This window comes from Streptomyces sp. NPDC008238, assembly GCF_042956445.1.
In the GTDB taxonomy this organism is placed as follows: domain Bacteria; phylum Actinomycetota; class Actinomycetes; order Streptomycetales; family Streptomycetaceae; genus Actinacidiphila.
The window spans coordinates 98,774-156,444 of sequence record NZ_JBIBGK010000016.1 but is presented as its reverse complement, the minus strand read 5'-3'; the positions used below and the strand labels follow the sequence as shown (position 1 = coordinate 156,444).

53 protein-coding genes, 1 tRNA gene and 1 pseudogene (1 of these 55 cut by a window edge) are annotated in these 57,671 nt (G+C 70.0%); 47 read left to right on the top strand and 8 right to left on the bottom strand.

Going from position 1 to position 57,671, the window contains the following annotated elements; all coding sequences use genetic code 11:
- Positions 1-2,047: the 3' portion of a DUF8741 domain-containing protein gene (locus ACFZAU_RS27965; RefSeq protein WP_500554414.1), read on the top strand. It extends 1,058 nt beyond the left edge of the window; 2,047 of the gene's 3,105 nt are visible here — the last part of the coding sequence; its start codon lies beyond the left edge, outside the window; the stop codon is at positions 2,045-2,047.
- The gene (locus tag ACFZAU_RS27960) at positions 2,044-6,501 is read left to right on the top strand and encodes an Eco57I restriction-modification methylase domain-containing protein (protein WP_500554413.1); all 4,458 of its coding nucleotides are present in this window, start codon (positions 2,044-2,046) and stop codon (positions 6,499-6,501) included. Before ACFZAU_RS27965 ends, ACFZAU_RS27960 begins: the two co-directional genes overlap by 4 nt.
- 66 nt (positions 6,502-6,567) lie before the next feature.
- Here ACFZAU_RS27960 and ACFZAU_RS27955 read toward each other — a convergent pair whose 3' ends face one another.
- The gene (locus tag ACFZAU_RS27955; protein WP_329185713.1) at positions 6,568-6,750 is read right to left on the bottom strand and encodes a DUF397 domain-containing protein; all 183 of its coding nucleotides are present in this window, start codon (positions 6,748-6,750) and stop codon (positions 6,568-6,570) included.
- A 254-nt stretch (positions 6,751-7,004) separates the two neighbouring features.
- On the opposite strand from ACFZAU_RS27955, the gene ACFZAU_RS27950 reads away from it, so the two are divergent.
- The gene (locus tag ACFZAU_RS27950) at positions 7,005-9,284 is read left to right on the top strand and encodes an McrB family protein (RefSeq protein WP_500554412.1); all 2,280 of its coding nucleotides are present in this window, start codon (positions 7,005-7,007) and stop codon (positions 9,282-9,284) included.
- A gap of 80 nt (positions 9,285-9,364) precedes the next feature.
- On the top strand, positions 9,365-10,669 hold the full coding sequence (locus ACFZAU_RS27945) for an McrC family protein (protein WP_500554411.1): 1,305 nt from the start codon (positions 9,365-9,367) through the stop codon (positions 10,667-10,669).
- A gap of 590 nt (positions 10,670-11,259) precedes the next feature.
- Here the strand turns inward: ACFZAU_RS27945 and ACFZAU_RS27940 are convergent.
- From ACFZAU_RS27940 to ACFZAU_RS27930, 3 genes are all read right to left on the bottom strand, one after another.
- On the bottom strand, positions 11,260-13,002 hold the full coding sequence (locus tag ACFZAU_RS27940; protein ID WP_329185707.1) for an ATP-dependent nuclease: 1,743 nt from the start codon (positions 13,000-13,002) through the stop codon (positions 11,260-11,262).
- A gap of 507 nt (positions 13,003-13,509) precedes the next feature.
- Complete coding sequence (locus ACFZAU_RS27935; RefSeq protein WP_500554410.1) at positions 13,510-14,292, bottom strand: hypothetical protein; 783 nt, start codon at positions 14,290-14,292, stop codon at positions 13,510-13,512.
- Positions 14,277-15,362, bottom strand: coding sequence for a DUF1152 domain-containing protein (locus ACFZAU_RS27930; protein WP_500554409.1), 1,086 nt, complete (start codon positions 15,360-15,362; stop codon positions 14,277-14,279). Before ACFZAU_RS27930 ends, ACFZAU_RS27935 begins: the two co-directional genes overlap by 16 nt.
- Before the next feature lie 85 nt (positions 15,363-15,447).
- Between ACFZAU_RS27930 and ACFZAU_RS27925 the strand changes: the two genes are divergently transcribed.
- The 14 genes and pseudogenes from ACFZAU_RS27925 to ACFZAU_RS27860 all read left to right on the top strand — a co-directional run bounded on the left by ACFZAU_RS27925 (position 15,448) and on the right by ACFZAU_RS27860 (position 24,722).
- On the top strand, positions 15,448-16,188 hold the full coding sequence (locus tag ACFZAU_RS27925) for a GntR family transcriptional regulator (RefSeq protein ID WP_431965694.1): 741 nt from the start codon (positions 15,448-15,450) through the stop codon (positions 16,186-16,188).
- Positions 16,189-16,467: 279 nt separating this feature from the next.
- Positions 16,468-16,914, top strand: a complete 447-nt coding sequence (locus tag ACFZAU_RS27920) for an ATP-binding protein (protein WP_500554408.1) — start codon at positions 16,468-16,470, stop codon at positions 16,912-16,914.
- Positions 16,915-17,015: 101 nt separating this feature from the next.
- Positions 17,016-17,744 (top strand): GntR family transcriptional regulator, encoded by a 729-nt coding sequence (locus ACFZAU_RS27915; protein ID WP_500554407.1) that lies wholly within the window; start codon positions 17,016-17,018, stop codon positions 17,742-17,744.
- 137 nt (positions 17,745-17,881) lie between these two features.
- Positions 17,882-18,235, top strand: a complete 354-nt coding sequence (locus ACFZAU_RS27910; protein ID WP_500554406.1) for an SCO3933 family regulatory protein — start codon at positions 17,882-17,884, stop codon at positions 18,233-18,235.
- Between the two features lie 5 nt (positions 18,236-18,240).
- Positions 18,241-19,609 (top strand): annotated as a pseudogene (locus ACFZAU_RS27905) (FtsK/SpoIIIE domain-containing protein).
- 83 nt (positions 19,610-19,692) lie between these two features.
- Complete coding sequence (locus ACFZAU_RS27900; protein ID WP_500554405.1) at positions 19,693-20,316, top strand: DUF2637 domain-containing protein; 624 nt, start codon at positions 19,693-19,695, stop codon at positions 20,314-20,316.
- Positions 20,317-20,332: 16 nt separating this feature from the next.
- A complete protein-coding gene (locus ACFZAU_RS27895; RefSeq protein WP_500554404.1) occupies positions 20,333-20,518 on the top strand; it encodes a hypothetical protein in 186 nt (61 codons plus the stop codon).
- Positions 20,518-20,709: a mobile element transfer protein gene (locus ACFZAU_RS27890; protein ID WP_500554403.1), complete on the top strand. Its 192-nt coding sequence runs from the start codon at positions 20,518-20,520 to the stop codon at positions 20,707-20,709. The genes ACFZAU_RS27895 and ACFZAU_RS27890 overlap by 1 nt, the downstream gene beginning before the upstream one ends.
- Before the next feature lie 10 nt (positions 20,710-20,719).
- Entirely contained in the window at positions 20,720-20,914 is a 195-nt protein-coding gene (locus ACFZAU_RS27885) for a hypothetical protein (RefSeq protein ID WP_018563555.1), read from the top strand.
- A 14-nt stretch (positions 20,915-20,928) separates the two neighbouring features.
- A complete protein-coding gene (locus ACFZAU_RS27880; protein WP_500554402.1) occupies positions 20,929-21,210 on the top strand; it encodes a SpdD protein in 282 nt (93 codons plus the stop codon).
- Positions 21,211-21,302: 92 nt separating this feature from the next.
- Positions 21,303-22,661 (top strand): replication initiator, encoded by a 1,359-nt coding sequence (locus ACFZAU_RS27875; RefSeq protein WP_500554430.1) that lies wholly within the window; start codon positions 21,303-21,305, stop codon positions 22,659-22,661.
- 20 nt (positions 22,662-22,681) lie between these two features.
- Entirely contained in the window at positions 22,682-22,855 is a 174-nt protein-coding gene (locus ACFZAU_RS27870) for a helix-turn-helix transcriptional regulator (protein ID WP_026251821.1), read from the top strand.
- Positions 22,852-24,225, top strand: a complete 1,374-nt coding sequence (locus ACFZAU_RS27865) for a tyrosine-type recombinase/integrase (RefSeq protein ID WP_500554401.1) — start codon at positions 22,852-22,854, stop codon at positions 24,223-24,225. Before ACFZAU_RS27870 ends, ACFZAU_RS27865 begins: the two co-directional genes overlap by 4 nt.
- A gap of 77 nt (positions 24,226-24,302) precedes the next feature.
- Positions 24,303-24,722 carry a hypothetical protein gene (locus ACFZAU_RS27860; RefSeq protein ID WP_500554400.1) on the top strand — a complete coding sequence of 140 codons (420 nt, stop codon included), beginning with the start codon at positions 24,303-24,305 and terminating at the stop codon, positions 24,720-24,722.
- 215 nt (positions 24,723-24,937) lie between these two features.
- On the opposite strand, the gene ACFZAU_RS27855 is transcribed toward ACFZAU_RS27860, so the two are convergent.
- Positions 24,938-25,009 (bottom strand) — tRNA-Arg (locus tag ACFZAU_RS27855).
- 255 nt (positions 25,010-25,264) lie between these two features.
- Here ACFZAU_RS27855 and ACFZAU_RS27850 point away from each other — a divergent pair.
- The 25 genes from ACFZAU_RS27850 to ACFZAU_RS27730 all read left to right on the top strand — a co-directional run bounded on the left by ACFZAU_RS27850 (position 25,265) and on the right by ACFZAU_RS27730 (position 50,749).
- Positions 25,265-25,693: a response regulator gene (locus tag ACFZAU_RS27850; RefSeq protein WP_500464894.1), complete on the top strand. Its 429-nt coding sequence runs from the start codon at positions 25,265-25,267 to the stop codon at positions 25,691-25,693.
- Between the two features lie 76 nt (positions 25,694-25,769).
- Positions 25,770-26,747: an ArgS-related anticodon-binding protein NrtL gene (gene nrtL, locus ACFZAU_RS27845; RefSeq protein ID WP_500554399.1), complete on the top strand. Its 978-nt coding sequence runs from the start codon at positions 25,770-25,772 to the stop codon at positions 26,745-26,747.
- Positions 26,748-26,766: 19 nt separating this feature from the next.
- Positions 26,767-28,158 carry a diaminopimelate decarboxylase gene (lysA, locus tag ACFZAU_RS27840; RefSeq protein WP_500554398.1) on the top strand — a complete coding sequence of 464 codons (1,392 nt, stop codon included), beginning with the start codon at positions 26,767-26,769 and terminating at the stop codon, positions 28,156-28,158.
- 126 nt (positions 28,159-28,284) lie between these two features.
- Complete coding sequence (locus ACFZAU_RS27835) at positions 28,285-29,577, top strand: homoserine dehydrogenase (protein WP_500554397.1); 1,293 nt, start codon at positions 28,285-28,287, stop codon at positions 29,575-29,577.
- A gap of 7 nt (positions 29,578-29,584) precedes the next feature.
- Positions 29,585-30,673 (top strand): threonine synthase, encoded by a 1,089-nt coding sequence (thrC, locus tag ACFZAU_RS27830; protein ID WP_499602500.1) that lies wholly within the window; start codon positions 29,585-29,587, stop codon positions 30,671-30,673.
- 262 nt (positions 30,674-30,935) lie between these two features.
- On the top strand, positions 30,936-31,859 hold the full coding sequence (thrB, locus tag ACFZAU_RS27825; RefSeq protein WP_499602499.1) for a homoserine kinase: 924 nt from the start codon (positions 30,936-30,938) through the stop codon (positions 31,857-31,859).
- Between the two features lie 397 nt (positions 31,860-32,256).
- Complete coding sequence (rho, locus tag ACFZAU_RS27820) at positions 32,257-34,188, top strand: transcription termination factor Rho (RefSeq protein ID WP_500554396.1); 1,932 nt, start codon at positions 32,257-32,259, stop codon at positions 34,186-34,188.
- 269 nt (positions 34,189-34,457) lie between these two features.
- A complete protein-coding gene (locus tag ACFZAU_RS27815) occupies positions 34,458-35,597 on the top strand; it encodes an LCP family protein (protein ID WP_500554395.1) in 1,140 nt (379 codons plus the stop codon).
- A 123-nt stretch (positions 35,598-35,720) separates the two neighbouring features.
- Positions 35,721-35,945, top strand: a complete 225-nt coding sequence (gene rpmE / locus ACFZAU_RS27810) for a 50S ribosomal protein L31 (RefSeq protein WP_018563536.1) — start codon at positions 35,721-35,723, stop codon at positions 35,943-35,945.
- Positions 35,946-36,060: 115 nt separating this feature from the next.
- Positions 36,061-37,149, top strand: a complete 1,089-nt coding sequence (gene prfA / locus ACFZAU_RS27805) for a peptide chain release factor 1 (protein WP_500464887.1) — start codon at positions 36,061-36,063, stop codon at positions 37,147-37,149.
- Positions 37,150-37,165: 16 nt separating this feature from the next.
- Positions 37,166-38,011, top strand: a complete 846-nt coding sequence (gene prmC, locus ACFZAU_RS27800; protein ID WP_500464886.1) for a peptide chain release factor N(5)-glutamine methyltransferase — start codon at positions 37,166-37,168, stop codon at positions 38,009-38,011.
- Positions 38,012-38,042: 31 nt separating this feature from the next.
- On the top strand, positions 38,043-38,690 hold the full coding sequence (locus tag ACFZAU_RS27795; RefSeq protein ID WP_499602493.1) for an L-threonylcarbamoyladenylate synthase: 648 nt from the start codon (positions 38,043-38,045) through the stop codon (positions 38,688-38,690).
- Positions 38,687-39,319 (top strand): arsenate reductase/protein-tyrosine-phosphatase family protein, encoded by a 633-nt coding sequence (locus ACFZAU_RS27790; protein WP_500554394.1) that lies wholly within the window; start codon positions 38,687-38,689, stop codon positions 39,317-39,319. The genes ACFZAU_RS27795 and ACFZAU_RS27790 overlap by 4 nt, the downstream gene beginning before the upstream one ends.
- A gap of 192 nt (positions 39,320-39,511) precedes the next feature.
- On the top strand, positions 39,512-40,813 hold the full coding sequence (glyA, locus tag ACFZAU_RS27785) for a serine hydroxymethyltransferase (protein WP_500554393.1): 1,302 nt from the start codon (positions 39,512-39,514) through the stop codon (positions 40,811-40,813).
- 118 nt (positions 40,814-40,931) lie between these two features.
- Positions 40,932-42,239, top strand: a complete 1,308-nt coding sequence (locus tag ACFZAU_RS27780) for an MraY family glycosyltransferase (RefSeq protein ID WP_500464884.1) — start codon at positions 40,932-40,934, stop codon at positions 42,237-42,239.
- A gap of 255 nt (positions 42,240-42,494) precedes the next feature.
- Positions 42,495-42,908, top strand: coding sequence for a Cg1360 family ATP-synthase-associated protein (locus ACFZAU_RS27775; protein WP_499602486.1), 414 nt, complete (start codon positions 42,495-42,497; stop codon positions 42,906-42,908).
- A gap of 210 nt (positions 42,909-43,118) precedes the next feature.
- The gene (gene atpB / locus ACFZAU_RS27770; RefSeq protein WP_026251816.1) at positions 43,119-43,949 is read left to right on the top strand and encodes a F0F1 ATP synthase subunit A; all 831 of its coding nucleotides are present in this window, start codon (positions 43,119-43,121) and stop codon (positions 43,947-43,949) included.
- Positions 43,950-44,028: 79 nt separating this feature from the next.
- Complete coding sequence (gene atpE / locus ACFZAU_RS27765) at positions 44,029-44,271, top strand: ATP synthase F0 subunit C (RefSeq protein ID WP_018563527.1); 243 nt, start codon at positions 44,029-44,031, stop codon at positions 44,269-44,271.
- A 44-nt stretch (positions 44,272-44,315) separates the two neighbouring features.
- Positions 44,316-44,861 carry a F0F1 ATP synthase subunit B gene (locus tag ACFZAU_RS27760; RefSeq protein WP_499602484.1) on the top strand — a complete coding sequence of 182 codons (546 nt, stop codon included), beginning with the start codon at positions 44,316-44,318 and terminating at the stop codon, positions 44,859-44,861.
- Positions 44,858-45,673, top strand: coding sequence for a F0F1 ATP synthase subunit delta (locus ACFZAU_RS27755; protein ID WP_500554392.1), 816 nt, complete (start codon positions 44,858-44,860; stop codon positions 45,671-45,673). The genes ACFZAU_RS27760 and ACFZAU_RS27755 overlap by 4 nt, the downstream gene beginning before the upstream one ends.
- A gap of 89 nt (positions 45,674-45,762) precedes the next feature.
- The gene (gene atpA / locus ACFZAU_RS27750) at positions 45,763-47,334 is read left to right on the top strand and encodes a F0F1 ATP synthase subunit alpha (protein ID WP_499602481.1); all 1,572 of its coding nucleotides are present in this window, start codon (positions 45,763-45,765) and stop codon (positions 47,332-47,334) included.
- Between the two features lie 2 nt (positions 47,335-47,336).
- Positions 47,337-48,254 (top strand): F0F1 ATP synthase subunit gamma, encoded by a 918-nt coding sequence (locus ACFZAU_RS27745; protein WP_499602478.1) that lies wholly within the window; start codon positions 47,337-47,339, stop codon positions 48,252-48,254.
- A 2-nt stretch (positions 48,255-48,256) separates the two neighbouring features.
- Complete coding sequence (atpD, locus tag ACFZAU_RS27740) at positions 48,257-49,699, top strand: F0F1 ATP synthase subunit beta (protein WP_500554391.1); 1,443 nt, start codon at positions 48,257-48,259, stop codon at positions 49,697-49,699.
- A 105-nt stretch (positions 49,700-49,804) separates the two neighbouring features.
- A complete protein-coding gene (locus ACFZAU_RS27735) occupies positions 49,805-50,203 on the top strand; it encodes a F0F1 ATP synthase subunit epsilon (protein ID WP_500554390.1) in 399 nt (132 codons plus the stop codon).
- A gap of 99 nt (positions 50,204-50,302) precedes the next feature.
- Complete coding sequence (locus ACFZAU_RS27730; RefSeq protein ID WP_499602474.1) at positions 50,303-50,749, top strand: DUF2550 domain-containing protein; 447 nt, start codon at positions 50,303-50,305, stop codon at positions 50,747-50,749.
- Between the two features lie 74 nt (positions 50,750-50,823).
- On the opposite strand, the gene ACFZAU_RS27725 is transcribed toward ACFZAU_RS27730, so the two are convergent.
- Positions 50,824-51,474, bottom strand: a complete 651-nt coding sequence (locus ACFZAU_RS27725; RefSeq protein ID WP_500554389.1) for a response regulator — start codon at positions 51,472-51,474, stop codon at positions 50,824-50,826.
- Positions 51,471-52,673, bottom strand: a complete 1,203-nt coding sequence (locus tag ACFZAU_RS27720; protein ID WP_500554388.1) for a sensor histidine kinase — start codon at positions 52,671-52,673, stop codon at positions 51,471-51,473. The genes ACFZAU_RS27725 and ACFZAU_RS27720 overlap by 4 nt, the downstream gene beginning before the upstream one ends.
- A gap of 135 nt (positions 52,674-52,808) precedes the next feature.
- Here ACFZAU_RS27720 and ACFZAU_RS27715 point away from each other — a divergent pair, with 135 nt between their 5' ends.
- The gene (locus ACFZAU_RS27715; protein ID WP_500554387.1) at positions 52,809-53,360 is read left to right on the top strand and encodes a hypothetical protein; all 552 of its coding nucleotides are present in this window, start codon (positions 52,809-52,811) and stop codon (positions 53,358-53,360) included.
- Positions 53,361-53,409: 49 nt separating this feature from the next.
- Here ACFZAU_RS27715 and ACFZAU_RS27710 read toward each other — a convergent pair whose 3' ends face one another.
- A complete protein-coding gene (locus ACFZAU_RS27710; protein WP_499602468.1) occupies positions 53,410-53,982 on the bottom strand; it encodes a cob(I)yrinic acid a,c-diamide adenosyltransferase in 573 nt (190 codons plus the stop codon).
- 242 nt (positions 53,983-54,224) lie between these two features.
- Here ACFZAU_RS27710 and ACFZAU_RS27705 point away from each other — a divergent pair, with 242 nt between their 5' ends.
- The 3 genes from ACFZAU_RS27705 to ACFZAU_RS27695 all read left to right on the top strand — a co-directional run.
- Positions 54,225-55,073 (top strand): 3-hydroxyacyl-CoA dehydrogenase family protein, encoded by an 849-nt coding sequence (locus tag ACFZAU_RS27705; RefSeq protein WP_499602466.1) that lies wholly within the window; start codon positions 54,225-54,227, stop codon positions 55,071-55,073.
- A gap of 190 nt (positions 55,074-55,263) precedes the next feature.
- Positions 55,264-55,587 (top strand): STAS domain-containing protein, encoded by a 324-nt coding sequence (locus ACFZAU_RS27700; protein ID WP_018563514.1) that lies wholly within the window; start codon positions 55,264-55,266, stop codon positions 55,585-55,587.
- A 243-nt stretch (positions 55,588-55,830) separates the two neighbouring features.
- Positions 55,831-57,671: P-loop NTPase family protein (locus ACFZAU_RS27695; protein ID WP_500554386.1), on the top strand; the 1,841-nt coding region annotated here is incomplete at its 3' end.

The window sequence follows — 57,671 nt, the reverse complement described above, 5'->3', positions numbered from 1 at the left end:
CTCCGACGTGATCACATACGCCCGTGAGCAGATCCGCCGGCCCGACGGCGAGCTGCGCCAGCGCATGAGCTGGTGGTCCGTCCTCGCGCTGTTGCGCTGTGTGCTGTCCTCCCCGGCGGCGGGCCGGGCGACCCTGACCACCCGCTCCGCGGTCGGCGCCGCACGCACCCCTCAGGAGGCCGACCGCATCGGCCGCGACGCGGTCCTGGAAGCCCCTGACGCGGAGGCGTCGGAAGGCTTGGACGCCGTTCCCGGCACACTCCTCGATGGAGGGGAACCGCCCGTCACGGACGCGAAGACCGAGGACGCGGCGAGCACGGGGGCGCCCGAGGAGACCACCCGTCCTCGCAAGGCGGACCGCCGGCTGAAGGAGTTCGCCCAGCGTGCCGCCGAACTGGCGGGCCCCGAGCACGACGCGAAGCTGCGTCTGCTGATCGACGAGGTCAAGGCACTCATCGCCGACGGCCACGATCCCATCGTGTTCTGCCGCTACATTCCCACCGCCGACTACGTCCGTACCCACCTCCACGAGGCTCTCGGCGGCCGGGCCCACGTCGAGGCGATCACCGGTAACCTGCCCCCCGAGGCGCGAGAGGCACGCGTCGCGGAGCTCACCGTACGGCCCGGACGTCAGGTCCTGGTGGCCACCGACTGCCTGTCCGAGGGCGTCAACCTTCAGGAGCGCTTCAGCGCCGTCCTCCACTACGACCTGTCGTGGAACCCAACCCGCCACGAGCAGCGCGAGGGTCGGGTCGACCGGTTCGGCCAGCGCAGCGAACGTGTCATGGCCGTCACGCTCTACGAGACCGACACCGGTATCGACGGACTCGTCCTGGACGTCCTGATTCGCAAGCACCGCGACATCGCCCAGCAGACCGGTGTCGCCCTGCCCGTGCCCAAGGCGGGTGAACGCGTCCTGGAGGCGCTCACCAATAGCCTGCTGCTGCGTGGTCGGCCCGAAGCGGTGGCTGCTGGCCAGATGTCCTTCGACTTCGGGGCGGACGAACAGATCGGGGCGGCTCGCGACGCCCTGCACCGCGAATGGGAGAGCGCCGCGGAACGGGAGTCACGGATTCCGACCAAGTTCTCCCACTCCGGTATGCGGCCGCAGGACGTCGAGGACGAGCTGACCGCGCTGCGGCAGGTCCTCGGCGTACCCGGCGACATCGTCGAGTTCGCCCGGGAGTCCCTCGCCGCACTGCGCGCTCCGGTGCGGAGTCTCCCGCATGCTCCGGGCTTCGCCGCTCAGCCCGGCCCGCTCCCCGCCGGCCTGCGCCATTCGCTCGGCGTGTACGAGACGGAGGACCAGGCGGCGGCTGCCGCCCGCACCGGAAGGGCCGCGCGCCGGACGACGGCGAAAGCCCCGCGGAGTACCAGGTCCCTGAAGAAGACCGCAGGTACCGCGTCCGGCCCCCGCGACCTGGTCTTCCACCGGGACCTGCCCGTTCCGCCGAACGAGCACGCGCTGGTACGCACCGACCCCGCGGTTCGCGCCATCGCCCGCTACGTCCTTGATTCCGCACTCGACCCCGCCGTGCCGACCCAAGACCGGCCCGCCCGCCGCCTCGGCGTGATCCGTACGGAATCCGTCGACACCTACACCGTGCTCCTGCTGGCCCGCTACCGCCTCCAGCTCAAACTGCCCCTCAAGCGCAGTGGCGAGTCCAAGGAACTGGTCGCCGAGGACGCCCGTGTGCTCGGCTGGCGCCCTGACGACGACGGCGGTATCGAATGGCTCACCGACGAGGAGACCGCCCGTCTCCTCGCCGCCGAACCCAAGGGCAGCGTCATTACCGAGCAACGCGTGCGCGCCGTCAGCCGTGCCCTGGGCGAACTGAGACTTCCCGAGGTGCGCGACCATCTGCATGCCTATGGGGATCAGCTCGCCGCGCAGCTCACCACCGCGCATCTGCGGGTGCGCGAGGCCGCGGGCGAGCGTGGTCGTGCGCTCGGAGCCGCCGCGGCCCGCCGTATCACCGTCACCCCTGCCGGGCCGCCCGACGAGCTCGGCGTCTACGCCTTCGTACCCGCCGGAGTCCGCCGTTGACCGCCGTACTGCCCGACCCGCGGGCCGCCGTCCCCTCCGTATCCACGTCCACGTCCGCCGTTCGGGTCGAGGGCCGGCTCTTCACGGCTGATCTACTCGCCCGGGTCACAGTGGGGGACCGCGAGCTGCCCGGCTGCGCCCCCGCCGACTACGGCCTGTACCGCGGCGAACGCATCGGCGACGCGGCGGGCCGCGCCTGGACGGCGCTTACCGGCGCCTACCGGGCCTTCCGCGACGACCTCGACCGGCTGCCCGGAGAGAAGCCCGCGACCACGCTCACCCGCAGGGCGTGGCTGCTGCGTCTGTTCACGGAACTTGGCTACGGGCCGCTGGCCGCCGACGGCGTCACTGTCGAGCACCCGGGCCGGGGCGAGCGGCTGCACACGAGCCACCGCTGGCAGGACCACCTTCCGGTGCATCTGCTTGCCTGGGACAAGCCGCTCGACCGGAAGGTGGGCAACCGCCGGGCCCCGCAGTCAGTCCTCCAGGAACTCCTCAACGTCTCGCCCGGCCACCTTTGGGGCATCCTCTCCAACGGTCAACTCCTACGCGTCCTCAGGGATTCCACCTCCCTCGTCGGCTCCGCGTATCTGGAGTTCGATCTCGAAGCGATCTTCGACAACGACCAGTACGCCGACTTCGTTCTCCTGTACTCCTTGCTGCACGCCTCCCGCTTCGAGCTGGTGGCCAAGCCGCGCAAACGCGTTCGTGGGCGGGCCGTTGGGGGCGCGGGGGAGGAACCGGACGGCGACACCGACGAAGAACCGGAGTCGGCGGAGACGTCCGAGGGCGACGAAGGAGACAACGAGGAGGACGAGGGCGGGTACGACTCCCGTGGCGACGCGGTCGGCGGGGCCGCGCAACCGACGCTCGACGAGATCGGGGATCCCGACGCCCCCGCCCTCACCCCGGCCGACTGCCGCATCGAGTGGCTGCGCACCCACTCCGTCGAGACCGGCCTGCGCGCCCGCGACCACCTCCGTGACCAGGTCGCCGACGCCCTCGGAGTGCTCGGCACCGGCTTCCTGGACACCAACGAGCATCTGCGGGACGCCGTCGCACGCGGCGGCCAGGAGACCCTGGAGGAGCTCCACCACGAACTGCTGCGCCTCGCCTACCAGTTGATCTTCCTGTTCGTGGCCGAGGACCGAGGCATTCTCCTCGACCCGGAGGAGTCCGAGGAGGTGGCGCGCGCCCGTAAGCGGTACATGGCCTACTTCTCCACCAGACGCCTGCGCCGTATCGCCTTCCGCCGCCCCGGGGACCGCAACACCGACCTGTGGCCCACTCTGTGCAGAGTGCTCGACGCCCTCGGCACCGACGGCGGGGCACCCGCTCTCGCCCTGCCCGAACTCGGCGGCCTGTACTTCCGGGACGTCCGGGACGAGGGCGACGCTGCCGCCACCCGGCTCGGCTCGGTCGAACCGCTGCGTACCGCCAGGCTGCCCAACGACCGCCTCCTGGAGGCCGTACGGCTGCTGTGCCAGGTACAGGACACGAATCGCCGCTGGCAGCGCGTCGACTACCGCCACCTCGGCGCCGACGAACTCGGCAGCGTCTACGAGTCCCTGCTGGAACTGCGGCCCCGGCGCAGCGCCCAGCCGGAACGGTTCTGGCTCCAAACCCTCGCGGGCAACAAGCGCAAGACGACGGGCGCCTACTACACGCCCGTCAGCGTCATCGAGAAACTCCTCGACGAGGCACTCGACCCGGTCATAGACCGCTTCGCGACGGCCGACCCGCGCCGTCTCCTCGACCTGAGGTTCATCGACCCCGCCTGCGGTTCGGGCCACGTCCTGGTCGCCGCCGCACGCCGCATCGCCCTCCGTTACGCACAGCTCGACACCGGGGACCCCGAACCGGCTCCGGAGCGGGTGCGGACAGCGCTCGCCGAGGTCGTACGCCACTGCGTGCACGGCGTGGACATCAACCCGATGGCGGTGGAGATCGCCAAGGTCTCCTTGTGGCTGGAGTCCTTGGAGCCCGGCCGGCCCCTCGCCTTCCTCGACGACCGCGTCAAGGTGGGCAACGCCCTGCTCGGTGCGACGCCGAAACTTGTCGCGGACGCGATCCCGGACGGCGCGTTCAAGAAGCTCGCGGGTGACGACGGCAAGATCCTCACACGGCTCAAGGCGGCCAACAAGAAGGAGCGCGCGGGCGGCGACGGAATCCAGACGGCGCTGGGACGCAGCCCGCTGCGGGTCGGGACGGCCGAACTCCGTCAGGAGGCGGAAGAACTGGCCAAGCTGCCGGACCGCAGTCTGTCCCAGGTACGTGAACAGGCCCGCCGCTACGAGGAGTTCGTACGGAAGTCCGAGGAACGCCAACGCCATCAGCGCGTCGCGGACGCCTGGTGCGCCGCTTTCCTGTGGCCCAAGTACGAGGGCGCTCCCTCGGCGATCACGAGCACCACGCTGCTGTACCTGGCGGACGGCGGCACCCTGGATGAGGAGGAGACCGAGACCCTCCAGAACATCGCCTCGCGTAACCAGTTCTTCCACTGGCACCTGGAGTTCCCGCGTGTCTTCCGCGTCGAGAACGACGAAGACGACGACCACAACCCGGACACCGGCTGGCAGGGCGGCTTCGACTGCATCCTCGGCAACCCGCCCTGGGAGCGCGTCAAGATCCAGGAGAAGGAGTGGTTCGCCTCCCGCGACGAGACCGTCGCCGACGCGCTGAACGCCCACGAGCGCAAGAAGCTCATCGTGGCGCTTCAGGACAGCGAGGACGCTGTCGACCGCGAGCACTACGGCGACTTCCAGGTGGCGCTGCGGGAGGCGGCAGGTACGACGCTGATGCTCCGTAACTCCGGCATCTTCCCGCTCACCGGACACGGCGACGTCAACACGTACGCGGTGTTCGCCGAGCGCGCCCGGATGCTGCTCGCCCCGAAGGGTATGTCGGGACTTGTGCTGCCCACGGGGATTGCGACGGACATGACAACGTCGCGGTTCTTCGGGGATCTGGTCGAGCGGCGGCAGTTGGTGACGGTGTTGGACATGGAGAACGAGGAGAAGGTATTTCCCGACGTCCACAACCAGTACCGCTTCTGCCTGTTCACCGTCTGCGGACCGGACGGGCGCCACGAGCGGGCGCGGCTCGCGTTCCGGGCCCGCAGGCCCGACCAGTTGGATGCCCGCACCTTCGAGTTGGACGCGCAGGGCTTCCGCGACATCAACCCCAACACGCGAACCTCACCCGTGTGCGAGAGCCCGGAGCACCTGAGCGTGCTGCGGGGGATTCATGAGCGGGTGCCGGTGCTGTGGGCGGACAAGGGGATGGGGGGTGAGCGGAATGCTTGGGGGTTGCGGTTCATGCGTATGTTCGACATGGCCAGTGACTCGAAGCGGTTCCTGACGGACGAGACTCTGCTCAACGACGGCTGGACTCGCGCGGGCACCACGTTCGTGTGTGAGGACGAGCGTGCCCTGCCGTTGTACGAGGGCAAGTTCGTCCACCACTACGACTCGCGCTTCGCGACGTACGAGAACGCGACGCAGGCGCAGAAGAACAAGGGGACGCTGCCCCGGCTGGACACGGGGGCGCATGAGGATCCGTATGCGGTGCCGCTGCCTCGATACTGGGTGTCGGAGAGGCTGGTCGACGCCCGTCTCGCGGCGGAGCCGCTGAAGCCCGAGACGGAGTGGCCGTACGACTGGCTGATGGGCTGGCGCGATGTGTGCCGGGCGTCGGACGAGCGGACGGTGATCGCTTCGGTGCTGCCTCGGACGGCGGTGGGGCACAAGCTCCCGCTGCTCCAGGTCAAGCAGCTGCCTGAACTGCTGCTGGCGAACCTTTCGAGTCGTGTTCTCGACTTCTCCGCTCGGCAGAAGTACGCCGGCGCCTCATTGACGTACTTCGTAGTGGAACAACTCCCCGTCCTCGAGCCCGACGCTTACGCGCGCGTCACCCCCTGGCTCGCGAACGAGCCCTCCGCCCCATGGATCCGCGACCGAGTTCTCGAACTCACCTACACTTCCCACGAACTGGCGCCCTTCGCACGCCACCTGGGCGACGAGGACGCCCCGTTCGTCTGGGACGAAGAGCGCCGCTTTCTGATGCGGGCGGAGCTGGACGCAGCGTACTTCCACCTGTACGGCCTGTCCGAGGGGGAGGCCGCCCTCGTGCTGGACAGCTTCCGGGCGTTCCGCAACAAGACGCCGGAGCTGTTCCAGCGTACGAAGGACGAGATCCTGGCGATCTACCGCGAGATGGCGAAGGCGGCGGAGCAGGGCACGCGGTACGTCCATGCCGAGCTAAGTCCGGCGCCCGGCCGGGGCCGCAGACACGGGCCCGGCACGAGTCCGCTCACCCGGTCGGTGCCCCCGGCCCCGGGGCTGCCGGACTCGGACGGGCACGCGGTCGCCGACGCGGGTCGGCCTGACGCGGAGGAGGTCCTGTTCGGCATGACGGACATAGGGGAGGACGAGCAGCTCGGCTTCTGGAACTGAGGCGCGGGGGTGGCGGATCAGCCCCGGTCACAGTTCGCCGACGATGACCCCTTCCCGGAAGGCGGCTCACTCCGAGGCCGTGAAGCGCAGGGGTTCCCGTCCGGGGTTCTTGGAATCCCGGACGGCCTTGGCGCCGCCGGGGAGTTGGGCGACTTCTACGCAGTCGTGTTCCGCGCCGCTGGCCGATGCCTTGTGCCATATCGCGCCGGTGAGGTCACATGCGTACAGCTCAGCCTTCGGGTCGTTCACTTCCTGTGGCCGTCTTCCAATTCGGCGATCTTCGCGAGCGAGTCCCCCACATCGTCACCGGTCGGCCACGCCTCGACATGGGCACCCGCCGCTGCTCCCGTCCCCGCCAGGCTGGATCTCGCCGCGGCTTGAACACCGCCCGATCACCGGATTGTCAGTGGGCGCCGCTATGTTGGTGGCGCTGGAGTTGATCGGCCTGTGACCGGGGCGTATGTGCCGGGATGGGGCGAGGACGGAGGGGCTAGGGGGATGTCATGACCGTCGTCTTCGAGCTGAACGCGCGCGCCGTGCACGGCGCCATGCAGGTGCTCGCCAAGCTGCCGGCGGGCCACGGGCTGGCGTTCCGCGAGGTGTGGGAGCGGGTGCAGGAGCTGGACCCGTCGTTGAAGGCGGACTGGGAGGAGGCATTCCCGGAGCTGTCGACCACGATCAGGACCAAGTTGCGGTACGAGAGCATCAACCTCGGCAAGGCGGGTTGGCTGCGCAAGACAGGCCGGACGTGGAAACTGACCGGCCCGGGGCGTCAGGCGTTTCTGGCGTACGAGGGCGATCCGGCGGCACTCCTGACCCGCGCGTACGAGCGGTACGGGTACTGGAGTACCGAGCGCGCGGCCTTCGACCGGGCGGCGGAGATCCTGGAGACGCTGCCGGATGCCAACCAGTGGGTGGAGATCGCCGACCTGGCGGGGGTCGCCGGTTTGGCGGAGGAGCCGCTGCGGGCGTGGCTCCAGAGTCATCGCCCGACCGGCTGGCATCTCGCCCTGGGGGCGGACGGGGAAGTTCCCGAGCAATTCGGCCTTTCAGAAGGCGAGTATGACGAGTGGCGCACGCTCCTTGAGGAGAATCGGGTCTATGACCCGGCCGCCTCCGGGGCACATGCGGTGCGCGCACTGCTCACGAAGAGAATCCGGGGCGAGGAGCTTCAGGACCTCGTGCCTCAGGAGCTCAAGGCCGCGGCCCCGGAGGACAAGCCGCGTCGGCGGGCCTGGCTCATCCGCGGGACCGATGGGAGGGGAGCGACGCTGATCCGCTCGCTGTGGCGGGAGAAGGGTGTCTGCACGCTCTCGGCTGACCGGCTTCCCGGACTGGCCGAGGGGGATGAACCGGAGCACGTCCGGCAGGTCGTCGACCTGTACTACACCGATCTCAGCCAGTCCCGGCGCACCGAAACGGCCACCGCCTTCTACGCCTTCCTGTCACGGATGAGGGAGGGCGACATCGTGGTCACCACCGATGGCGACCAGATCTACCTCGGTGAGGTCAGGGGCCCGGCCGTGTCGACCGTCACGGGGGACGGGACCGTTCTGCAGAGGGCGGTCGACTGGAGCAACCTGGACAGCCCGCTCACCATGGACGACCTGCCCGAGGCGCTCGCCGGACCGCTGGGCAACCCGAACTCCGGCCTGCTCGAACTCTCCGAGTTCACCGGCGACCTCGAAGTCTTTCTAGACGAGGACCCCGAGCAGACCCCCACGGGTGCGGTGGACGCCGCCGAACTGCCCGACGCCACACAGGAGCTGGCCGACGAGCTGACCATGCGCGACACCGAGTGGCTCCAGGACTGCGTGGAACTGTTGCGTGACCGACCTCAGTTGATCCTGCACGGACCGCCGGGTACCGGAAAGACCTTCGCGGCCCTCGCTCTGGCCCGCCACCTCACGGCGGGCCGGTCGGCCAACGTCCAGCTGGTGCAGTTCCATCCGGCCTATTCGTACGAGGACTTCTTCGAGGGTTTCCGCCCGCGCGCGGTCCCTCTCGCGCAGGAGGAAACCAAGGGCGGGAGCGGCCCGAAGGCAGTGACCGGAGGGCCTGCCGGAAAGGATCTCTCGGACGCAGGGTCCGGCATCGTCTTCGACCTGGTCCCAGGCCCCCTCAAGAACCTCGCTGAGAAGGCCGATGACAACCCCGGGGAGAACTTCGTCCTGGTCATCGACGAGATCAACCGTGGTCATCTCGCCAAGGTCTTCGGCGAGTTGTATTTCCTCCTCGAATATCGACGCGAGTTCGTGCACCTGCTGTACGGCTCGGACAAGGGGCGCCGTTTCAGGCTGCCGCGCAACCTGGTCATCCTCGGCACGATGAACACGACGGACCGTTCGATCGCCCTCATGGACGCGGCCATGCGCCGGCGTTTCTCCTTCATGGAACTGCACCCGTCCGAAGGGCCGGTGGACACCGTTCTCGCCGACTGGCTGGCGAAGAAGCAGTTCCCGCAGGACGCCGCTCGTCTCCTCGACGCCCTCAACAACCGCATCGAGCGGGCCCGGCTCGACGACCGCGACTTCCGGATCGGCCCGTCCTACTTCATGCGCACGCCGGTGCACACCCACCCCAAGGGCCTCGACCGGGTCTGGCGCCACCAGATCCTGCCCCTGCTCAAGGAGCTCCACTGGGGGGACGATGTCGACGTCTCGTCCGAGTACGGCCTGGAAGGGCTGCGTGAGGAGCTCGGACTCGCCGCACCAACCGCTGCCCCGGCCGCTGAGGAGGGGCTGGGCGAAGGCGTTCCGGCGGCGCGAGGGGCCGCTGAGTGATGGACGCTAGCGGGCGGCAGCAGCCCGACACCGCGGTGCGGGCCGCTCCTACCGCGCCTGTCGGCGCCCCCGTCCAGGCCGTGCCGCGCACCGCGGGTGTGACAACGGCTCCGCGCGGCCGGGTCCCCTTCCCCGTCGATGTTGCCGAGGGCGGCGGATGGAGTGCCTGGACCCTGACCGCCGCACAGGTGGACACGCTCAGCTCCGAGGATGTCCGCAAGATTCTTGAGGTTCGTCCCGCCGGCCGGGGCGCGGACCGTTCCCGCTGGGAGCTGAGGGCCAGACGGACAGTCGGTGCGGTCAGGCTTGGCACGGCCGAGGGCGCCGTCCAGTTGCGTATCGCCCCGAAGGTCACGGTGGACCGGCTGCTGTACCTGCTGGCCTACGCCCCGCGCTGGGCGCGCTGGCAGCCCGACCCGGTCGACGCGGCCGTACGGAACGAACTGTTCCCGGCGATCGCCCACACTTTCGCCCGAGCAGCCGAGCAGGCACTCCGTCGCGGCCCACTGTCCGGATATCGGGGCCGCGAGGACACCTCGTTGATGCTGCGCGGGCGGCTGCGCGCAGCCGCTCAGCTCCGCAGCCGCCCGGGTCTCGCCCTTCCGCTGGAGATCTCGTACGACGAACACACCCCCGACATCCCCGAGAACCAACTGTTGCTCGGTGCGGCCCGCCGCCTTACCCGGCTTCCAGAAGTCCAGTCGCAGGACCGTGCCAGACTTCGGAGGCTGGACGCCCTGTTGGACGGCGTGACCGCACCGGTGCTCGGAGCTCCCGTGGCGGCATGGACCCCGAGCAGACTCAACGCCCACTACATCCCGGCTCTGCGCCTCGCCGAGATCATCCTCAAGGGTGCTTCTTTCGAATACACCGACGGCCGGCCGGTCAGGGTCGACGGCCTCCTCCTCAACATGGAGAAAGCCTTCGAGGAGTTCCTCGCGAAGGCCCTCGGGTCCGCACTCGAACGGCAGATCGGAGGGCGCTTCCAGGCCCAGGCGAACACACACTTCCTGGACGACCGGAGCGAGTACCCCCTCCTGCCGGACCTCGTGCACAAAATGCCGGGCGAGGACGGGGCCCTGCACCCAGCCATCCTCGTGGACGCCAAGTATCAGGACGGCGTCAAGCGGGCCAATCTGTACCAGATATTGGCGTACTGCACCTGCTTCGGATTGTCCGAGGGACATCTCGTATCCGTCGCGGGGAACGAGGATGGCACGGGGATACGCGTCCCCGTGCCCGGTGGTGCGATCACGCTTTACCGGCATGTGGTGGACCTGTCTCTGCCGCCCCAGGCACTCGCGGCCCGCGTCGACGACCTCGCGAGGACGATCGCGGCAGCCCGGACCACAACTCCGCGGCCTCGTACGAGAACCGGAACCTGAGCCTGGGAACAGCGCCTGTACAGCGGTTCTTTCGGACATGCCACCCTGCAGGATTCGGACATTACGCAGCATGCGGCCGTACCTCGTCCTTTTTGGTGTTGATCACCGCGTCGCGGCCAGTAAGGAGCGGGATCGGACGGGGTCACGTGAGGGCAGCCGCCGATGCGGACGCTCGACAGCTTCCCGGTGCGGGGCCCGCGTGAGACGAAGATCCGCCATTATTCCTTGGCCATCTTCCGTAGGCGGCCTGCACTCGCATAGGTGCGCAACCGGCCCCGAATAGAGCAGGCGCCGCAAGGGTGCCTGCTCTCTCCGAACCGGGAAGCCGTCAGAAGAGGCTCTACTGACTTTTGAGCGGTGATCTCGTGGGGGGCTGACGGAGCTTGATCGTCGCGGTATGCCGGTTGCATGAGGTATCCGCAGGGTGGTGGGCTGACGCCTGAACGGCAGGCGTTTCGCGAGCGGATCCTGCCGTACCGGCCCTGCTACCTTTTTGATCCTGTCATTTCGGTCAGCTTGGTCGACAATCACATCCAAGCTGGGCTACTCCTTGTGCTGAGGCCCGAAGTATCGGCTCCGTGATGCCGGCACTAGCTGGCTAGGGTGTTGATCTTGTGTAGAACTTGCAACATCTCGTCAGGAATCTCATCTTGGTGAATAGATTTCGCGAGCGCATCAAAAGAGACAGCCTTGTACCCGTTGTCCTGTAGATGCCTATTGAGCTGCGACATGATTTCTTTCGGCGGGCAAACTGATTGCCTGTATTCTACTTTCGCCCATCGCGGCGTAAAATCAGCAAGAGTGGCGGCGGTGATGTTCACTTCGTGCATTTTTCCCGAACGCTCCACGGATTGACGCTCAAAGTTCAATTTGGCAAAAATGTCCCCTTGCATGGAATCCATGATTTCTCTCATGACCCGTTCCACCTCAGCAAGGGGGCAGCCCGAGATCCGGGAAATAGCGGTCGGCGAAATTAGATAGCTTTCAAGTTCTTTTTTGGCCCAAACATGGCATTGGAGGCCTGCTTCTGTGAGCTTTTCCGTGACCGAGCTAACCTGGGACTGCGTCCTATAGTCGCGATCGAGGATGATGATCGAACCGACTGAACCCTTCAGGAAGTCTTTGACTAGCCAGCCAAAGGCTTCGGCGCTATTCCAGTTTGAGTAGCCGTTGATTGGGACAACAGCCAACTCCATATCGGCAACAATATTTGTGTATCCGAGATTCTTGGCAAGGATGCGTAGGGTTCTCAGGTCCTTGCCCTCGACGAAAACAACACCTTTGGCGCGTAGAGCCTTAGCCATGCCCAGATTGAATGCGGTTCCGAGGGTTGCGCTAAGTATTTCCATCCCCTCCTTGCGGGGAGCCCTAATGGCGTTGCGCTTGGATTTATCAATCCATACGATCGACTTACTGTCCGCCTCGGCCAGGACTTCGCTAGAATGAGTCGCCAATACTACTTGAATTCCTAGCGAGTCGATCAACCGCACCAGGCGGCGTTGCAGGTCAGCGTGCAGGAATACCTCGGGTTCGTCGAGGATCAAAGTGGGAGATTCTTTTAGGCGGTAAATATGGAGAAGGAGTTGGAGCCAAATTTGCACCCCATCCCCGGCCCAGACGAGTTCTTTCTCTCGACCGCTTCCCGGTTCTGTGTAAAAGACGTCAATACTTGACTCGGGTCCGTATTGGGCTACTGGTATCGAGATGCGCATGCCCCCCATCCATGGTTCCGCGAATTCAAGAAAATCCTGCCAATCGTCACTGCTGGAGCTTAGAATGCGCAGTTGATTCCTGAAGTGACGGCTACTTAGCCGGGATGCCTGGTTTTTCCTAACGTATTCTGTGGTGAGGATCTCCTCCTCGTGCTCTAGTGGAGTGAGCGCAGGAATGATGCCAATCGGGGTGTACTCGTCCCTCACCTGCTTAGCGGTTCGAGGGATGCGTCCTGCTGTATCCAGCAGGTAGAAGAAGGGAGTGCTGTCACTGTCGTAATCATCCCTTGGCCAGACTGCTCGTAGCCTGCACCCATTTTGCCAGATCAATTCTAGAGTTGTTTCGCTCGTTTCCCTGAACTCGTGACGAACGCTCTCGTTTAGGAGTTCAAAATCCTTGAGGGGAATTGGATACGCCTGAACCCAGGCCTCTCCGTGTTGACTATTCAGTGAAAACTTGGTCCTTTTAGCGCTTCGAAGGCATGCTTCAGCGAACTTGAGTGCGGAAAGGATGGTGCTTTTCCCGGCGCTGTTGGGGCCGACCAGGAGGGAGAATTCCTTTAGCGTGATTGAGAAGTTCTCGAAAGCTTTGAAATTGCGGAGCTTTACCTGCTTAAGCATTTCGCCCTCCCTGTGTGACTTCGGGGACGTCACTCCTCCCGGACGTCTGGATGTGATCTTACGGGATGTGGGGTCGCTGCTGGGGTGCTTTTGAATGAAGTTAAGTCGGATTAGCTGTAGCCGTGGCCCACGGGACCTAAGGTCGGCGAAGCGGCTTTGGGCTGGAGCTGCTTTGGGGCGAGTGATCATGGCCCCGTAAGCTGATGGCGAGTCGGGCAGTCTGTGGACCTGCCCGTTGAAGCACGACGTTGGGGCCATGATCTTAGAGGCTCGTCCCAAAGTGGCTGCCTAAAGCCGTGGAGCCGACTGCCCCAGCCACAGAGGGTTTCTCCCACTTCATGCCCGAGCCTCCGAGCGCGTCGCCGGGCGCGGCCAGCCGGGGCGAAGACTGGAGGCAGGCCGCGCCACAGAGGCGGCGCGCGCCCGCGCCGTGCGCGGGCCTTGAACCCGTGGAGAAGGTTGTAACTCAGCGACTGATGGCGTGCCTGATCATGGCCAGCGGGGCCGTCAAAACGGCGGTCCGCCTGCATCGCTTGCGCTGGACCAGGGGGCCGCAGACCACACCGAGGTGCCGTTGGGTGGCAGGTCGCGGTCGCAGAATTCGAAGGGGTTCCGCTGACCTTCGAGCCCTGAAGAGTCTTCGCCCCATGCGTCGAGGGCGTCGATGGCTCGTTCGCGGTGCTGCCATAGTTCGCTGGTGCCGAGGACCTGCCGAACCAGGGGGACCAAGGCGGCTCGGTGGTGCTGCAGCTGGGGATCATCTATCAGCGGGACGCACGCGGCGATGGCTGCCTCGCGAATGCGGCGGTCGGGGTCCACTGTGAGGTCGAAAGCGGTTGTGAACAAGAGCGGTCGCATCTTGCGGATGCCGACTGCCTGCGGGTAGTCGTCGAGCGGGAATCCGTTCTCTCGGCGTGAGTCTTCTAGGTCGTCCGAAGCCGTTTGTCCTACTGAGGCAATCCACGCAAGCAGCTCGGCACGCAATGGGATCCGCTGATCGGTAGCGAGGTTCGTGCGTGGGTCTCGCAGGATGGATGCCGCGTACAGGGCTGCCGGCACGGTTGCCTCGTAGAGAGTGCCCTGGTGGTGCACGGTGCCGAACAGGAACTGCAGCGCAGCTTCTCTGGCCTTTCGGTCGTCGCTGAAGAGTGCGGGCAGCTGCGCGGGTACATCTGCGGCCGGCCCGTAGGCGTGCCACAGGGAGGCCCAATCGGTGTCCACCAAGACGCTCTCGGGCGTGGGCAAGTCAACCGAGGGGAAAGACTCTTCGCCCGTCACGAGATCTGCCACAGGGGCGCTGCGTACTGGTCCGGGTGTGTCTGGATGAGGAGTGCGCGGAGCTCTTGACGCTGCGATCCGGGGAGACCGAGGGATTCCGTCAACCTGCGGAACGTCGTGTGGGTGATCCCGCGGCTACGGGCCTCTGCTTCAAAGCGGCTGAGCTCGCCGAGGATGTTGTTGGGGTCCAAGGGCACGGCACGCTGCTCGGAGAGCCACAAGGCCTTGTTCCGCTCGTAATCGATCTCGGAGAAACCACAGATCTCACGACTGTGCTGCTCGGCCTCTTCGAGACTGCTCGTTGATACGAGGGCACGGGACAGCATGTTGCGATGCAGCGCGTTGTCGAGGTCAGCCTCGTGGACAGTCGGGCCTGCGTCCGTCAGCGGGACCGGGCGGCCGGCGTCCCGGATTTCGCACAGGCCGCGCACCCCTCGCGCCGCGGCGCCGAGCATCGCGGTGGCTTCGGAGGGGTGCCACTCCAGAATGGACGCGATGGGCTCCACGTCCTCTGCTGCGAGGGTGTGGGAGATCGGCCCGAGAGCTTCGATGAGGTCCCCGGCCGGAAGCTCTCCGTCGAGGCCGGGGCCGGCGATCAGGAGACGCACAGGCATCTTGAGCTGTGCGCAGGCAGCGAGAGTAAGGGCGTCCGCAAGAGGGCTCTTGAGAGTGGGCTCGTCGCCGCGAGCGAGGATGTCGCCGCCCACGTCCAGGAGGTCGACGGACTCGGGGGAGAGCTCGGCTATGAGCTCATCGAGTTGCTGGGCCAGGCCAACGGCCCCGCGGCGAGGGTCGATTAGTGCCAGGGTGTGCGGCAGTTCGGCGGCCAAGCGGGGGAGTGTGGAGCCGGCGGGAGCGACAGGCTCGGCATCTGCGGGGACGGCGTACACGTTTGGCGTCAGCTGGCGCAGGCCGTTGAAGTCGGCCGGACTGCGGGGCCCCGGCAACGGGTCGACGATCAGGCGGTCCCAGGCGTAGGTGAGGATCACCGCCGGGTCCTCAGCGCCATACAAGGCCGCGTCCAACATTGCGGCGGCGACAGCGTCGCCCCCTCCTCCGGCTGCCACGATCAACCGCGTCACGTGGCCAGCGTACGGGTTCAGGTATTGGCCACTCACCCTATAGTGGCCAGAGGTAATAGCCACTTGAAGGGGATGGGAGGCTGTGATGCCGCAGATCGAGGAGGCTCAGCCGAAGTACCTCCAGATCGCGCACCACATCCGCGATCAGATCTTGCGCGGTGACCTCAGGCCGGGGGACGAGGTGCCGTCGGAGCGGCAGTTGGCGACAGACTGGAACGTGTCGCGACCGACAGCTGCCCGCTCGCTGGAAGCGCTGAGCAATCAGGGCCTGGTCGAGAAGCGACAGGGGTCTGGGACCTACGTGCGCGGCGTGGAGGTCAACCGGCGGGCGCGGGAGCTCTACGGGCGGGCCCGGCAGACCGGGAAGATCTACACAGCTGGCGAGTACGCGGTGATCACGTCTGCGGGATGGCTTGACGCTCCGGACTACGTTGCCGACGCCTTGGGCTTGGCGAAGGAGCGGCGGGCGGTGCATCGCCGGCGGGTGACCAGTAACCAGACTGGCCCTATCACCCTGTCGACGTCGTGGTTCGCGCCGGACATGGCTCAGCGGGCACCCAGGCTCATGGACCCCGAGCGTATCCAGGAGGGCACGCTTCTGTACGTGGAGCAGATGACGGGGCGCCAGGGGAGCTATGCGGAGGACCGCATGAGCGCCCGCACCGCGACGGAGGAGGAGGCGGCGGACCTCGGCCTGGAGGCTGGATCGGCTGTCCTTATCGTGCACCACGTGGTCTATGACCTGCAGGACCGGCCGTTGGAGTTCGCCGAGGCCACCTACCCACCCAACCGGTGGGCGTTCGAACAGGGTTACCCGCTGACCTGATCGATTCGGGCCAAGTGTCCCGAAGCCCTTGCCTGACCGAAGTGGCTAATGCCACTATCCACGAAGTGGCTAAGGCCACTTCGAAGGAAGGGGCGCGGTGTGAGCGGTGAAAGGCCGTTACAGGACCGGAGGTCCGCCTGCCGGGGGTGCCGCGGTCGGGGCTGGAAGTTCGTCAGCTCCCGGACGTCATTGGCGTTATCCGTCGCCAATGGGCGCCCCCGCGCCGTCTCCAAGCGGCGCTGCCTTGACTGCGATGGGACCGGCAAGGAGTAACCGCGGATGGATGGGATCAGCAAGGGGCGCCGTGACCGCGGCGCTGACGACGGCGAAGTGCTCGGCTCGATGACCCTTTACCCGCTGCCTGAGTCGGTGTGCCGGGCTCGTCGCTGGTTCAGGCACTTCATCACCAAGCACGAAGTGGCCTGTTCGGTCGACGACTGTGTGTTGATGATCTCGGAGCTGGTGACGAACGCGATTCTCTACGGGCGAGCCGAGGAGGAATGGCTCGTGCGGGTGGAGTGGCGACGGGACGGGAAGTCCCTGCGGGTTGACGTGCACAACCCGGGCTTCCCGGCGAGCGTCCGGCTCCGGTACCCGGCGGCCAATGAGGCCCACGGGCGTGGGCTGGGCCTGGTCGATGCCTTGTCGGACTCCTGGCGTGCCGGCCGGAGCCGCTTCGGCGGGACGGTCGTGTCGTTCGAGATGGCCGACGCCTGGCCGTCGTGAGTGGGCTGCGGTGTGGCTCGTCAGCCAACTAGCGTGCGTGTCAGCCAGCTGGGTACGCTGGTTGACCAGTTGACTTGACCGATCCCGACTAGGCGGCGCCCGTGGCGTACGAAGTGGCTGCACCAAAGTACGTGCGGCTCGCGCAGACGATCCAAGGTCGGATCGAGGACGGCACCTACCCGCCGGGATCGCTGGTGCCGAGCGAGAACCAGCTCGTGCAGGCATTCGGGATGTCGCGGCCGACCGTCGTCCGGGCCCTCGAACTGCTCAAGCGGGACGGCTGGCTGGAGTCCCGGCAGGGCTTCGGGACGATCGTGCGTGGCCGTCCGGAGGTCGTCGAGCAGCGTGACCGCAGAGGCCGCGAAGCCTTGGAACGGGATGAGTCGCGGATTCCGGGGCGCCTCGTCGAGGTGGGGGAAGTCCAGGTCCCGCGGCGAGTCGCGTCCTTGCTCGGCCTGCCGCAGGGAGCCAAGGCGCTCGTGCGCCGCCTTCTGGTCGAGGAGGACGGTGAGCCCGTGGAGCTTGCTTCTTCCTACTTCCCGGCCGGCTTGGTCGAGGGGACTGAGCTCGGCAGCTCCGAGCTTCTGACCGAGAGCCCGCGGGCGCATCTGGAAGCGCGCAAGAAGGTGCGCTTCGATCACGTCACCGAGCGCGTCTCGGCGCGTCTTGCGGGCGACGAGGATGCGGGCCTGCTGGGGCTGACCGCGGGGGACCCCGTGCTCGGCGTCCTGGTGGTCGCGCGTGATGCCTCCGGGAGGGCGTTGCAGATCGTCGATGTCCTGCTTCCCGCCGACCGGCAGGAACTTGAAGACACCTATCGGCTCAACTGACCTGCGGATAGCCGTCGGTTGAGGTCTGCTGCCCCTTCAACTCCACTTGACAAGTCAACCTGGCGTCCTTAGTTTCGAACTTGCTAAGTCAACCTGTCATGTGACGGGTTGATGTGACCCGACAAAGGAGATCTGTTGTGCGTGTGATCCGTGTCGAGACCTCGGCGGCGACGATCCTGCTGACCGAGGCACCTTCGCCCAAGGTGCGGGACCGGCAGACCGGCGAGATCGCCAAGGACGCCGTCAGCGGTGAGGTCCTGATGACCGTGGGCGTCGTCTACATCGACGAGGGGGAGTCCTCGCTGATCCAGGTCACCGTGCCGGAGAGCGGGGTGACTGAGGGGCTGCCTGTCGGCTCGCAGGTCGCGCTGCCCGGCCTGGTGGCCCGACCGTGGGAGAGCGTCTTCAACGGGCAGAGCCGCCACGGCATCGCCTACCGGGCCCTTGCCGTGGCGCCCGGTGTGTTCGCGACGGCCGGGCAGGAGGCCTGACACCGGTGTCCGACCTGCTGACGCTCGTGGAGGTGGGTGGGCCGCTCGCTGCGATAGGCGGCGCGGCCTACGCCCGGCACGCGCATCCGGCGGTGTACTGGTTCACGGTCGGGCTGCCGTTATCGGTGGCCCGGCTGCTGGCCTCGTACTCCTCCACCATGGAGGCATGCGGCCTGACGGTCGAGCCGTCCCGCTGGCGGGCTCTGGCCATCAGGGCGACCACTCATCGAGAGGTCCGTCCTGTGCCGCCGCGCCGCGGGCTGGTTCGCCCGACATCGACGGACCTCCGCATGCGGCTTCGCCTGGCCCCGGGGCAGGAGCCGGCGGACGTGGCCGCATCTACCGAGCGACTGCGCCACGCCTGGGGCGTCCATGCGGTCCACGTCCGGGACATCAAGCCTGGCGTCGTCGAACTGCGGCTGGTCGGCTACGACGTGCTGCGGAAGGTGCGGATGCCCCGGAAGGCGGGCGCCGACTTCCTCAAGATCCCGGTGGCGCTGCGGGAGGACGCGACCGCCTGCGTCCGTGACTACCGCGTCGTGCCGCACCAACTCGTCCTCGGCGCGACCCTGTCGGGCAAGTCCATGTTCCTCAGGAACCTCTTCACCGGACTGGCCAGGCAGCGTCCTCGTGGGGATCGACTGCAAGCGCGGAGTGGAGTTGGCGCCGTTCGCCGCTCGGCTCTCGGCTCTGGCGACCGATCCGGAGCAGGCGGCGGAACTCCTGCCGGCGCTCGTCCAGGAGATGGAGGACCGCTACGACCTGATCAAAGCCCGGCAAGGAATCGCTCCTGGCGCGTCGGGCGAGGAGATCACCTCGGACATTTGGGGCCTCCCCGAGGACAGGCGCCCGCCCCCGATCGTGCTGTTCATCGACGAGGTTGCCGAACTGTTCCTTGTCGCGATCCGCAAGGACGAGGAACGGCGCGACGAGATGGTCACGCATCTCATCCGGCTCGCCCAACTCGGCCGCGCCGCCGGCATCTACCTGGAAGTGTGCGGCCAGCGCTTCGGCGCCGAACTGGGCAAGGGCGCAACCATGCTCCGGGCCCAGCTCACCGGCCGCGTGTGCCACCGGGTCAACGACGAGGCCTCCGCGAAGATGGCGCTCGGCGACATCGCCCCCGAAGCCGTTGAGGCTGCGTGCGCCATCGCACCGGAACGCCCCGGGCTCGCCGTCGCTGGTGACACCTCCGGCGGCTGGTCCCGCATCCGCACCCCGTACCTGTCCCTCGCCGAAGCGGCCGCCATCTGCCGCGAGACGGCCGATCTCGCACCGGACGTGCCCGCTCTTGTGCCGTTCCGTCCGGACGTACCTTCCCTGCCGACGAAGCACCTGGACCCGGCGCCGAAACTCCGCCCGGTTATCGACTGACCCGTTCCACCCCTCGGCCCGGCGTGACCGCCTCGCGCCACGTCCCTACCCCCGCCTTGCCCGAGACCGGAAGGAGCCGTGCCGTGCGCGCTCACCTGGCCCGAGTCGATGCGGTGCTGATTCAGGCGGTCATCGCTGCCGCGCTGTCCTTCGCCCACCTGCACGACATCGCTGCGGCGGCTGGGCAAGACGGCTGGAAGGCCTGGGCCTACCCCATCTCCGTCGACCTCCTGTTGGTGGCGGCCTGGCGACGACTGCGGTCCGGGAGCTCCCGGGCGGCCGGCTGGTCCTGGTTCCTGATCGCCCTGGTCGCCTCACTCGGCGCCAACGTCGCCACCGCGGGACTGCTCGACCTGGCCGACGTACCGGCCTGGCTGCGCATCCTCGTCGCGGGCTGGCCGGCCGTCGCCTTCCTCGGCGGCACGCTGCTCGCCCACACGTCGCCGATGCCCTCCACCGCCAACGAACCGCACGACGACGCGGACGCCGAGCCGCTGCCGGAACCACGGGCGGAACTGCCCGCACTCCCCGCAAACCCTCCAGCCCGGCCGCGGGCGGAGATTCCGCCCGCCCTCGTCCAGCACGCCCGCAAGATCGCCGACGACCACCGGGCCCGGACCGGAACCGCCATCGACGCGACCACGCTTCGCGCCCGGCTCGGCGTCGCCGCCCCGCTCGCCGAAGCCATCGCCGCCCAACTCACCTGACCAGGAGCAACCGCCCTTGCGCCCGACCACCCTGCGCGCCCTCAAGCGCGCCGCAGAACTCGTCCGACAGAACCAGTTCACCGAAGCCGTGCTCGTTGCCGAGCCGGTCATCCTTGCCGCCGACCACGCCGAGGGAGCCGAGATCCGCCGCTGGCTGACCGAGCACGTCCGCGACTTCACCAGCCACCAGGAGGCCTCTTGATGCCCGCCAATCGCCGGTTCCGCGACGTCCGCCACATCGGTCCCGTGCAGGTCGCCACCTACTTCGACGGACGCGGCCGCACCAAGCACACCGCCGCGTGCACCGTCCCGCGCTGCGGCTTCTCCACCGACTACGACAGTCGCCCCGCCGCAGAACTCGCCGCCCGCACCCACCGCTGCTCGGCCCGCTGAGGAGGCACCCGTGACCGTCACCCTGCCGCTCGTCGCCGTCCTGGGCGTCATCGCCTGGGCCGCGATCAAGTTCCTCGGCGTCCGGATGTGGGTCGCCGTGGTGATCGCCCTCTTCGGCTTCTACCTCGCCGACACCTTCCTCGCCCCCGCCATCGACTCCGGCACCCGCTCCGGGGTCGAGATCGTCAACGGCACCCACGACTGAGAGGAGAAGCACCCATGCTCCGCCCCAAGCTCCCCGTCATGCCCGACACCCCGGCGGTCGGGGACGACCACGCGCAGGCCTGCTCCTGCCGTCACTCGGCAGCCCATGCGGTGACACAGGCGACTGCCCGCACCGTCTCGCCCTACGTGAGTGCCGGGGCCGGCCTCGTCGTGGCCGTGGTCGTCGTCGGCATCGTCCTGACCGCGCTGCTGGCCACCGTCGCCCTCACCGCCGTGGCCGTGGCCATCGCTGCCTTGGTCCTGCGCTCCCTGTTCAACACAACCACCGAACGATGACGGCTCGCCGGGGCGGCAACACGCCGCCAAGCATCCGACCGCCCCGGCAGGCCCAGCCCCTCACGACCGAAGCCGAAAGGACAGAGGACATCATCACCCGTCCCGCACTACTCCCAGTAGCCGAGCTCGGGCAACTTGCCTCTCTCGGCACCCTTCCAGCACTCGCCCGACAGCTCTCCGGGCTCGGTGGGTGCGCACGACCGGTACGACTCGACGGCTACCGAACGGAACACCGAGTCGACCCGGCAACCGGCGAGATCGGACCCCTCCTGCACCACATCGACTCAACGACGCTCCCCGCCGGCCGACTCCTCGTGCCGTGTAAGAACCGTCGGGCCACCCGATGCACCGCCTGCGCGGAGACCTACCGCCGCGACACCTACCACCTGATCACCGCAGGCCTGCGCGGCGGCAAGGGAACCCCCGAGCACGTGGCCACGCACCCCCGGGTGTTCGCCACCTTCACCGCGCCTGGCTTCGGGCCCGTCCACAACCGACCCACCGACAGCCGCGGAGAAGTGCGCCCCTGCCGATGTGGCCTGCTCCACCACCAGGAGGACGACGTTCTCGGTACACCGCTTGACCCGGACACCTACGACTATGAAGCGGCCGTGCTGTGGAACGCGCACGCCGGACTCTTATGGCGGCGCTTCTCCATTTACCTGCGCCGCGAGGTCGCCAAGCGCGCCGGACTGACCCAACGCGCCTTCCGCGACCACGCGCGGCTGTCCTTCGCCAAGGTGGCCGAGTACCAGAAGCGCGGCGCCGTCCACTTCCACGCGGTCATGCGCCTCGACGGCCCGGACGGCGGCTCCACACCACCGCCGGCCTGGGCCACCCCCGAGCTACTGGCCGACGCGATCCAGGCGGCGGCAGCTGTGGTCTCCGTCGACGGCCCGGTGATCGACAGCCGTGCGCACACCTTCGCCTTCGGCCGCCAACTCGACGTCCGCACCATCCGCGGCGCGGACTTCGACGGCGGCACAGAGCTGACCGAGCGCGCTGTCGCGGCCTACATCGCCAAATACGCCACCAAAGGCGCCGAGACGGCCACCGGCACCCTCGACCGTCCGCTGAGGCTGCTGGCCGAGCTGGGACATCTGCGGATCTCCGAGCATGCACGCCGCATGATCCGCACCGCCTGGACCCTTGGCGCACGTCCCGAACTCGAAGAGCTCCGGTTACGCGCCTGGGCCCACATGCTCGGCTTCCGCGGTCACTTCTCCACCAAATCCCGCCGCTACTCCACCACCCTCGGCGCCCTGCGCAACGCCCGCGCCGAATGGCGCCGCAATGAGGCCCTGGCCGGGCTCGGAATTGCCCGCCCTGAGGAGACCACGCTCGTCCTCTCCCACTGGGTCTTCGCCGGTACCGGCCTGACCCCGGGCGAGGCCTGGCTCGTGGCCTCACTCGCCCCCGCCCTCGGAACGGAAGGAGAACCCACACCGTGACTGGCAGCCGCGACGAGCTGATGACCGTCCCCCAGATCCTCGCCGAGCTCGGCGGGGTGTCCCGACGCACCTTCTATCGCTGGCGTGAACTGGGCCACGGCCCGGACGCCTTCAAGCTGCCGAACGGCGAGTTACGAGTGTGGCGCAGCGACTTCGTTGCCTGGCTTCGGCAATTGGAGGGGACCGCGGCATGAAGTCTCTGCAGGTCAAAATCTGGGGCGTCCGTAAGCGGCCCTACAAGACACCGTCATACGACGTGCGCTGGTCGGTGGCCGGCCAGGTTTTCTCCGAGACGTTCAGGACGAAGGGACTCGCCGACCACTACCGCTCCAAACTCCTGCGGGCCTCGCATGACGGCGAGGGGTTCGACGTCGAGAGCGGCCTCCCCGAGTCGATGGCGGAGAAGAAGGCCTCACTGACCTGGTACGAATTCGCGCTCAGGTACCTGGCCATGAAGTGGCCGCACGCAGCGCCGAACACTCGTGTCAGCATCAATGAATCCCTGGCATCGGTGACCGTGGCACTCCTCGACGAGCGTCCTGGTCAACCGCCCGCGGAGGTACTGCGCAAGGCCCTTCGCAATTGGGCATTCGTCCTGCCGGGGCCGAATGATCGGGAACTCCCACCGGACATAGGAAATGCCCTTCACTGGGTATCGAAGGCCTCCCGCCCCCTCGCTGATCTCGGTGACCCCGTGATCGGACGCGCCGTACTCGACTCCCTCAAGCTCAAGCTCGACGGCACCGCGGCAGCTGCCGAGACCGTTCGCCGGAAGCGCCGGACCCTCGTCAATGCCATGCATTACGCGGTCGACCTGGGCGAGTTCTCCGAGAATCCGCTCGGCAGCGTGAGGTGGCAGAAGCCCAAGGTTTCCAGCGAAGTAGATCCTCGGGTCGTCGCCAACCCTCACCAGGCCCGCTCCCTGCTGTGCGCCGTGTCCTACGTCGGCGGCTACCGGCGTGCCCGTGGCCGGCGCCTCGTCGGCCTGTTCGCGGCGATGTACTTCGGGGGCCTGCGCCCCGCTGAAGCGGTCGGGCTTGCCGAGACTGATCTCACCCTGCCCGCCACCGGATGGGGCTCCGCCCTGCTGCACCGAACACGCCCGAGTGTTGGGAAGCTGTGGACCGACTCGGGGGAGAGCCATGACGATCGCGGGCTGAAGAACCGGCCGGCCGAGGACGTGCGGCGGGTTCCGATCCCTCCGCAGCTCGTGGCGATCTTCCGGGAACACCTCGACACCTTTGGAGTGGCCGACGACGGGAGGCTGTTCTTCGGCGAGGGCGGGGGAGTGGTGTCCTCGTCCTCCTACTACCGGGCCTGGCAAGAGGCACGGCTGCTGGCGCTGCCGCCTGCTGTGGCAGCCTCACCGCTCGCCCGGCGGCCGTACGACCTGCGGCACTCGGCGCTGTCGACCTGGCTGAACGCCGGCGTGGACGCCACCGAGGTTGCCGAACGGGCGGGCAACAGCGTGGAGGTGCTGCTGAGTCGGTACGCCAAGTGCATCGACGGCCGGCAGGAGGTCGCGAACCGCAAGATCGAGGAGCTGTTGCGCGAGTACGAGTGATCAGGCGCGGTGCCCTGTCAGTGCCGTTTCCTAAGCTGCGCTCTTGGTCGAACAGTTCAGATGGGGAGGGGACGTAGATGGGCGGCGACGCATGGAGCCACACGGGCCCGTATCAGCGTGACCTGGCAGCTGCATTCCAGCAGGCTCAGGAAGCGGAGTTGATGCGCGACAACTACGGCTTCGAGGGTCGATCTGTCGAGGAGCTGTGGCGCGACCCGGAGTGGCACCAGTACATCTTCACCGGCGGCACGGGCACCGTGCTGGACTTCCCCTGCATGATCGACGCCACGGACACCGATGACGGTCCCTTCATGCGGCCATTGACCGACGGTGAGGTGCGCGCCTGGGCCCCCCACGGTGAACCCACTTACGAAGAGTGGGAGGCCGCCCTCGAAGCTGAGCAGTTCTATCCGGGGCGTGCCCAAGGAAACTGCACGGTGCTCTACCGCGACGGCCGGCCCGCGCAGATCGGCTACTGGGGAGTCACTGCCGACTAGTGGGACGGACACCGCTTTGCGTGGCCCCTGGCTCTGTCCAGGGGCCTTCGCCGTTTTCGGGGGCTGACCTGGGCCGATGACTCAAGATCTCGTCCACGGATAGTCCACAGACCCCGTCCTACGGCCACTTTCGGCGGCACACGGCTGCGCATACGCAAAGACCCCGCACTCAGCGTCTTGGCTGGTGGCGGGGTCTTTTGGCACCTCGTGCGAGGTGCCCCCGGCAGGATTCGAACCTGCGCACACGGCTCCGGAGGCCGTTGCTCTATCCCCTGAGCTACGGGGGCGCGTCGTCTGCTGTGGCGGCGACGGGTGAAACCTTACCAGCCTGGAAGGGGTGTCCGTGTACAGGGTTTCCGGGGAGGCGGGTTGTGGACCCGGGACCGTCGGCGGAGGCCCCGCGCGGCGTGCCCCGCGCCGCGTGCCCGTGGCATAGCCCATGGCGGCGGGGCGTGTCCGGCGCACCCGTGCCGGGTCCCCCGGTCGGGGAAGGAATGGGGAAAACGCGGACGCATCCGATCCTGCGCGCCTAGCATCTGAATGTGCCGGGCGTGTCCGGCCGGGTGCTTGTCGTCGACGACAACAAGGTGATCCGGCAGCTGATCAGGGTCAACCTCGAGCTGGAGGGCTTCGAGGTCGTGACCGCGGCCGATGGTGCCGAGTGCCTGGACGTCGTGCAGCAGGTGCGCCCCGACGTCGTCACCCTCGACGTCGTCATGCCCCGCCTCGACGGCATAGGGACGGCCGCCCGCCTGCGCTCCGACCCCCGTACCCGTGACGTGCGGATCGTCGTCGTCAGCGCCTGCACCCAGGCCGAGGTCGAGCGTGCCGTCGCCGCCGGCGTGGACGCCTTCCTCAGCAAGCCCTTCGAGCCCGGCGAGCTGATCCGTGTCGTACGGCGGCTCGTCGGCGGCGTCGACACCGACACCCCGCAGGAAGGCGCGCCCGCCACCACCCCGGGCCCTGCCTGACCGACGGTGACCAGGGATGACCAAGGGGTGAAACCCGTTCGCGTCCGCACCCCCCTCCTCGCCTACGCTTGCGCTTGTGACCCCCGCTGAGCTCTCCCGCACCGTGCTCGCCACGGTCCGTCGTGCCGTGGAGGCCGACGAGCTCAGCCTCGCGGGTCCCGTCCCCGAGCGGGTCGTCGTACGCCGCCCGCCGCGCCCCGGGTGCGGGGACTACGCCACCAACGTGGCCCTGCAACTGGCCCCCCTCACCGGCGCCGCCCCGCTCGCCGTCGCCGACGTCCTCCGCCGCCGCCTCGCCGCCGCCCCCGGCATCGCCCGGGTGGACGTGGCCGCACCCGGCTTCCTCAACATCACCCTCCAGGGCGAGTCCCACGAGGCCCTCGTCGACCTCGTCCGCGAGCAGGGCAAGCGGTACGGCGTGGGGGAGTACGGGGCCGGTGACGTCCCCGCGCCCACCGGCGAGCCCCGCGCCGACGCCTACGCCGCCGCCCTCCGCCGGCTCCACGCCGCCACCGGCATCGAGCCCCCCGCCCGCCGGCCCCACCCCGTGGCGCAGACCCCGGACGAGCTGCTGCGCACCCTCGGCGCAGACGCCACCGCCTGGGCCCTGCTGCGTCCGCCCGCCGAGGACGCCCCCCGCACCGACCCCGCGACGCACCTGGCGCAGCGCGAGGGCAACCCGCTGTTCCTGGTCCGGTACGCTCACGCCCGCAGCCGGGCCCTGCTGCGAGGCGCCCACGACCTGGGCCTGGGACCCGGCGCCGCATCCGGCCCCCGGGACCCCGCGGAGGCCGAACTGCTCGGCCTGATCGCCGACTTCCCCCGCACCGTGGAGGCGGCGGCCCGGCACGGCGCGCCCGACCGGGTGGCGCGGCTGCTGGAGCGCATCGCCGACGCCTTCCTCCGCTTCCACGAGGAGTGCCCGGCGCTGCCGAAGGGCGAGGAGAAACCCTCGGCCGTTCACGGGGCCCGCCTGGCGCTCGCCGACGCCGCCGGGACCGTGCTCGCCAACGGCCTGACCCTGCTCGGCATCAGCGCCCCCCGACACCTGTGAGAGCAGAGAGCACACGACGATGAGCCGTTCCGCACACCCCGCCGGGCCCCGTTACGCCGACGTCCTCCCCGAGGGCCACTACGCGGCGCCGCCCACCGACCTGAACGCCCTCGACCCCCGGGTCTGGGCCCGCACCGTCACCCGGGACGCCGAGGGCGTCGCCACCGTGGGCGGTCTGGACGTCCGCGCCCTCGCGGAGGAGTTCGGCACCCCCGCCTACATCCTGGACGAGGCCGACTTCCGGGCCCGCTGCCGTGCCTGGCGCGAGGCCTTCGGGGCGGACGCCGACGTCTTCTACGCGGGCAAGGCCTTCCTGTCCCGCGCCGTGGTGCGCTGGCTGCACGAGGAGGGCCTCAACCTCGACGTGTGCTCCGGCGGCGAGCTGGCCGTGGCGCTGTCCGCGGGGATGCCGGCCGACCGGATCGCGCTGCACGGCAACAACAAGACCACCGCGGAGATCCGCCAGGCCGTCGAGGCCGGGGTGGGCCGGATCGTGGTGGACTCGTTCCAGGAGATCGTCCGGGTGGCGGACGCCGCGCAGAAGGCGGGCCGGCGGCAGCGGGTGCAGGTCCGCGTCACCGTCGGCGTCGAGGCGCACACCCACGAGTTCATCGCCACCGCGCACGAGGACCAGAAGTTCGGCTTCTCCCTCGGCGGCGGGGACGCGGCCGAGGCGGTGCGCCGGGTGCTGCGCCTTGAGTCGCTCGAACTGGTGGGCATCCACTCGCACATCGGCTCGCAGATCTTCGACACCTCCGGTTTCGAGGTGGCGGCGCACCGGGTGATCGGCCTGCTGCGGCAGATCCGCGACGAGCACGGGGTGGAGCTGCCGGAGATCGACCTCGGCGGTGGCCTCGGCATCGCGTACACGCCGGACGACGACCCGCGCGAGCCGTACGAGATCGCCAAGTCGCTGGGCGAGATCGTCTCCCGGGAGTGCCGGGGCGCGGAGCTCGCGGTGCCGCGGCTGTCGGTCGAGCCGGGCCGGGCGATCGTGGGCCCGACGGCGTTCACGCTGTACGAGGTGGGCACGATCAAGCCGCTGGAGGGCCTGCGGACGTACGTCAGCGTGGACGGCGGCATGTCGGACAACATCCGGACGGCGCTGTACGACGCCGAGTACAGCGTGGCCCTGGTGTCGCGGTCGAGCGACGCGGAGCCGATGCTGACCCGGGTCGTGGGCAAGCACTGCGAGTCGGGCGACATCGTGGTGCGCGACGCCTTCCTCCCCGCCGACCTGGCGCCCGGCGACCTGCTGGCGGTGCCGGCGACGGGGGCGTACTGCCGCTCGATGGCCAGCAACTACAACCACGCCCTGCGCCCCCCGGTGGTGGCGGTCAGGGACGGCGAGGCCCGGGTCATCGTCCGGCGCGAGACGGAAGAAGATCTCCTGCGTCTCGACGTCGGATGACGTGGAATCTCACATGGAAGAAGCCTGGTCTCGCGATCCGGACAGTACGTGGAAACTTCCGTCCGGTGCGTGAGACTGGGACCGTCCAAGAAGCTTGCAAGAGCTGAAACCGCGAAGCGAGGTCGGATGATGCGTACGCGTCCGCTGAAGGTGGCGCTGCTGGGCTGTGGTGTGGTCGGCTCAGAGGTGGCGCGCATCATGACGACGCACGCGGACGACCTCGCCGCGCGGATCGGCGCACCCGTGGAGCTCGCCGGCATCGCCGTGCGCCGGCCCAACCGGGTGCGCGCCGGCGTACCCGCGGAACTGCTCACCACGGACGCGACCGCCCTGGTCAAACGCGGGGATATCGACGTGGTCGTCGAGGTGATCGGCGGCATCGAGCCCGCGCGCTCGCTGATCACCACCGCCTTCGAGCACGGCGCCAGCGTGGTCTCCGCCAACAAGGCGCTGCTGGCCGCGGACGGCGCCAAGCTGCACGCCGCCGCCGTCGAGCAGGGGGTGGACCTCTACTACGAGGCCGCCGTCGCCGGCGCCATCCCGCTGATCCGCCCGCTGCGCGAGTCGCTGGCCGGCGACAAGGTGAACCGGGTGCTGGGCATCGTCAACGGCACGACCAACTTCATCCTCGACAAGATGGACTCCACCGGCGCCGGCTACTCCGAGGCGCTGGACGAGGCCACCGCCCTGGGGTACGCAGAGGCGGACCCGACGGCCGATGTGGAGGGCTTCGACGCCGCGGCCAAGGCCGCGATCCTGGCCGGCATCGCCTTCCACACCAGGGTGACCATCGACGACGTGCACCGCGAGGGCATCACCGAGGTCACCGCGACCGACATCGCCTCGGCCCAGCGGATGGGCTGCACGGTGAAGCTGCTCGCGATCTGCGAGCGCAGCGCCGACGGCCGTTCGGTCACCGCCCGCGTCCACCCGGCGATGATCCCGCTGACGCACCCGCTGGCCAGCGTGCGCGAGGCGTACAACGCGGTCTTCGTGGAGGCCGCGGCGGCCGGCCGGCTGATGTTCTACGGTCCCGGTGCGGGCGGCTCGCCGACGGCCTCGGCGGTGCTGGGCGACCTGGTGGCGACCTGCCGCAACAAGCTGGTGGGCACCACGGGACCGGGGGAGTCGGCGTACGCGCAGCTCGCGGTCGGCCCGATGGGCGAGGTGGTGACGCGCTACCACATCAGCCTGGACGTGGCGGACAAACCGGGTGTCCTGGCCCAGGTGGCCACGGTCTTCGCGGAGCACCAGGTGTCGATCGACACCGTCCGCCAGCAGGGGAAGGACGGCGACGCGTCGCTCGTCGTCGTCACCCACCGGGCGGCGGACGCGGCGCTCGGGGCGACCGTCGAGGCGCTGCGCGAGCTGGACACCGTCCGGGGCGTCGCCAGCATCATGCGTGTGGAAGGGGAGTAACCCAGCGATGAACGCAGTCTCCGCCGGCCGTGTGCCGGCCACCCACCAGTGGCGCGGCCTCATCGAGGAGTACCGGGACCGGCTCCCGGTCGGTGCGGCGACCCCCGTGGTCACGCTGCTGGAGGGCGGCACGCCGCTGGTCCCCGCCCAGGTGCTGTCCGAGCGCACGGGCTGCGACGTGTTCCTGAAGGTGGAGGGCGCCAACCCCACCGGCTCCTTCAAGGACCGCGGCATGACCATGGCGATCTCCAAGGCCAAGGAGGAGGGCGCGCAGGCGGTCATCTGCGCCTCCACCGGCAACACCTCCGCCTCGGCGGCCGCGTACGCGGTGCGGGCCGGGATGGTGTGCGCCGTCCTGGTGCCGCAGGGCAAGATCGCGCTGGGCAAGATGGGCCAGGCGCTGGTGCACGGGGCGCGGATCCTGCAGGTGGACGGCAACTTCGACGACTGCCTGGACCTCGCCCGCGGACTGTCCGACAAGTACCCGGTGGCGCTGGTCAATTCGGTGAACCCGGCCCGCATCGAGGGCCAGAAGACCGCCGCCTTCGAGATCGTGGACGCGCTCGGCGACGCGCCGGACGTCCACGTGCTGCCGGTCGGCAACGCGGGCAACATCACCGCGTACTGGAAGGGCTACCGCGAATACTCCGCGGACGGCGTGTCGACGCGCAACCCGCGGATGTGGGGCTTCCAGGCCTCCGGTGCGGCGCCGATCGTGCTGGGCCACCCGGTGCGCCGGCCGCAGACGATCGCCACCGCGATCCGCATCGGCAACCCGGCGTCGTGGCAGTTCGCCGAGGAGGCCCGCGACGAATCCGGCGGCCTGATCGACTCGGTGACCGACCGTCAGATCCTGTCGGCGTACCGGCTGCTCGCCGCGCAGGAGGGCGTCTTCGTCGAGCCGGCCTCCGCCGCGAGCGTCGCCGGGCTGCTGAAGGCCGCCGAACAGGGCGAGGTCGACCCGGGCCAGCGGATCGTCTGCACGGTCACCGGCAACGGCCTGAAGGACCCCGACTGGGCGGTCGCCGGCGCGCCGCAGCCCATCACCGTTCCGGTGGACGCGGACACGGCCGCGGAGCGGCTGGGGCTGCTCTGAACCCCCGAGGGACAACAGGGGCGCACGGATTCGCACGCGACACGCATCACGCGCTGTCCGTGCGCCCTATGTCGCAGGAGAACCTTCCTTCGATAGGCTGACCTCACACCGGCGCCGCCGCACGCCGTTCTGGCCCATGCCAATGGCATCCTCCTCGCGGGATCCCCTTGGTACGGTCCCCCAAGTCCTCGCCGCCGTACGGCAACGATGCCGCGGCATCGCGGGGCGGACACGCCCTTGAAGCAAGGAGAGTCATCGACCGATGGCCGGACCAGCCTTCCGCGCCGCCGCCGTCCGAGTGCGCGTCCCCGCGACCAGCGCCAACCTCGGACCGGGCTTCGACGCCTTCGGCCTGGCGCTCGGACTCTACGACGACGTCGTGGTCCGGGTGGCCGACTCCGGTCTGCACGTCGACATCGCCGGCGAAGGCAGCGACTCGCTCTCCCGCGACGAGAACCACCTGGTCGTACGCGCCCTGCGGACCGCCTTCGACCTGCTCGGCGGACAGCCGCGCGGCCTGGAGGTGGTGTGCGCCAACCGCATCCCGCACGGCCGCGGCCTGGGCTCCTCCTCCGCCGCCATCTGCGCCGGCATCATGGCCGCCCGCGCGGTGACGATAGGCGGGCAGGACAAGCTCGACGACGCCGCGCTGCTGGAGCTGGCCAACGAGATCGAGGGCCACCCGGACAACGTCGCCGCCTGTCTGCTCGGCGGCTTCACGCTGGCCTGGACCGAGGGCGGGGCCGCCCACGCGGTCCGGATGGACCCCTCGGAGTCGGTCGTCCCGGTGGTCTTCGTACCCGGCAGGCCCGTGCTGACCGAGACCGCCCGGGGGTTGCTGCCGCGCACCGTCCCGCACGTGGACGCCGCGGTCAACGCGGGACGCGCCGCGCTCCTCGTCGAGGCCCTCACCCGGCGCCCCGACCTGCTGCTGCCGGCCACCGAGGACCGGCTCCACCAGGAGTACCGGGCGCCCGCGATGCCGGAGAGCGCGGCACTGGTGAACCGCCTGCGCGCCGAGGGCGTCCCCGCCGTCATCTCCGGTGCGGGGCCCACGGTGCTGGCGCTGGCGGACGAGGAAAGCGCCGACAAGGTCTCCCGGCTGGCGGGCGAGGGGTGGGCGGCGAACCGTCTGTCGCTCGACGCGGCGGGGGCGAGTGTGCTGCCGCTCGCCGTGGGGCAGTGACACGATTGCCGGTCGTAGAGAGGGGGAATGTTTGCTGGATCCGGTAGTGTTAATCTCATTGCTGCACCCGTGGACTCAGGAACCTGCCTGTTGTGCCTGTTGTCCCGGTGCCTTGTGTCCCGCATCGGGACCGCCCATTCTTCCGGGAGCCTCCCACACCGCATAGGCAGCCTGCCTGAGCAGTGCCGAGCACGCTCCGGAGACGGCGCGGGTGACATTTCACCCGAGAGTGAACTCTCACCTCGCCGGTAACTGTGTTTCTTTGTTCCACATATTTCCTCCGCCATCAGGCGGACCACCGCCCCGGGTCCGGCGCAAGTGATAAGGACCGGATCCGGACAGCACGACCGGTCGCCGAGCCAGACAGGCCGACGTCCGCTCCAGGGAAGGACCCTTCGTGAGCGACACCACCGATCTGATGGGCGTACGCGCAGACAGCCCTGTCGCCGCGTCCGATGCTGCCGCGCCTGCCACCGGTGCTGCCACTGCCCCCGCCGCGCGGCGCCGCCGCGCGGGTACCGGTCTTGAGGGCATGGTCCTGGCCGAGCTGCAGCAGCTCGCCTCCGGTCTCGGCATCAAGGGCACCGCGCGGATGCGCAAGAGCCAGCTCATCGAGACCATCAAGGCCGCGCAGTCCGGCGGCGGCGCCAAGGCCTCCGCCGCCGAGGGCGCGCCCGCCGCCGAGAAGCCGAAGCGCCGGGCCACCTCCCGCACCCGTACGGGTGAATCCGCCGAGGCCGGGAACCAGGGCGCCGAGCAGCAGCCCAAGCAGATCGAGATCCCCGGTCAGCCGGCCGGCGAGAAGGCCGCACCCGCGGCCAAGGCCAAGGCGGAGTCCGCCAGGGCCGAGCAGTCCGCCGAGGGCCGTGCCGAGGCCGCGGTGGACAACGCCGAGGGCAGGTCCGGCGACGCCAAGGGCGGCGACGACCGCCGCGAGAGCCGTCGCGACCGTCAGCGGGACCGGCAGCGCGACCGCCGCAAGGGCGGCGAGGACGGCGGCCAGCAGCGTCAGCAGCAGGGCGGCGGCCAGGGCCAGCAGCAGGGTGGCGGCCCGCAGGGCGGTCAGGGTGGCCAGGACGACTACGACGACGAGAGCGGCGGCCGCCGCCGCAGGGGCCGTTACCGCGACCGCCGCGGGCGGGGCGGCAACCGCCGCGACGACTTCGCGGGCGAGCCGCAGGTCGCCGACGACGACGTCCTGATCCCGGTCGCGGGCATCCTGGACATCCTCGACAACTACGCGTTCATCCGGACCTCCGGCTACCTGCCCGGCCCCAACGACGTGTACGTCTCGCTCGCCCAGGTCCGCAAGAACGGCCTGCGCAAGGGCGACCACGTCACCGGTGCCGTGCGCCAGCCCAAGGACGGCGAGCGCCGCGAGAAGTTCAACGCGCTGGTGCGCCTGGACTCCGTCAACGGCATGGCGCCCGAGAGCGGCCGCGGCCGCCCGGAGTTCAACAAGCTCACCCCGCTGTACCCGCAGGAGCGGCTGCGGCTGGAGAACGAGCCCGGCCAGCTGATCACCCGGATCATCGACCTGGTCGCCCCGATCGGAAAGGGCCAGCGCGGCCTGATCGTGGCCCCGCCGAAGACCGGTAAGACGATCATCATGCAGGCCATCGCCAACGCGATCACCCGCAACAACCCCGAGTGCCACCTGATGGTCGTCCTCGTCGACGAGCGTCCCGAAGAGGTCACCGACATGCAGCGGTCGGTCAAGGGCGAGGTCATCTCCTCGACCTTCGACCGCCCGGCCGAGGACCACACCACCGTCGCCGAGCTCGCCATCGAGCGTGCCAAGCGACTGGTGGAGCTGGGCCACGACGTCGTCGTCCTGCTGGACTCCATCACCCGTCTGGGCCGCGCGTACAACCTCGCGGCGCCCGCCTCCGGCCGCATCCTGTCCGGTGGTGTCGACTCGACCGCGCTGTACCCGCCGAAGCGCTTCTTCGGTGCCGCGCGCAACATCGAGGACGGCGGCTCGCTGACCATCCTGGCCACCGCGCTGGTCGAGACCGGCTCGCGCATGGACGAGGTGATCTTCGAGGAGTTCAAGGGCACCGGCAACATGGAGCTCAAGCTCGACCGGAAGCTCGCCGACAAGCGGATCTTCCCGGCGGTGGACGTCGACCCGTCCGGTACCCGCAAGGAGGAGATCCTGCTGGCTCCGGACGAGCTGAACATCACCTGGAAGCTGCGCCGGGTGCTGCACGCGCTCGACTCGCAGCAGGCGATCGAGCTGCTGCTGGACAAGATGAAGCAGACCAAGTCCAACGCCGAGTTCCTGATGCAGATCGCCAAGACCACCCCGGGTGGCAACAACGACTGACGCCCCGGCGTCGGCACGACCGCGAAGGCCGGTCCCCTCACCTCGGTGAGGGGACCGGCCTTCCGTCGTCCGTGGCCGAGGCGGCGGCCTTCCGGCGTCCGCGCAGGCACCGACCGGATGGCTCTCACCTGCGGCGGATCCGGCGCGTCCCCCGGCGGGGCGGCCCCGGACCCGCTGTCATTGCCCTGTGCGGCACCCCTCGCGTGGCTGATCCGGCGCGGGACGGGGTATCCCGAAGATAGGGGGACGAATCAGGACAAGAGGAGCCGATGCCCGAGCACGCGGACGACGGACGAGCCGCCCGGCGGCGCCTTCGCAGCCCGAGCCTGCGCAGCCCCCGCCGGCGGGCCCTGCGGGTCACCGCATGGGTCGTGGCGACGTTCCTGCTGCTGACCACCACCGCCGTCGGATGCCTCTACCTCAAGCTCAACGGCAACATCAGGGGCATCGACATCAACGCCCTCCTCGGGCGGGACCGGCCGGCCGACGTCGACAACGGCTCGATGGACATCCTCGTCCTCGGTTCCGACTCGCGTTCCGGCAGCAACCAGAAGGCCGGCGGCGGGCAGGACGACGGCACCGCGCGCTCCGACACCGCGATGATCGTCCACGTCTACGAGGGGCACGACCGGGCGAGTGTGGTCAGCATCCCCCGCGACACCCTCGTCGACCGGCCCGCCTGCGCCGAGCCCGGCGGCGGCACCGCCCCGGCCCGGCAGGGCGAGATGTTCAACCAGGCGTACGCGATCGGCGGCCCGGCCTGCGCCGTCAAGACGGCCGAGTCGATGACCGGCATCCGCATGGACCACTACATCGAGATCGACTTCGCCGGCTTCCAGCACCTGATCGACGCCCTCGGCGGGGTCACCGTCACCACCAGCCAGGCCATCAGCGACAACCGCAGCCACCTGCACCTGCCGGCCGGCACCCACCACCTCGACGGCAAGCAGGCGCTCGGCCTGGTCCGCACCCGGCACGGGGTGGGCGACGGCAGCGACCTGGGCCGGATAAAGCTGCAGCAGGCCTTCCTGAAGGCCCTGGTGGACCGGGTGAACGGCATCGGGCTGCTCAGCTCGCCGACCCGGCTGTACACGATCGCCGACACCGCCACGGGGGCCATCACCACCGACTCGGAGCTGGCGTCCGTCAAGAAGCTGGTCGGCCTCGGGGAGAGCCTGAAGGGCCTGGGCTCGAAGGACATCGGCATGGTCACGATGCCCGTGCGCTACGACCCCTACGACCCCAACCGCGTCCTGCCGATCACCGACCAGGCCGAGCAGGTCTGGGCGGCGCTGCGGGCCGACGAACCGATCCCCGAGTCCGCCACCAAGGGCTCCGCCGGTGACGACGTCGACACGAACGGTGTGGTCAGGAGCTCCTCGCAGCCGACCGCCGGGGGATCGGAATAGATCACCGCGGGACCCGGTTTGGGGAGATGCGGCCAGTGCTGGCAGACTGGTACGTCGGCCCCGGTTCACGTGACGCAAGCCCGCAGCACGACCCGGGACCCTCCCGAACACTAGGAGAACCCCTTGAAGCGCGACATCCACCCGGAGTACGTGGAGACCCAGGTCAGCTGCACCTGCGGCGCCTCGTTCACCACCCGCAGCACCGTGAAGGACGGCGTCATCCGTGCCGACGTCTGCTCCGCGTGCCACCCGTTCTACACGGGCAAGCAGAAGATCCTCGACACCGGTGGCCGTGTGGCCCGCTTCGAGGCCCGCTTCGGCAAGGCGGCCGGGTCCGCCAAGAAGTAGCGACCCGAAAGCGCCGGTCCACGGCTGCCCGGATATCCTCCGGCGGCCGGACCGGCGCTTTGTCGTCCCAGGCTGGCAGACCGGCGTCCACCCCTTTTCACGAGCAGGGATCCTGATGTTCGAGGCGGTCGAGGAACTGATCGGCGAATACGCCGACCTCGAGAAGAAGCTTGCCGACCCGGCGGTCTTCGCCGACCAGGCCAACGCGCGCAGGCTCAACAAGCGCTACGCCGAGCTGACCCCCATCATCGGCACGTACCGCGGCTGGAAGCAGACCGGCGAGGACATCGAGACCGCCCGTGAACTCGCCGCGGACGACCCGGACTTCGTCGCCGAGGTCAAGGAGCTGGAGCGGCACCGCGAGGAGCTCACCGAAAAGCTGCGGCTGCTGCTCGTCCCGCGCGACCCCAGCGACGACAAGGACGTGATCCTCGAGGTCAAGGCCGGCGAGGGCGGCGAGGAGTCCGCGCTCTTCGCGGGCGACCTGCTGCGCATGTACCTGCGCTACGCGGAGCGCGCGGGCTGGAAGACCGAGATCATCGACGCCAACGCCTCCGACCTCGGCGGCTACAAGGACGTCCAGGTCGCGGTGAAGACCAAGGGCGGGGGCGGCGCCACCGAGCCCGGCCAGGGCGTCTGGGCCCGGCTGAAGTACGAGGGCGGCGTGCACCGCGTCCAGCGCGTGCCGGCCACCGAGTCGCAGGGCCGCATCCACACCTCCGCCGCCGGTGTGCTGGTGACCCCCGAGGCCGACGAGGTCGAGGTCGAGATCGGCCCCAACGACCTGCGGATCGACGTCTACCGCTCCTCGGGCCCCGGCGGCCAGTCGGTCAACACCACCGACTCCGCGGTGCGCATCACCCACCTGCCGTCCGGGCTGGTCGTCTCCTGCCAGAACGAGAAGAGCCAGCTGCAGAACAAGGAGTCGGCGATGCGCATCCTGCGCTCCCGGCTGCTGGCCGCGGCGCAGGAGGAGGCGGAGCGCGAGGCCTCCGACGCCCGTCGCAGCCAGGTGCGCACGGTGGACCGCAGCGAGCGCATCCGTACGTACAACTTCCCGGAGAACCGCATCTCCGACCACCGCGTCGGCTTCAAGGCGTACAACTTGGACCAGGTCCTCGACGGCGAACTGGACGCGGTGATCCAGGCCTGCGTCGACGCCGACTCGGCCGCCAAGCTGGCGGCCGCGGGCGACGGAAGCTGAACCGGAGGCGGAGAACGTGAACCTGCTGCTCGCCGAGGTCGCCCAGGCGACCCAGCGGCTGGCCGACGCCGGCGTTCCCTCGCCGCGGTTCGACGCCGAGGAGCTCGCGGCGTACGTGCACGGGGTGAAGCGCGGCGCGCTGCACACCGTCGCCGACGCCGACTTCGACGCGCGCTACTGGGAGGCCGTGGCCCGCCGTGAGGCCCGCGAGCCGCTGCAGCACATCACGGGCCGGGCGTTCTTCCGCTACCTGGAGCTCCAGGTCGGCCCGGGGGTGTTCGTGCCCCGTCCGGAGACCGAGTCGGTCGTCGGGTGGGCCATAGACGCGGTGCGCGCGATGGACGTCGCCGAGCCGCTCATCGTGGACCTGTGCACGGGTTCGGGCGCGATCGCGCTCGCCCTGGCGCAGGAGGTGCCGCGCAGCCGGGTGCACGCGGTGGAGCTGTCCGACGAGGCACTGGTGTGGGCCAGGAAGAACGTCGAGGGCAGCAAGGTCGACCTGCGGCAGGGGGACGCCCTGGAGGCCTTCGGGGACCTCGACGGCCAGGTGGACCTGGTGATCTCCAACCCGCCGTACATCCCGCTCACCGAATGGGAGTACGTGGCGCCGGAGGCCCGCGACCACGACCCCCAGATGGCGTTGTTCTCCGGTGAGGACGGCCTGGACACCATCCGCGGCATCGAGCGCACCGCGCACCGGCTGCTGCGGCCGGGCGGGGTCGTCGTCATCGAGCACGCCGACACCCAGGGCGGCCAGGTGCCCTGGATCTTCACCGAGGAGGCCGGCTGGGCGGACGCCGCCGACCACCCCGACCTCAACAACCGCCCCCGGTTCACCACTGCCCGCAAGGCGACGCCGTGACCACGGCGCCGCACGTCATGGAGGTCTGCTGATGGCACGCCGTTACGACTGCTCGGACGCGACGGACCGGGTTGCCGGACTGCGCGAGGCCGCGTCCGCCGTACGCCGCGGCGAGCTCGTGGTGCTGCCGACGGACACCGTCTACGGGATCGGCGCGGACGCGTTCAACGCCGAGGCCGTCGGCGACCTGCTGGAGGCCAAGGGCCGGGGCCGCAACATGCCCTCGCCCGTGCTGGTGGGCTCCCCGAACACCCTGCACGGCCTGGTCACCGACTTCACCGAGCAGGCCTGGGAACTGGTCGACGCCTTCTGGCCGGGCGCGCTGACCCTCGTCGCGCGTCACCAGCCGTCGCTGCAGTGGGACCTGGGGGACACCCGCGGCACCGTCGCCGTCCGCATGCCGCTGCACCCGGTCGCCATCGAGCTGCTGACCGAGACCGGCCCGATGGCCGTCTCCAGCGCCAACCTGACCGGACATCCCTCCCCGCAGGACTGCGACGCGGCGCAGGAGATGCTGGGCGACTCCGTCGCGATCTACCTCGACGGCGGCCCGACGCCCGCGGCCGTGCCGTCCTCCATCGTGGACGTCACCGGCAAGGTGCCCGTCCTGCTGCGGGCGGGCGCGATCAGCGCGGAGCAGCTGCGCGAGGTCGTACCCGACCTGGAGGTCGGCAATTGACACCGCCCATACCCGGGCAGTGGGATCACGGCGAGCGCCCGTTCCGCATCCTCCACGTCTGCACCGGCAACGTCTGCCGCTCGCCGATGGCCGAGCGGCTGACCCGGCACGAGCTGACGCTGCGGCTCGGTGACAGCGCCGCGGGGATCGTCGTGGAGAGCGCCGGCACCTGGGGGCACGAGGGTGCCCCGATGGAGGCGCACGCCGCGACGGTGCTCGCCGAGTACGCCGCCGACCCGACGGGCTTCCTCGGGCGCGAACTCCTCGACGACCACGTGATCGACGCCGACCTCGTGCTGACCGCGACCCGCGACCACCGCGCCCAGGTGATCTCCATGGGGCACGCGGCGGGGCTGCGCACCTTCACGCTCAAGGAGTTCACCCGGCTGGTGAAGGCGATAGACCCGGCGACGCTGCCCGAGGGCAGCGTGACCGAGCGCGCGCGGTCCCTGGTGCGCGCCGCCGCGGCCCTGCGCGGGTGGCTGCTGGCGCCCACCGCGGACGCGGACGAGGTGTACGACCCGTACGGAGCCCCGCTGACGTTCTTCCGCAGCATCGGCGAGGAGATCCACGACGCGCTGGACCCCGTCATGACCGCCCTCACCGGGGTTCCGGCGCCGACCGCCTGACCAGCGGCGCGGAAAGGTTTCACCGCGTCCCGCCCGGCCCCCGGTGCGGTCACCGCGGGGGGCGCCGGGGCACCGCGCCGCGGCCGGCGGCGGGATCGCGGCCCCCGGTGGAGCACAACGCGGCGCGAAATGTCCGGAAGGGTGCAACAGTGGCAGGTGAGAACCTTCCCAGCCGCCCCCGGGAGCGCCGCCATGCCCACCGCGGAAGCGTCTTCACCCCACATAGCCGCCCCCACGCTCCCGGCCGGTGACCGCGGCCTGGACGAGCTGCGCGCCCATGACCCCGAGCTGGCCGACATCCTCCTCGGGGAGGCCCAGCGGCAGGCCTCGTGCCTGCAGTTGATCGCGGGCGAGAACTTCACCTCCCCGGCCGTCCTGACCGCGCTCGGCTCGCCGCTCGCCAACAAGTACGCCGAGGGCTACCCGGGTCACCGCCACCACGCCGGCTGCGAGCTGGTGGACCTGGCCGAGCGGCTGGCCGTGGAAAGGGCCACACGGCTGTTCGGAGCCGCGCACGCGAACGTGCAGCCCTACTCCGGCTCCTCGGCCGTGCTGGCCGCCTACGCGGCCCTCCTGGTCCCCGGGGACACCGTCCTGGCGATGTCGCTGGCGCACGGCGGCCACCTCACCCACGGCTCCGAGTCGAACTTCTCCGGCCGCTGGTTCCGCATCGCCGGGTACGGGGTGACGCGGGGCGCGTCCTTCGAGGAGGGCGGCCTGATCGACTACGCGCAGCTGCGGGAGCTGGCCCACCGGCACCGCCCGAAGGCGATCGTCTGCGGCGGCATCGCCTACCCGCGGCACATCGACTACGCCGCCTTCCGGGAGATCGCGGACGACGTCGGCGCGTACCTGATCGTGGACGCCGCGCACACCCTCGGCCTGGTCGCCGGCGGCGCCGCCCCCAACCCGGTGCCGTACGCGGACGTGGTGTGCGCCACCACGCACAAGACGCTGCGCGGCCCGCGCGGCGGGCTCGTGCTGTGCGGCGCCGACCTGGCCCAGCGCATCGACCGGGCGGTCTTCCCCTTCTCGCAGGGCGGCCCGCACATGCACGCGGTCGCGGCGAAGGCGGCGGCCCTCGCCGAGGCGGCGCGGCCGGAGTTCGCGCTCTACGCGCACCAGGTCGTCGCCAACGCCCGTACGCTCGCCGGGGCGCTCGCCGCGCACGGCCTGCGCATCGCCACCGGCGGCACGGACACCCACCTGATCGCCGCCGACGTGTCGGCGCTCGGCGTCACCGGGATGCGCGCCCGCGGGCTGTGCGCGGCCGCCGGGATCGTGCTGGACAAGTACACGCTGCCGTTCGACACCGAGCCCTGCACGGCGGGTTCGGGCATCCGGCTGGGCACCGCGTCGGTGACCACCCAGGGGATGCGCGAGGAGCAGATGCCGCAGGTCGCGGACCTGATCGTGCGGGCGCTGCGGGAGGAGCGGGGGCTGGCGGGCGAGGTCGCGGAGCTGGTGGAGGCGTTCCCGCCGTACCCCGTCTGAGACGCGCTTCACAGGGGGGCCGGGCCGAACCCGCAAGTGGTGTGTGCAACCCTGGGTACTCGCTGTGAGTCTTCGTCTGTGTTTACAGTCGCCACCCGGACGCGAATAGGGTGTGCCCGTGCGTGAGTACCTCTTGACCCTGTGCGTGGCGGCAGCCGTGACCTACCTCCTCACGGGGCCGGTGCGGAAGTTCGCCATCGCGGCGGGCGCCATGCCCGAGATCCGCGATCGCGACGTCCATCGCGAACCCACGCCACGCCTCGGCGGCATCGCCATGTTCGGCGGGCTGTGCGCGGGCCTGCTGGTGGCGGCCCACCTGACCAACCTCAAGAGCGTCTTCGAGCTCTCCAACGAGCCGCGGGCGCTGCTCTCCGGTGCCGGACTGATCTGGCTGCTGGGCGTGCTGGACGACAAGTGGGGCGTGGACGCCCTGATCAAGCTGGGCGCGCAGATGATCGCGGCCGGCGTGATGGTGCTGCAGGGCCTCACCGTGCTGTGGCTGCCGATCCCGGGCAAGGGCATCGTGGCGCTCACGCCGGTGCAGTCGACCCTGCTGACCGTGGCCCTGGTCGTGATCACGATCAACGCGGTGAACTTCGTCGACGGACTCGACGGACTCGCGTCCGGAATGGTGTGCATCGCCGCGATCGCGTTCTTCATGTACGCGTACCGCATCTGGTACGGCTACGGCATCGAGGCCGCCGCCCCGGCGACGCTGTTCAGCGCCATCCTCATCGGGATGTGCCTGGGCTTCCTGCCGCACAACCTGCACCCCGCGCGGATCTTCATGGGTGACTCGGGGTCGATGCTGATCGGCCTGGTGCTGGCCTCCGGGGCCATCTCGATCACCGGCCAGACCGACCCCGACGCGATCACCAACCTCACCGGCTCGACCCGCGACACCACGCACTTCATGGTGCCGGTCTACATGCCCCTGGTGCTGCCGCTGACGCTCATCGCCATCCCCGCCGCGGACCTGGTGCTGGCCATCGTGCGCCGCACCTGGAACGGGCAGTCGCCGTTCGCCGCCGACCGCGGCCACCTGCACCACCGGCTGCTGGACATCGGCCACTCGCACAGCCGGGCCGTGTGGATCATGTACTTCTGGTCCGCGCTGATCGCCTTCGGAGCGGTCGCCTTCGCGGTCAACTCCTCCAGCCTGTGGATCGTCCTGGGCATCGTGATGCTGAGCGCGATGGGCCTGAGCGCCCTGCTCATGCCGCGCTTCCGGCCCCGGGCCCCGCGCTGGGCCGAGGCGTTCGTCCCGCCGCGGTACCGCCGTACCCAGGCGGAGGCCGCGCAGGCGGCGCACGCCGCCGCGGCGGCCACCATCGCCGCGGGGGAGGCCCCCGGCGTCAACGGCGCGACCGCGCTCAGCGCCCGTTCCCTGGTGGACGCCGGCCGCGGCGCGGGCACCCGCCCGTAGGCCGGCGGTCCGATAGCACACGGTCCTTGCGGCGTCAGTCAGGCGCCGCGAGGATTGCGCCGTCCGTGTGACAGGTCGCACACGAACCGGGTAAAGACCTCATCAAATAGTTTGTGATACCGTTCACGAGAGCCCGGAAGCAAGCCGAAAGACCCTAGTGCGATGGTCTTCCGGCGTGAGGCATGTCCCCGCCGCCGGGCTACGCTCGTCCTCGACGACCCCTGTACTCCCAACCTCGCCGGAGGAGCTGCCGCCATGCAGTCCAACGACGTCCGAACGCTCCTGAACTGCGCCGTGCCCGCCGCCGCCGCGGGGGTGATCGCGGTCGCTGTGTCCAGCGCGCTCGCGGGCGGCAAGGGCGCGATCGGCGCGGGCTTCGGCGCGGTGGTCGTGATCGCCTTCATGGGAATCGGTCTGACGGTGCTTCAGCGCACCGCCCGTTCCTACCCCTCGCTCTTCCAGGCGATGGGCCTGATGCTCTACACCGTGCAGCTGCTGCTGCTCGCCATCGTGCTGGCCGTGTTCAAGAACACGACGCTGTTCGACACCCAGGTGTTCGCGTTCACCCTGCTCGGCACGACCCTGGTGTGGATCGCCGCCCAGGCCCGTGCTCATATGAAGACCAAGATGCTGTACGTGGAGCCCGGCTCCGCCGGAACCCCGACGTGAAAAGCAGGGCCGGTGCAAGCGGGGTTCCGCTCGTTTGCTATCGTCCGGTCTCAACTGCGGCAGAGCTGGCGCGGGTGGCAGTCATGCCTTCGCAACAGCCCTTCGGCTCAGCGCCCACCCGCCGCCCCCACATCCGTAACACCAGTCCAGTGCCGTTCCGTGGCCGTGCGCCGCGCCGACACGTAGAGGTTGCCGTACCTATGCGCCACGCTGAAGGAGCTCTCGGTGAGTGATGTAACGACGCTCGCCTTCGAGACGAACTGCCACATCTTCGACGGGTGCGGCTTCCCGGCCCCCGGCCTGCACTCCTTCCTCTTCAAGCCGCTGATCGGCGACGGGGACAGCAGCGTCTACTTCAACAAGACGATGCTGCTGGCGCTGCTCGGCAGCATCGTGATCGTCGGCTTCTTCTGGGCTGCCTTCGCCAAGCCGAAGATCGTCCCGGGCAAGCTGCAGATGGTCGCCGAGGCCGGTTACGACTTCGTCCGCCGCGGCATCGTCTACGAGACGATCGGCAAGCGGGACGGCGAGAAGTACGTGCCCTTCATGGTCGCGTTGTTCTTCTTCGTCTGGATCATGAACCTCTGGTCGATCGTCCCGATCGCCCAGTTCCCCGTGACGGCGATCATCAGCTACCCGGCCGCGCTCGCCGCGATCGTGTACATCACGTGGATGTCGCTGACCTTCAAGAAGCACGGCTTCGTCGGGGGCTGGAAGAACATCACGGGCTACGACAAGAACCTCGGCGCGGTGCTGCCGATGGTCGTCGGCCTGGAGTTCCTCTCCAACGTGATCGTCCGGCCGTTCACCCACGCGGTGCGACTGTTCGCCAACATGTTCGCGGGTCACGTCCTGCTGCTGCTGTTCACCATCGCCAGCTGGTACCTGCTCAACGGGATCGGCATCGCCTACGCCAGCGTCTCGTTCGTGATGGTCATCGTCATGACCGCCTTCGAGCTCTTCATCCAGGCCGTCCAGGCGTACGTCTTCGTGCTGCTGGCCTGCTCGTACGTCCAGGGCGCGCTCGCCGAGCACCACTGAGCACCCGCACGACGCACAGCCCCCCCGATTGTCCGGTGGCCAACCCCCACCGGTCCGTGAAAGAGAAGGAAGAAACAGCATGTCCGCTGTGAACCTCGCCGCCACCCAGATCCTCGGCAACCTGGGCTCCATCGGCTACGGCCTCGCGGCCATCGGCCCCGGCGTCGGCATCGGCATCATCTTCGGCAACGGTACGCAGGCCCTCGCCCGCCAGCCCGAGGCCGCCGGCCTGATCCGCGCCAACCAGATCCTCGGCTTCGCCTTCTGTGAGGCGCTCGCGCTGATCGGTCTGGTCATGCCGTTCGTCTACCCGACCTCCTGAGTCCGGGCTGACGAGACCAACCCCTTTCGACGGAAGGCACTGATGTGAACGCCCTGGCACAGCTGGCGGCCGAGGAGGCGGAGAACCCCCTCATCCCGCCGATCCCAGAGCTCGTCATCGGTCTCATCGCCTTCGCCATCGTCTTCTTCTTCCTCGCCAAGAAGCTGCTCCCGAACATCAACAAGGTTCTGGACGAGCGTCGCGAGGCCATCGAGGGCGGCATGGAGAAGGCCGAGGCCGCACAGGCCGAGGCTCAGCGGACCCTCGAGGAGTACAAGCAGTCGCTCGCCGAGGCCCGCCACGAGGCCGCGCGTCTGCGCCAGGAGGCGCAGGAGCAGGGCGCCGCGCTCATCGCCGAGATGCGTGCGGAAGGCCAGCGGCAGCGCGAGGAGATCATCGCGGCCGGCCACGCCCAGATCGAGGCCGACCGCCGGTCCGCCGCGCACGCCCTGCGCCAGGACGTCGGCAAGCTCGCCACCGACCTGGCCGGCAAGATCGTCGGTGAGTCCCTCGAGGACACCGCCCGCCAGAGCCGCGTGATCGACCGCTTCCTCGACGAGCTCGAGGAGAAGGCCGAGGCCGCGCGATGAACGGAGCGAGCCGCGAGGCACTGGCCGCCGCGCGCGAGCGCCTCGACGCACTGACGGACAGCACGTCCGTCGACGCGGCGAAGCTCGCCGAGGAGCTGGCCGCCGTCACGGGGCTGCTCGACCGCGAGGGTTCGCTGCGCCGCGCCTTGACCGACCCGGCCCAGCCGGGTGAGGCCAAGGCGGGCCTGGCGCAGGCGGTTCTCGGCGGGCAGATCGGCGGCGAGACGTCCGACCTGGTCTCGGGCATGGTCCGCAGCCGCTGGTCGCAGTCGCGCGATCTCGCCGACGCGCTGGAGGAGCTTTCCTACAGCGCCGACCTGGTCGCCGCTGAGCGGGCGGGTCACCTCGACGGCGTCGAGGACGAGCTGTTCCGCTTCGGCCGCATCGTCTCCGGCAGCAGCGAGCTGCGGGCGGCGCTGACCGACCGCGCCGCGAGCACCCAGGCCAAGACGACCCTGCTGCACTCGCTGCTGGACGGCCGTGTCAACGCGGTCACCGAGCGGATCGTGGTCCGTCTCGTGACCCAGCCGCGAGGCCGTAGCCTGGAGGCAGGGATCGACGCCCTGTCCAAGCTGGCGGCGACGCGCCGTGACCGCACGGTCGCGGTCGTGGTCTCGGCGGTGCCGCTGAGCGACCGGCAGAAGCAGCGCCTCGGTGCCGCGCTGGCCACGATCTACGGCCGGCAGGTGCACCTGAACCTGGACGTGGACCCCGCGGTCCGCGGCGGCATCTCGGTTCGGGTCGGCGACGAGGTCATCGACGGGACCATCGCGGACCGCCTCGAAGAGGCGAGCCGGCGGATGGCCGGCTGAACCAGCCACCAACTCAAAGAGCAGTATCAGCGGCCCGAGTTGGGCCGTAGCGAATACTTCGGGCCCAACAAGGAGAGCAGGGAACCCAGATGGCGGAGCTCACGATCCGGCCGGAGGAGATCCGGGACGCGCTGGAGAACTTTGTCCAGTCGTACCAGCCGGACGCGGCCTCGCGCGAGGAGGTCGGAACGGTCAGCCTGGCCGGCGACGGTATCGCGAAGGTCGAGGGACTCCCCTCGGCCATGGCGAACGAGTTGCTGAAGTTCGAGGACGGCACCCTCGGTCTCGCCCTCAACCTCGAGGAGCGCGAGATCGGTGCGATCGTCCTCGGCGAGTTCAGCGGCATCGAGGAGGGCCAGCCGGTGCGCCGCACCGGTGAGGTGCTCTCCGTCGCGGTCGGCGAGGGATACCTGGGTCGCGTCGTCGACCCGCTCGGCAACCCGATCGACGGCCTCGGCGAGATCGAGACCGACGGCCGCCGCGCCCTGGAGCTCCAGGCTCCCGGCGTCATGGCCCGTAAGTCCGTGCACGAGCCGATGCAGACCGGCCTCAAGGCCGTCGACGCGATGACCCCGATCGGCCGCGGCCAGCGCCAGCTGATCATCGGCGACCGCCAGACCGGCAAGACCGCCCTGGCGATCGACACGATCATCAACCAGCGCGACAACTGGCGTTCCGGCGACCCGAAGAAGCAGGTCCGCTGCATCTACGTCGCCATCGGCCAGAAGGGCTCCACCATCGCGGGCGTGCGCGCCTCGCTGGAGGAGGCAGGCGCCCTGGAGTACACGACGATCGTCGCGGCTCCGGCGTCCGACCCGGCCGGCTTCAAGTACCTCGCCCCGTACACCGGCTCGGCCATCGGCCAGCACTGGATGTACCAGGGCAAGCACGTCCTGATCGTCTTCGACGACCTGAGCAAGCAGGCCGACGCCTACCGCGCCGTCTCCCTGCTGCTGCGCCGCCCGCCGGGCCGTGAGGCCTACCCGGGTGACGTCTTCTACCTGCACTCCCGTCTGCTGGAGCGCTGCGCCAAGCTCTCCGACGAGCTGGGCGCCGGCTCGATGACCGGTCTGCCGGTCGTCGAGACCAAGGCCAACGACGTGTCGGCGTTCATCCCGACCAACGTCATCTCCATCACCGACGGCCAGTGCTTCCTGGAGTCCGACCTGTTCAACGCGGGCCAGCGCCCGGCGCTGAACGTCGGTATCTCGGTCTCCCGAGTCGGTGGCTCGGCGCAGATCAAGGCCATGAAGTCGGTCGCGGGCCGCCTGCGCGTGGACCTCGCCCAGTACCGCGAGCTCGAGGCGTTCGCCGCCTTCGGTTCCGACCTGGACGCGGCCTCCAAGGCGCAGCTGGAGCGCGGCAAGCGCATGGTCGAGCTGCTGAAGCAGGGCCAGTACGCCCCGTTCCCGATCGAGGACCAGGTCGTCTCCATCTGGGCCGGCACCACCGGCAAGCTGGACGACGTGCCCGTCGAGGACATCCGCCGCTTCGAGCGCGAGCTGCTGGACTACCTCCGCCGCGAGAAGAAGGACCTGCTGCTGAGCATCGCCGAGACCGGCAAGCTCGGCGACGACACCGTCGAGGCCCTGACCGACGCGGTCGCGGAGTTCAAGAAGCAGTTCGAGACCTCGGACGGCAAGCTGCTGGGTGAGGGCTGAGCATGGGCGCCCAGCTTCGGGTATACAAGCGCCGCATCAAGACCGTCACCGCGACGAAGAAGATCACGAAGGCGATGGAGATGATCTCCGCGTCCCGGATCGTCAAGGCCCAGCGCCAGGTCGCGGCATCGTCCCCGTACGCCGACGAGCTCACCCGGGCCGTCGCGGCGGTCGCGACCGGTTCCAACACGAACCACCCGCTGACCACCGAGGCCGAGAACCCGACCCGCGCCGCGGTGCTGCTCGTCACGAGCGACCGCGGTCTGGCCGGCGGCTACTCGTCCAACGCGATCAAGGCTGCCGACCGGCTCACCGAGCGGCTGCGCGCGGAGGGCAAGGAGGTCGTGCACTACATCATCGGCCGCAAGGGCGTGGCGTACTACGGCTTCCGTGAGCGCCCGATCGCCGGGTCGTGGACCGGGTTCACCGACAAGCCGGCCTACGCGGACGCCAAGTCCGTGGCCGACCCGCTGATCGACCAGGTCCTCAAGGACACGGCCGAGGGCGGCGTCGACGAACTGCACATCGTCTTCACGGAGTTCGTGTCGATGCTGACGCAGGCGCCGGTGGAGAGGCGGCTGCTGCCGCTGTCCCTGGACGACGCCACCGGTGGCGAGGCCCGCAAGGAGGGGGAGATCCTCCCCCTGTACGACTTCGAGCCGTCGGCGGAGGGCGTCCTGGACGCGCTGCTGCCGCGGTACGTCGAGAGCCGGATCTTCAACGCGCTGCTGCAGGGTGCCGCTTCCGAGCACGCCGCCCGCCGCCGCGCGATGAAGTCGGCGACCGACAACGCCGAGGAGCTCATCAAGACGCTCACGCGGCTTGCCAACCAGGCCCGCCAGGCCGAAATCACCCAGGAAATCAGCGAGATCGTCGGTGGCTCCAGCGCCCTGGCCGACGCGTCTGCGGGGAGTGACTAAACATGACCACCACTGTTGAGACGGCCGCTGCCACGGGCCGCGTCGCCCGGGTCATCGGCCCGGTCGTCGACGTGGAGTTCCCCGTCGACGCCATGCCGGAGATCTACAACGCCCTCCACGTCGAGGTCGCCGACCCGGCCGAGGACGGCAAGAAGAAGACGCTGACCCTCGAAGTCGCCCAGCACCTGGGTGACGGCCTGGTCCGCGCCATCTCCATGCAGCCCACCGACGGCCTGGTCCGCCAGTCCGTGGTGACCGACACGGGCACGGGCATCACCGTCCCGGTCGGCGACTTCACCAAGGGCAAGGTGTTCAACACCCTCGGTGAGGTGCTGAACCTGCCCGAGGAGAACGCCAACGTCGGCGAGCGCTGGACGATCCACCGCAAGGCGCCGAAGTTCGAGGACCTCGAGTCCAAGACCGAGATGTTCGAGACCGGCCTGAAGGTCGTCGACCTGCTGACCCCGTACGTCAAGGGCGGCAAGATCGGTCTGTTCGGCGGCGCCGGTGTCGGCAAGACCGTCCTCATCCAGGAAATGATCATGCGTGTGGCGAAGCTGCACGAGGGCGTTTCCGTGTTCGCCGGCGTCGGCGAGCGCACCCGTGAGGGCAACGACCTCATCCAGGAGATGGAGGAGTCCGGCGTCCTCGACAAGACCGCCCTGGTCTTCGGTCAGATGGACGAGCCCCCGGGCACCCGTCTCCGTGTGGCGCTGGCCGGTCTGACCATGGCGGAGTACTTCCGCGATGTGCAGAAGCAGGACGTGCTGTTCTTCATCGACAACATCTTCCGCTTCACCCAGGCCGGCTCCGAGGTCTCCACGCTGCTCGGCCGCATGCCCTCCGCGGTGGGTTACCAGCCGAACCTCGCGGACGAGATGGGCCTCCTCCAGGAGCGCATCACCTCGACCCGTGGTCACTCGATCACCTCGATGCAGGCGATCTACGTCCCCGCGGACGACCTGACCGACCCGGCGCCGGCGACCACCTTCGCCCACCTGGACGCGACGACCGTTCTGTCGCGTCCGATCTCGGAGAAGGGCATCTACCCGGCGGTCGACCCGCTGGACTCGACGTCCCGCATCCTGGACCCCCGCTACATCGCGGCGGACCACTACGAGTGCGCCATGCGCGTCAAGGGGATCCTGCAGAAGTACAAGGACCTCCAGGACATCATCGCGATCCTCGGTATCGACGAGCTGGGCGAGGAGGACAAGCTCACCGTCCACCGCGCCCGCCGCATCGAGCGCTTCCTGTCGCAGAACACCCACGCGGCGAAGCAGTTCACCGGTGTCGACGGCTCCGACGTCCCGCTGGAGGAGTCGATCTCCGCGTTCAACGCCATCGCCGACGGAAAGTACGACCACTTCCCTGAGCAGGCGTTCTTCATGTGCGGTGGCATCGAGGACCTCGAGCGCAACGCCCGCGAGCTCGGCGTCAGCTGACACCCGTAGCCCGACGGCTCACCGTGGCAGGGGGCGGACCCTGTGTCCGCCCCCTTGCCGCACCCCCGTTATCCTTTGTTTTATGCACCCGCCGGACGGCGGCGGATGCCGACCCGAGGAGCCATCTTGGCTGAGCTGCACGTCGAGCTGGTCGCAGCGGACCGCAACGTCTGGTCCGGCGCGGCCACACTTGTCGTCGCACGCACCGAGTCCGGCGACATCGGCGTCATGCCGAACCACGAGCCGCTGCTGGGCGTGCTCCAGTCCGGCCCGGTGACCATCCGCACCGGCGAGGGCGGCACCGTCGTCGCGGCGGTGCACGGAGGCTTCATCTCCTTCGCGGACAACAAGCTCTCGGTGCTGGCGGAGATCGCCGAGCTCGCCGAGGAGATCGACGTCCAGCGTGCGGAGCGGGCCCTGGAGCGGGCGAAGGCCGACGCCGACGCCGCCGGCGAGCGACGGGCCGAGGTCCGGCTGATCGCCGCGACCAGCGGGTCGCGCTGAGCACCCGGCCCACTGGGCCATGAGCCGCGGGAGGCCCGTGAGGGTGTCCCGCGGCTGCAGTATCCCTATTCGTGACACGGAGCGAGGAGGTCGGTGGGCGTGATCCTCGCTTTTCAGGTGTGCGGGGCCCTGGTGGCGCTTGCGCTGCTGGGGCTGTTCGTCTTCGGGCTGCGGCGCCGGCTGATCCAGCGGCCCGGCGGCACGTTCGACTGCAGCCTGCGGATGCCGCCCACCGCTGCCGGTGAGCCCTCGGGCAAGGGCTGGGCCTACGGCGTCGCCCGCTACAGCGGTGACCGGATCGAGTGGTTCCGGGTCTTCTCCTACGCGCCCCGGCCGCGCCGGGTGCTGGAGCGCTCCGCCATCGAGGTGCTGCACCGGCGCCTCCCGGAGGGGCAGGAGGAGCTGGCGCTCCTCTCCGACGCCGTCATCCTGGTCTGCGAGCACCGCGGCACCCGTCTGGAACTCGCCATGAGCGACGACGCCCTCACCGGCTTCCTCGCCTGGCTCGAGGCCGCCCCTCCGGGGCAGCGGGTGAACGTCGCCTAGCGGGTCGGCTTCCGCCCCTCCCGCTGCGGGAGGGTGAACGTCGCCTGACAGGCGCCGTCCGGTCCTGCCCGGCCCTACGGCCGTACCGACAGCCCCAACTCCTGCGCGAGCACCGCCGCCTGCACGCGGCTGCGCAGCTCCAGCTTGGCCAGCATGCGGCTGACGTGCGTCTTCGCAGTGGCCTCCGCCATTTCCAGGTGTGCCGCGATCTCCGCGTTGGACAGGCCCTGGCCCACGCAGACCAGCACCTCGCGCTCCCGGGGCGTCAGCGTGCCGAGGGCGGCGTGCTGGGCGGCCGGACGCGGCCGCGGGCGGGCGAACTCGCCGATCAGCCGGCGGGTCACCGCGGGCGCGATCATCCCCTCTCCGCGGGCAACCAGCCGTACGCCCTCGATCAGCAGGTCCGCCTCGGTGTCCTTCAGCAGGAATCCCGCGGCGCCCGCGCGCAGTGCCCCGAAGACGTACTCGTCCAGGTCGAACGTGGTGAGGACGAGCACGTCGGCGAGTCCCTCCGCGACGACCTCCCGGGTGGCGGAGACCCCGTCCAGCCGGGGCATCTGGAGGTCCATGAGGATCACGTCCGGGCGCAGCTCGCGGGCGAGGCGGACCGCGGCCTCACCGTCGGCCGCCTCGCCGACCACCTCGATGTCGGGCACCGAACCCAGGATGAGCACCAGCCCCGCGCGTACGGCGGACTGGTCCTCGGCGACCACCACCCGGATCATGCGCTCCCCTCCATGGGCAGTACCGCCCGTACCCGCCACGTCGTGCCCTCCCTGCCCGCCTCGAAGGTGCCGCCCAGCAACTCGGTGCGTTCCCGCATGCCGATCAGCCCGCTGCCCGAGCCGGGGGCGCGGGGGCCCGGCCGGTGCGCGGCGGCGCCGTTCCGGCAGGGGCTCGCCACGGTCACCGTCAGGGCCTTGCCGTCCTGCTCCAGCATGACGGGCACCTCGCCCGGCGACGCGTGCTTCAGGACGTTGGTCAAGGACTCCTGCACGATCCGGTAGGCCGCCAGCTCCACCGGCGCGGGCAGCGGGGCGGAGCCCTCCGGGCGCGCGTCGCGCAGTACGAAGGCCGAGTGCGGGGCCGCCGCGCGCATCTGCCGCAGGAGCACGTCCAGACCGGCCAGCCGCGGGACCGCGGCCGGCTCCCCCTCCTCGCCCGCCGAGTCGCGCAGCAGCCCGATCAGCCGGCGCATCTCGGACAGGCCCTCCACGCTGTTCTGCCGGATGACGGCCAGTGCCTGGCGGGCCGGGCCCTCCTGGCGGTCCAGGGACAGCGCGGCGGTGGAGTGGACGGCGATCGCGGAGAGGTGGCCCGCCACCATGTCGTGCAGTTCGCGGGCCATCCGGGCCCGCTCGCGGCCCACCGCCTCCCGGCGGTCCAGCTCGGCCAGGAGCGCGGTCTGCTCCGCGCGCAGCCGTTCGTGGGCGGCCTCGTCGCGGTGCCGCCGTACGATCGCGCCCGTCGAGGCGGGGGCCACCGAGACCAGGGCGCCGACCACACCGATGAGCAGGGACTCGGCGACCGGGTGCACCGCCACGGCGGTGGCGGTGAGGGCCGCCGTGCCGAGCACGCTGCCGACCGGGACGACCCGGGCCAGCCGCTTCGGCCCGTACAGGACGGCGGCGTACACCAGGTCGGTGAACATCAGCACGGTCACCAGCAGCGAGCCGATCACGAAGTCCGCGCAGAAGGCGAGGACGCCGACGGCGATCGCGGCGCCGGGCGCGGTCCGGCGCAGCAGCTCGCATCCGGCCATGATCGCCAGCGGCAGCAGGGGCAGCCAGGGACGGTCGCCCGCCGGATGGTTCCCGGAGTAGGTGTACAGCCCGAACGCCCACATCGTGAGGCCCCCCGCGAGCCCCGCCACGGCGATCAGCACGTCGTCGCGGTGCGGGCGCCGGGCGGCGGTGGTCGTCATGGCCCCATCCCAGCACGCGGCGCGGACGGCGCGCGTCCGCCCGGGGGCGGAGCCGGTGCCTGCACCGAAGGTTGCAGCCGGGTCTCATCAGCGCAGACGACGCCTCCCGCGGCGGCGGTGGGGGAGCCTTGCGGCATGTTGGTGACGCTGATCATCGCGTGCGAGATCGCCTTCTGGGTGCTGCTGGGCGCCGGGCTCGCCGTGCGCTACCTGCTGCGCCGGCCCCGGAAGGGCGCGGCCCTGCTGCTGTGCGTGCCCCTGGTGGACCTGGTGCTGCTCGCCGCCGCCGTGGCCGACCTGCGCGACGGCGGCGAGGCCGCCGCCCGGCACGGTCTGGCCGCCGTCTACGTCGGGTTCTCGGCAGGCTACGGCCACTCCGTCGTCCGCTGGGCCGACGCCCGGTTCGCGCACCGCTTCGCGGGCGGCCCGAAGCCGCCGCCGGCGCCGAAGTACGGCCGGGCCCGGGCCGTGCACGAGTGGCGGCTGCTCGGCCGTACCGCGGTGTCCGCCGCCGTCGCCGCGGCCCTGCTGCAGCTGGCCGTGTGGCTCGTCGCGGACGCCTCGCGCACGGCGGCCCTGGGGGAGTGGCAGGGGCGGATGGCGGTGACGGCGGGGATCCACGCCGTCATCGCGGCGAGCTACACGCTGTGGCCCAAGCGGGAGCCGGCCGTCCGCCCGCGTACCTGAGCGGGCGGGGTCGGCCTTCCCCGTCGTCGCGGCCGGCGGGCGCGGTCGGTCAGCGGTTCTCGCCGGGCACCCACAGCACGTCGCCGACCTCCTTGTTGGCCGTCCGGGCCAGGATGAACAGCAGGTCGGACAGCCGGTTGAGGTAGGTGGCGGTGAGCGGGTTCATCGTCTCGCCGTGCTCCTCCAGCGCGGTCCACGTGGAGCGCTCGGCGCGCCGGACGACCGTGCACGCCTGGTGGAGCAGCGCGGCGCCCGGGGTGCCGCCGGGCAGGATGAAGCTGCGCAGCTTCTCCAGCTCCTCCAGGAAGCGGTCGCAGTCCGCCTCCAGCCGGTCCACGTAGGACTGCTCGACGCGCAGCGGCGGGTACTTGGGGTCCGGCACGACCGGCGTCGCGAGGTCGGCGCCGACGTCGAAGAGGTCGTTCTGGACCCGTACGAGGACGGACGCGACCTCCTGCGGGAGCGCGCCGAGCGCGAGCGCCACACCGATCGCCGCGTTGGCCTCGTTGGCGTCCGCGTAGGCCGAGATGCGGCTGTCGGTCTTGGCCGTGCGGCTCATGTCGCCGAGGGCGGTGGTGCCGTCGTCCCCGGTCCGCGTGTAGATGCGCGTCAGATTGACCATGTGTCGAGCGTAGTCAGGCCGCGTCCGGGGCGCGCCCCGTGGCGGGCCCGCGGCCGGGGGCGGCGGAAGCAGACTCCGGGGGCGGTCCCGGTCAAACTGGACGCGCAGCGGCAGCAACTGGGCGCCGGGGCCCTCAACTGTGCGACGAAGGACACAGGGTGACCCGCCTCTCTTCCTGCTGCGCTCCGTTGTGAAGCGGCGTTAAGGTCCCGGCAACAGCATCGAGAAGATTGGTGTGTGCCGTGGCGAAGAAGCTCGCCGTCATCGGAGCCGGCCTGATGGGCTCCGGCATCGCGCAGGTGTCCGCACAGGCGGGCTACGAGGTCGTCCTGCGTGACATCACGGACGAGGCGCTGGCCCGCGGCAAGGGCGGGATCGAGGCGTCCTACGGGAAGTTCGTCGCCAAGGGCAGGCTCACCGCCGAGGACGCGGACGCCGCGCTCGCGCGCATCACCACCACCACCGACCTGGACGCGGCCGCCGACGCCGACATCGTCGTCGAGGCCGTCTTCGAGAAGATCGAGGTCAAGCAGGAGATCTTCCGCGCCCTCGACAAGATCGCCAAGGCGGACGCGGTGCTGGCCTCCAACACCTCCGCCATCCCGATCACCAAGATCGCGGCGGTGACGGAGCGCCCGGAGAGCGTGGTCGGCACCCACTTCTTCTCGCCGGTGCCGCTCATGCAGCTGTGCGAGCTGGTCCGCGGCTACAAGACCGGCGACGAGACCCTGGCGCGCGCCAAGGCCTTCGCCGAGGAGATCGGCAAGACGACCATCGTGGTCAACCGGGACGTGGCCGGCTTCGTCACCACCCGGCTGATCGCGGCGCTGGTCGTCGAGGCCACCAAGCTCTACGAGTCGGGCGTCGCAACGGCGGAGGACATCGACGTCGCCTGCAAGCTCGGCTTCGGCCACGCGATGGGCCCGCTGGCGACCGCCGACCTCACCGGGGTCGACATCCTGCTGCACGCCGCCGACAACATCTACACCGAGTCCCAGGACGAGAAGTTCGCCCCGCCCGAGCTCATGCGGCGCATGGTGGACGCGGGCGCGCTCGGCCGCAAGAGCGGCGAGGGCTTCTACCGGTACTGACGGAGCGTCAATCAGAAGGGCCCGGCCCGGTGCGGACGACCCGCGGGCTGGGCCCCTCGGACCCCTCCTGTCACTCGCAAGGGTGAATTCGGTATCGGTTCGCTCACAGACGGCAACCTCTTCGTACGACGGACCGTCAGTTACGTAGAACCACGGCAGTTTCCACCCATTCACTCCACGGGGAGGCGTAATGCACATCAGGGGCGATCACGCCGAGCTGGTCGTCGGGGGCCGCCTCGACGTCCGCACCGCGGCGGACGCCCGCAAGGTCCTGCACAGCGCGGTGGACGGCGGCCACGGCGACCTCGTGCTCGACCTGACCGAACTCGACTCGTGGGACGCGACGGGCCTGGGGGTCATCATGGGGGCGCACCGCCGCTGCGGCCGGGCGGACCGGCGCCTCGTCCTGCGGGGCGTGCCCGCGCAGATGCAGCGCCTGCTGGTCGCCACGAGGCTGCACCGCATCCTGGTCATCGAGGGGGGAATCGCGGCAGAAGCACTGCCGCGGACCTAGGGCACCGACCGGGCGCGCCGCCACGGAAGCGGCAACCCCGGACAGATTCGGACGCAAGGGCGGCATGGCCGCCCTGGGCTTCGCACATACTGTGGGAAGGTTTAGGGTTCGGTTCCGGCGTGCCTCAACCCCGTACGCCGAGGAGGGGAGCCGGACCGGTCCAACGGCGGAACCGCGGGCCCGGTGGGGCCCCGCTGCGACGCACATGGGGGGCGGAGACTAATGGACCCACACGGACCCGACATGACCGGTGACGAGTACGGCGCACTACAGGACTCCACGAGCCCGGCCGAGCTGCCGCCCGCCGTCGGCGCGGAGGACGGCACCCTGCCGGTCCCGCGCCCCGGCCGGCCGCCGCGCGAACCGCTCGCCCTCGAGGTCGGGGCGGGCACGGCGGACGGCGACGCGCCACGCGTCGTCGAACTCGTCGTGGGCGACTGCAGGCTGACCCTCAACCCCGTCGACGGCAGCGAGGTCAGCACCCTCGCCCCCACCGACCTGCCCGCACCCGTGCGGCGTACGGCGGAGGGGCGCGCCGCGCTGACCGCCGCCGCCCGCCCGTCGGTGCCGCCGGGGCCGCGCGCTCCCGAGCTTCCGCTGCTGGAGCGGGAGGAGGAACGCGAGCGCCTGGTGCGGCTGCTCTCCCGGGGCCGCTCGGTGCGCGTCACCGGGCCCTCCGGCGCCGGCCGCAGCGTGCTGCTCGACGTCGTCGCCGAGGCCTGCGAGGACCTCGCCCCCGACGGCGTGATCCGGCTCTCCGGCTACCGGCGGACCCCCAGCGACCTGCTGCAGGAACTGTTCGGCACCGTCTACGACTCCGATGACCACCGCCCCGACCGCGGCCGGCTGCTGGAACTGCTGCGCAACGTCGGCGCGGTCGTCGTCCTGGACGACCTGGAGTTCGGCGGCGCCTCCCTGGAGGAACTGCTCGCGGCGGCGCCCGAGTGCGCCTTCGTCCTGTCGGCCACGCCCGACGTGCCGGCCCCCGCCACCGACTCCCTGGTCGAGGAGGTCTTCCTCCCCGGACTGACCCGGGTGGCCTGCCTGGAGCTGCTGGAGCTCTCCGCCGGCCGCCCCCTGGAGGAGGACGAGACCGCCTGGGCGGCGGACCTGTGGTTCGAGTCCGAGGGTCTGCCGCTGCGCTTCGTCCAGGCCGGCGCGCTGCTGCGGCAGCGCGACGCCCTCGGGGCGGAGATCCTCGCGGCCGACGAGTCGGTGTGGGGTGACGTCGAGGCCGTCGACGAACTCCCCGTCGACGCGCCCTTCGGCGCCGACCCGGCCGCGTCGGCCTCGCACGTGCCGCTGCCCTCGCTCGCAGAGAGCGCCGCCCCGGCCGCCCTGCTCGCCTCCCGCCTCGGTGCCTCGGCCCAGGAGGCCTTGCGCTTCGCCGTGGCCCTGGGCGGCGAGTGCCCGCACCAGTCGCACCTTCCGGCACTCGTCGGCGAGACCCACGGCGACGCCGCGCTCGGCGAGATCGTGGCCGTCGGGCTCGCCGTGCCCGTCGCCGCGCACCACCGCCTCGCGGCGGGCGTGGCCCGGCAACTCGCCCTCGTGGACGGTCTCGCGGCCGAGGCCGCCGCCGAGGGCTCCCCGCAGGCGCTGGCCGCCGCGCAGCACTACGCCTGGTGGGCCGGGCACCCCTCGGTCACCCCGCGGCGCGTCGCCGCCGAGGCGGAGGCCATCCTGGCCGCCCTCGGCGCCGCCCGCGACGGCGGCCACGCCAGCGCCGCGGTGCTCCTGGCCCGTACGGTGGCGCCCGTCCTCGCCGCCGCCATGCACTGGAGCGCGTGGGAGCGTGCGCTGCGCGTCGGCCAGGAGGCCGCCCGGCTCGCCGGGGAGGTGGCCGAGGAGGCGTACTTCCTCCACGAACTCGGCGTCCTGGCGCTGTGCACGGGCAACCTGGACCGGGCCCGCAGCGAACTGGAGGCCTCGATAGCCCTGCGTGGTGGCCGGGGGGGCCCCCCCGGCCCCCCCCGGGGGGGGGGGGCCCCCCCCCCCCGCGGGGGGCCGGGGGGGGGGGCATTTGCCCGCCCCCGCCCCCCCGGCGGGGTGCACCCCGCCACCGGCCCCCACCATTACGAGGC

Excerpts from the sequence above, each read along its gene's own strand:
- ACFZAU_RS27950 (WP_500554412.1), top strand. The coding sequence starts at position 7,005 with ATGACCGTCGTCTTCGAGCTGAACGCGCGCGCCGTGCACGGCGCCATG.
- ACFZAU_RS27940 (WP_329185707.1), bottom strand. The coding sequence starts at position 13,002 with ATGCTTAAGCAGGTAAAGCTCCGCAATTTCAAAGCTTTCGAGAACTTC.
- ACFZAU_RS27925 (WP_431965694.1), top strand. The coding sequence starts at position 15,448 with ATGCCGCAGATCGAGGAGGCTCAGCCGAAGTACCTCCAGATCGCGCAC.
- ACFZAU_RS27920 (WP_500554408.1), top strand. The coding sequence starts at position 16,468 with ATGGATGGGATCAGCAAGGGGCGCCGTGACCGCGGCGCTGACGACGGC.
- ACFZAU_RS27890 (WP_500554403.1), top strand. The coding sequence starts at position 20,518 with ATGCCCGCCAATCGCCGGTTCCGCGACGTCCGCCACATCGGTCCCGTG.
- ACFZAU_RS27880 (WP_500554402.1), top strand. The coding sequence starts at position 20,929 with ATGCTCCGCCCCAAGCTCCCCGTCATGCCCGACACCCCGGCGGTCGGG.
- ACFZAU_RS27870 (WP_026251821.1), top strand. The coding sequence starts at position 22,682 with ATGACCGTCCCCCAGATCCTCGCCGAGCTCGGCGGGGTGTCCCGACGC.
- ACFZAU_RS27865 (WP_500554401.1), top strand. The coding sequence starts at position 22,852 with ATGAAGTCTCTGCAGGTCAAAATCTGGGGCGTCCGTAAGCGGCCCTAC.
- ACFZAU_RS27860 (WP_500554400.1), top strand. The coding sequence starts at position 24,303 with ATGGGCGGCGACGCATGGAGCCACACGGGCCCGTATCAGCGTGACCTG.
- lysA (WP_500554398.1), top strand. The coding sequence starts at position 26,767 with ATGAGCCGTTCCGCACACCCCGCCGGGCCCCGTTACGCCGACGTCCTC.
- ACFZAU_RS27835 (WP_500554397.1), top strand. The coding sequence starts at position 28,285 with ATGATGCGTACGCGTCCGCTGAAGGTGGCGCTGCTGGGCTGTGGTGTG.
- thrC (WP_499602500.1), top strand. The coding sequence starts at position 29,585 with ATGAACGCAGTCTCCGCCGGCCGTGTGCCGGCCACCCACCAGTGGCGC.
- thrB (WP_499602499.1), top strand. The coding sequence starts at position 30,936 with ATGGCCGGACCAGCCTTCCGCGCCGCCGCCGTCCGAGTGCGCGTCCCC.
- ACFZAU_RS27815 (WP_500554395.1), top strand. The coding sequence starts at position 34,458 with ATGCCCGAGCACGCGGACGACGGACGAGCCGCCCGGCGGCGCCTTCGC.
- prfA (WP_500464887.1), top strand. The coding sequence starts at position 36,061 with ATGTTCGAGGCGGTCGAGGAACTGATCGGCGAATACGCCGACCTCGAG.
- ACFZAU_RS27795 (WP_499602493.1), top strand. The coding sequence starts at position 38,043 with ATGGCACGCCGTTACGACTGCTCGGACGCGACGGACCGGGTTGCCGGA.
- glyA (WP_500554393.1), top strand. The coding sequence starts at position 39,512 with ATGCCCACCGCGGAAGCGTCTTCACCCCACATAGCCGCCCCCACGCTC.
- ACFZAU_RS27775 (WP_499602486.1), top strand. The coding sequence starts at position 42,495 with ATGCAGTCCAACGACGTCCGAACGCTCCTGAACTGCGCCGTGCCCGCC.
- atpE (WP_018563527.1), top strand. The coding sequence starts at position 44,029 with ATGTCCGCTGTGAACCTCGCCGCCACCCAGATCCTCGGCAACCTGGGC.
- ACFZAU_RS27755 (WP_500554392.1), top strand. The coding sequence starts at position 44,858 with ATGAACGGAGCGAGCCGCGAGGCACTGGCCGCCGCGCGCGAGCGCCTC.
- atpA (WP_499602481.1), top strand. The coding sequence starts at position 45,763 with ATGGCGGAGCTCACGATCCGGCCGGAGGAGATCCGGGACGCGCTGGAG.
- ACFZAU_RS27745 (WP_499602478.1), top strand. The coding sequence starts at position 47,337 with ATGGGCGCCCAGCTTCGGGTATACAAGCGCCGCATCAAGACCGTCACC.
- atpD (WP_500554391.1), top strand. The coding sequence starts at position 48,257 with ATGACCACCACTGTTGAGACGGCCGCTGCCACGGGCCGCGTCGCCCGG.
- ACFZAU_RS27735 (WP_500554390.1), top strand. The coding sequence starts at position 49,805 with ATGCCGACCCGAGGAGCCATCTTGGCTGAGCTGCACGTCGAGCTGGTC.
- ACFZAU_RS27725 (WP_500554389.1), bottom strand. The coding sequence starts at position 51,474 with ATGATCCGGGTGGTGGTCGCCGAGGACCAGTCCGCCGTACGCGCGGGG.
- ACFZAU_RS27720 (WP_500554388.1), bottom strand. The coding sequence starts at position 52,673 with ATGACGACCACCGCCGCCCGGCGCCCGCACCGCGACGACGTGCTGATC.
- ACFZAU_RS27715 (WP_500554387.1), top strand. The coding sequence starts at position 52,809 with ATGTTGGTGACGCTGATCATCGCGTGCGAGATCGCCTTCTGGGTGCTG.
- ACFZAU_RS27710 (WP_499602468.1), bottom strand. The coding sequence starts at position 53,982 with ATGGTCAATCTGACGCGCATCTACACGCGGACCGGGGACGACGGCACC.
- ACFZAU_RS27700 (WP_018563514.1), top strand. The coding sequence starts at position 55,264 with ATGCACATCAGGGGCGATCACGCCGAGCTGGTCGTCGGGGGCCGCCTC.